Source organism: Candidatus Pelagibacter sp. HIMB1623, assembly GCF_052047695.1.
GTDB lineage: Bacteria > Pseudomonadota > Alphaproteobacteria > Pelagibacterales > Pelagibacteraceae > Pelagibacter.
Genome location: NZ_JBNAJN010000013.1, coordinates 1 through 57,671, shown reverse-complemented (window position 1 = coordinate 57,671; position 57,671 = coordinate 1). Strand labels below are relative to the sequence as shown.

54 protein-coding genes, 2 tRNA genes, 2 rRNA genes and 1 riboswitch (2 of these 59 only partly in view) are annotated in these 57,671 nt (G+C 28.6%); of the genes, 32 read left to right on the top strand and 26 right to left on the bottom strand.

The genetic code is table 11. From position 1 onward, the window contains the following. Positions 1-2: a 2-nt sliver of a bifunctional folylpolyglutamate synthase/dihydrofolate synthase gene (locus tag ACTTBN_RS04735; RefSeq protein ID WP_440681251.1), read on the bottom strand. Its footprint begins 1,267 nt before the window's first position; only 2 of the gene's 1,269 nt are visible here; only part of the start codon is in view: it crosses the left edge, with 2 bases visible at positions 1-2; its stop codon lies off the left edge, out of view. After that, a protein-coding gene (locus ACTTBN_RS04730; RefSeq protein ID WP_440681250.1) for an acetyl-CoA carboxylase carboxyltransferase subunit beta crosses the window boundary here: on the bottom strand, positions 1-885 show its 5' portion. It extends 45 nt beyond the left edge of the window; only the first 885 of its 930 coding nucleotides appear in the window; the start codon lies at positions 883-885; its stop codon lies off the left edge, out of view. Before ACTTBN_RS04730 ends, ACTTBN_RS04735 begins: the two co-directional genes overlap by 47 nt. After that, entirely contained in the window at positions 882-1,682 is an 801-nt protein-coding gene (gene trpA / locus ACTTBN_RS04725; RefSeq protein ID WP_440681249.1) for a tryptophan synthase subunit alpha, read from the bottom strand. The genes ACTTBN_RS04730 and trpA overlap by 4 nt, the downstream gene beginning before the upstream one ends. After that, positions 1,682-2,911: a tryptophan synthase subunit beta gene (trpB, locus tag ACTTBN_RS04720; RefSeq protein WP_440681248.1), complete on the bottom strand. Its 1,230-nt coding sequence runs from the start codon at positions 2,909-2,911 to the stop codon at positions 1,682-1,684. The genes trpA and trpB overlap by 1 nt, the downstream gene beginning before the upstream one ends. Further along, positions 2,901-3,530, bottom strand: coding sequence for a phosphoribosylanthranilate isomerase (locus ACTTBN_RS04715; RefSeq protein WP_440681247.1), 630 nt, complete (start codon positions 3,528-3,530; stop codon positions 2,901-2,903). The genes trpB and ACTTBN_RS04715 overlap by 11 nt, the downstream gene beginning before the upstream one ends. After that, entirely contained in the window at positions 3,530-4,219 is a 690-nt protein-coding gene (gene pyrF, locus ACTTBN_RS04710; RefSeq protein ID WP_440681246.1) for an orotidine-5'-phosphate decarboxylase, read from the bottom strand. Before pyrF ends, ACTTBN_RS04715 begins: the two co-directional genes overlap by 1 nt. Continuing rightward, on the bottom strand, positions 4,209-4,499 hold the full coding sequence (locus ACTTBN_RS04705; RefSeq protein ID WP_440681245.1) for an HU family DNA-binding protein: 291 nt from the start codon (positions 4,497-4,499) through the stop codon (positions 4,209-4,211). The genes pyrF and ACTTBN_RS04705 overlap by 11 nt, the downstream gene beginning before the upstream one ends. A 16-nt stretch (positions 4,500-4,515) precedes the next feature. After that, positions 4,516-6,243 (bottom strand): S1 RNA-binding domain-containing protein, encoded by a 1,728-nt coding sequence (locus ACTTBN_RS04700; RefSeq protein ID WP_440681244.1) that lies wholly within the window; start codon positions 6,241-6,243, stop codon positions 4,516-4,518. Further along, the gene (cmk, locus tag ACTTBN_RS04695) at positions 6,243-6,899 is read right to left on the bottom strand and encodes a (d)CMP kinase (RefSeq protein ID WP_440681243.1); all 657 of its coding nucleotides are present in this window, start codon (positions 6,897-6,899) and stop codon (positions 6,243-6,245) included. Before cmk ends, ACTTBN_RS04700 begins: the two co-directional genes overlap by 1 nt. Beyond that, positions 6,896-8,221: a 3-phosphoshikimate 1-carboxyvinyltransferase gene (gene aroA / locus ACTTBN_RS04690; protein WP_440681242.1), complete on the bottom strand. Its 1,326-nt coding sequence runs from the start codon at positions 8,219-8,221 to the stop codon at positions 6,896-6,898. The genes cmk and aroA overlap by 4 nt, the downstream gene beginning before the upstream one ends. A gap of 6 nt (positions 8,222-8,227) precedes the next feature. Next, positions 8,228-9,004 (bottom strand): ATP-binding cassette domain-containing protein, encoded by a 777-nt coding sequence (locus tag ACTTBN_RS04685; protein ID WP_440681240.1) that lies wholly within the window; start codon positions 9,002-9,004, stop codon positions 8,228-8,230. Continuing rightward, complete coding sequence (locus ACTTBN_RS04680; protein WP_440681239.1) at positions 9,005-9,583, bottom strand: LPS export ABC transporter periplasmic protein LptC; 579 nt, start codon at positions 9,581-9,583, stop codon at positions 9,005-9,007. It lies immediately after the preceding gene. Further along, positions 9,583-10,551 (bottom strand): KpsF/GutQ family sugar-phosphate isomerase, encoded by a 969-nt coding sequence (locus ACTTBN_RS04675; RefSeq protein WP_440681238.1) that lies wholly within the window; start codon positions 10,549-10,551, stop codon positions 9,583-9,585. The genes ACTTBN_RS04680 and ACTTBN_RS04675 overlap by 1 nt, the downstream gene beginning before the upstream one ends. Further along, entirely contained in the window at positions 10,551-11,162 is a 612-nt protein-coding gene (locus tag ACTTBN_RS04670; protein WP_440681237.1) for a ribonuclease D, read from the bottom strand. The genes ACTTBN_RS04675 and ACTTBN_RS04670 overlap by 1 nt, the downstream gene beginning before the upstream one ends. Before the next feature lie 16 nt (positions 11,163-11,178). Between ACTTBN_RS04670 and ACTTBN_RS04665 the strand changes: the two genes are divergently transcribed. Continuing rightward, a complete protein-coding gene (locus tag ACTTBN_RS04665) occupies positions 11,179-12,165 on the top strand; it encodes a complex I NDUFA9 subunit family protein (protein ID WP_440681236.1) in 987 nt (328 codons plus the stop codon). A gap of 4 nt (positions 12,166-12,169) precedes the next feature. On the opposite strand, the gene ACTTBN_RS04660 is transcribed toward ACTTBN_RS04665, so the two are convergent. Beyond that, on the bottom strand, positions 12,170-12,664 hold the full coding sequence (locus tag ACTTBN_RS04660) for a GcrA family cell cycle regulator (RefSeq protein ID WP_440681235.1): 495 nt from the start codon (positions 12,662-12,664) through the stop codon (positions 12,170-12,172). Positions 12,665-12,833: 169 nt separating this feature from the next. Between ACTTBN_RS04660 and ACTTBN_RS04655 the strand changes: the two genes are divergently transcribed. Together ACTTBN_RS04655 and argF are read left to right on the top strand one after the other, a co-directional pair. After that, positions 12,834-14,000, top strand: coding sequence for an aspartate aminotransferase family protein (locus ACTTBN_RS04655; RefSeq protein ID WP_440681234.1), 1,167 nt, complete (start codon positions 12,834-12,836; stop codon positions 13,998-14,000). Positions 14,001-14,002: 2 nt separating this feature from the next. Continuing rightward, complete coding sequence (gene argF, locus ACTTBN_RS04650; protein ID WP_440681233.1) at positions 14,003-14,932, top strand: ornithine carbamoyltransferase; 930 nt, start codon at positions 14,003-14,005, stop codon at positions 14,930-14,932. Here the strand turns inward: argF and ACTTBN_RS04645 are convergent. After that, complete coding sequence (locus ACTTBN_RS04645; RefSeq protein ID WP_440681232.1) at positions 14,924-15,463, bottom strand: c-type cytochrome; 540 nt, start codon at positions 15,461-15,463, stop codon at positions 14,924-14,926. The genes argF and ACTTBN_RS04645 overlap by 9 nt on opposite strands. 110 nt (positions 15,464-15,573) lie before the next feature. Between ACTTBN_RS04645 and kdsB the strand changes: the two genes are divergently transcribed. The 5 genes from kdsB to recR all read left to right on the top strand — a co-directional run bounded on the left by kdsB (position 15,574) and on the right by recR (position 19,854). Then, positions 15,574-16,308, top strand: coding sequence for a 3-deoxy-manno-octulosonate cytidylyltransferase (gene kdsB / locus ACTTBN_RS04640; protein ID WP_440681231.1), 735 nt, complete (start codon positions 15,574-15,576; stop codon positions 16,306-16,308). Beyond that, a complete protein-coding gene (locus ACTTBN_RS04635) occupies positions 16,305-17,138 on the top strand; it encodes a prephenate dehydratase domain-containing protein (RefSeq protein ID WP_440681230.1) in 834 nt (277 codons plus the stop codon). Before kdsB ends, ACTTBN_RS04635 begins: the two co-directional genes overlap by 4 nt. A 144-nt stretch (positions 17,139-17,282) precedes the next feature. Next, positions 17,283-18,929 carry a DNA polymerase III subunit gamma/tau gene (gene dnaX, locus ACTTBN_RS04630; RefSeq protein WP_440681229.1) on the top strand — a complete coding sequence of 549 codons (1,647 nt, stop codon included), beginning with the start codon at positions 17,283-17,285 and terminating at the stop codon, positions 18,927-18,929. Then, on the top strand, positions 18,922-19,239 hold the full coding sequence (locus ACTTBN_RS04625) for a YbaB/EbfC family nucleoid-associated protein (protein WP_440681228.1): 318 nt from the start codon (positions 18,922-18,924) through the stop codon (positions 19,237-19,239). Before dnaX ends, ACTTBN_RS04625 begins: the two co-directional genes overlap by 8 nt. Before the next feature lie 3 nt (positions 19,240-19,242). Next, on the top strand, positions 19,243-19,854 hold the full coding sequence (recR, locus tag ACTTBN_RS04620; RefSeq protein WP_440681227.1) for a recombination mediator RecR: 612 nt from the start codon (positions 19,243-19,245) through the stop codon (positions 19,852-19,854). Here the strand turns inward: recR and ACTTBN_RS04615 are convergent. Further along, positions 19,841-22,003 (bottom strand): malate synthase G, encoded by a 2,163-nt coding sequence (locus ACTTBN_RS04615; RefSeq protein ID WP_440681225.1) that lies wholly within the window; start codon positions 22,001-22,003, stop codon positions 19,841-19,843. The two genes, recR and ACTTBN_RS04615, sit on opposite strands and share 14 nt — an antisense overlap. Before the next feature lie 79 nt (positions 22,004-22,082). Next, positions 22,083-22,166: riboswitch (glycine riboswitch) on the bottom strand. A gap of 104 nt (positions 22,167-22,270) precedes the next feature. Here ACTTBN_RS04615 and ACTTBN_RS04610 point away from each other — a divergent pair. Beyond that, positions 22,271-23,365 (top strand): acetyl-CoA carboxylase carboxyltransferase subunit alpha, encoded by a 1,095-nt coding sequence (locus tag ACTTBN_RS04610; RefSeq protein ID WP_440681224.1) that lies wholly within the window; start codon positions 22,271-22,273, stop codon positions 23,363-23,365. Between the two features lie 2 nt (positions 23,366-23,367). Here the strand turns inward: ACTTBN_RS04610 and secA are convergent, their stop codons facing one another. Then, the gene (secA, locus tag ACTTBN_RS04605) at positions 23,368-25,914 is read right to left on the bottom strand and encodes a preprotein translocase subunit SecA (protein WP_440681223.1); all 2,547 of its coding nucleotides are present in this window, start codon (positions 25,912-25,914) and stop codon (positions 23,368-23,370) included. Positions 25,915-25,979: 65 nt separating this feature from the next. On the opposite strand from secA, the gene argJ reads away from it, so the two are divergent. Next, positions 25,980-27,281 (top strand): bifunctional glutamate N-acetyltransferase/amino-acid acetyltransferase ArgJ, encoded by a 1,302-nt coding sequence (gene argJ, locus ACTTBN_RS04600; protein WP_440681222.1) that lies wholly within the window; start codon positions 25,980-25,982, stop codon positions 27,279-27,281. Between the two features lie 43 nt (positions 27,282-27,324). Continuing rightward, positions 27,325-27,753: a DUF1178 family protein gene (locus ACTTBN_RS04595; protein WP_440681221.1), complete on the top strand. Its 429-nt coding sequence runs from the start codon at positions 27,325-27,327 to the stop codon at positions 27,751-27,753. On the opposite strand, the gene ubiG is transcribed toward ACTTBN_RS04595, so the two are convergent. Then, positions 27,750-28,472, bottom strand: coding sequence for a bifunctional 2-polyprenyl-6-hydroxyphenol methylase/3-demethylubiquinol 3-O-methyltransferase UbiG (gene ubiG / locus ACTTBN_RS04590; protein ID WP_440681220.1), 723 nt, complete (start codon positions 28,470-28,472; stop codon positions 27,750-27,752). The genes ACTTBN_RS04595 and ubiG overlap by 4 nt on opposite strands. Positions 28,473-28,548: 76 nt before the next feature. On the opposite strand from ubiG, the gene ACTTBN_RS04585 reads away from it, so the two are divergent. Genes ACTTBN_RS04585 through ACTTBN_RS04565 form a run of 5 tightly spaced genes read left to right on the top strand, consistent with a single transcriptional unit; the run spans position 28,549 to position 33,246 of the window. Beyond that, positions 28,549-29,760: an aspartate kinase gene (locus ACTTBN_RS04585; protein ID WP_440681219.1), complete on the top strand. Its 1,212-nt coding sequence runs from the start codon at positions 28,549-28,551 to the stop codon at positions 29,758-29,760. 2 nt (positions 29,761-29,762) lie between these two features. Continuing rightward, entirely contained in the window at positions 29,763-30,860 is a 1,098-nt protein-coding gene (gene ispG / locus ACTTBN_RS04580; RefSeq protein ID WP_440681218.1) for a flavodoxin-dependent (E)-4-hydroxy-3-methylbut-2-enyl-diphosphate synthase, read from the top strand. Then, positions 30,860-31,933 (top strand): peptide chain release factor 1, encoded by a 1,074-nt coding sequence (prfA, locus tag ACTTBN_RS04575; RefSeq protein WP_440681217.1) that lies wholly within the window; start codon positions 30,860-30,862, stop codon positions 31,931-31,933. The genes ispG and prfA overlap by 1 nt, the downstream gene beginning before the upstream one ends. Then, a complete protein-coding gene (gene prmC / locus ACTTBN_RS04570) occupies positions 31,933-32,775 on the top strand; it encodes a peptide chain release factor N(5)-glutamine methyltransferase (protein ID WP_440681216.1) in 843 nt (280 codons plus the stop codon). Before prfA ends, prmC begins: the two co-directional genes overlap by 1 nt. Positions 32,776-32,787: 12 nt before the next feature. Continuing rightward, positions 32,788-33,246 (top strand): DUF4167 domain-containing protein, encoded by a 459-nt coding sequence (locus tag ACTTBN_RS04565; protein ID WP_440681215.1) that lies wholly within the window; start codon positions 32,788-32,790, stop codon positions 33,244-33,246. Here ACTTBN_RS04565 and ACTTBN_RS04560 read toward each other — a convergent pair. Beyond that, positions 33,243-34,535 (bottom strand): peptidoglycan DD-metalloendopeptidase family protein, encoded by a 1,293-nt coding sequence (locus tag ACTTBN_RS04560; protein WP_440681214.1) that lies wholly within the window; start codon positions 34,533-34,535, stop codon positions 33,243-33,245. The two genes, ACTTBN_RS04565 and ACTTBN_RS04560, sit on opposite strands and share 4 nt — an antisense overlap. 337 nt (positions 34,536-34,872) lie before the next feature. On the opposite strand from ACTTBN_RS04560, the gene ACTTBN_RS04555 reads away from it, so the two are divergent. From ACTTBN_RS04555 to ACTTBN_RS04535, 5 genes are all read left to right on the top strand, one after another. Then, a 16S ribosomal RNA gene (locus ACTTBN_RS04555) occupies positions 34,873-36,347 on the top strand. A gap of 98 nt (positions 36,348-36,445) precedes the next feature. Beyond that, a tRNA-Ile gene (locus ACTTBN_RS04550) sits at positions 36,446-36,522 on the top strand. Positions 36,523-36,534: 12 nt separating this feature from the next. Beyond that, positions 36,535-36,610, top strand: a tRNA-Ala gene (locus ACTTBN_RS04545). A gap of 131 nt (positions 36,611-36,741) precedes the next feature. Continuing rightward, a 23S ribosomal RNA gene (locus tag ACTTBN_RS04540) occupies positions 36,742-39,494 on the top strand. Together the 16S and 23S rRNA genes with 2 tRNA genes alongside form the textbook arrangement of a ribosomal RNA operon. Before the next feature lie 133 nt (positions 39,495-39,627). After that, entirely contained in the window at positions 39,628-40,464 is an 837-nt protein-coding gene (locus ACTTBN_RS04535) for a hypothetical protein (protein WP_440681213.1), read from the top strand. Here the strand turns inward: ACTTBN_RS04535 and ACTTBN_RS04530 are convergent. Genes ACTTBN_RS04530 through ACTTBN_RS04505 form a run of 6 tightly spaced genes read right to left on the bottom strand, consistent with a single transcriptional unit; the run spans position 40,443 to position 45,616 of the window. Then, a complete protein-coding gene (locus tag ACTTBN_RS04530) occupies positions 40,443-41,078 on the bottom strand; it encodes a formyltransferase family protein (RefSeq protein WP_440681212.1) in 636 nt (211 codons plus the stop codon). The genes ACTTBN_RS04535 and ACTTBN_RS04530 overlap by 22 nt on opposite strands. Next, positions 41,075-41,557 (bottom strand): hypothetical protein, encoded by a 483-nt coding sequence (locus ACTTBN_RS04525; RefSeq protein ID WP_440681211.1) that lies wholly within the window; start codon positions 41,555-41,557, stop codon positions 41,075-41,077. The genes ACTTBN_RS04530 and ACTTBN_RS04525 overlap by 4 nt, the downstream gene beginning before the upstream one ends. After that, a complete protein-coding gene (locus ACTTBN_RS04520; protein WP_440681210.1) occupies positions 41,532-42,026 on the bottom strand; it encodes an adenylyl-sulfate kinase in 495 nt (164 codons plus the stop codon). Before ACTTBN_RS04520 ends, ACTTBN_RS04525 begins: the two co-directional genes overlap by 26 nt. Then, a complete protein-coding gene (locus ACTTBN_RS04515) occupies positions 42,020-42,742 on the bottom strand; it encodes an NTP transferase domain-containing protein (protein ID WP_440681209.1) in 723 nt (240 codons plus the stop codon). Before ACTTBN_RS04515 ends, ACTTBN_RS04520 begins: the two co-directional genes overlap by 7 nt. Further along, positions 42,714-43,319 (bottom strand): glutamine amidotransferase-related protein, encoded by a 606-nt coding sequence (locus ACTTBN_RS04510; RefSeq protein ID WP_440681208.1) that lies wholly within the window; start codon positions 43,317-43,319, stop codon positions 42,714-42,716. The genes ACTTBN_RS04515 and ACTTBN_RS04510 overlap by 29 nt, the downstream gene beginning before the upstream one ends. Beyond that, a complete protein-coding gene (locus ACTTBN_RS04505; protein WP_440681207.1) occupies positions 43,319-45,616 on the bottom strand; it encodes a PEP-utilizing enzyme in 2,298 nt (765 codons plus the stop codon). The genes ACTTBN_RS04510 and ACTTBN_RS04505 overlap by 1 nt, the downstream gene beginning before the upstream one ends. A 246-nt stretch (positions 45,617-45,862) precedes the next feature. Between ACTTBN_RS04505 and ACTTBN_RS04500 the strand changes: the two genes are divergently transcribed. From ACTTBN_RS04500 to ACTTBN_RS04450, 11 genes are all read left to right on the top strand, one after another. After that, positions 45,863-47,845: a sulfatase-like hydrolase/transferase gene (locus ACTTBN_RS04500; RefSeq protein WP_440681206.1), complete on the top strand. Its 1,983-nt coding sequence runs from the start codon at positions 45,863-45,865 to the stop codon at positions 47,843-47,845. A 50-nt stretch (positions 47,846-47,895) separates the two neighbouring features. Beyond that, complete coding sequence (locus ACTTBN_RS04495; RefSeq protein WP_440681205.1) at positions 47,896-49,083, top strand: UDP-N-acetylglucosamine 4,6-dehydratase; 1,188 nt, start codon at positions 47,896-47,898, stop codon at positions 49,081-49,083. Then, complete coding sequence (locus ACTTBN_RS04490) at positions 49,083-50,222, top strand: LegC family aminotransferase (RefSeq protein ID WP_440681204.1); 1,140 nt, start codon at positions 49,083-49,085, stop codon at positions 50,220-50,222. Before ACTTBN_RS04495 ends, ACTTBN_RS04490 begins: the two co-directional genes overlap by 1 nt. Continuing rightward, positions 50,223-51,113 carry a methionyl-tRNA formyltransferase gene (locus tag ACTTBN_RS04485; RefSeq protein WP_440681203.1) on the top strand — a complete coding sequence of 297 codons (891 nt, stop codon included), beginning with the start codon at positions 50,223-50,225 and terminating at the stop codon, positions 51,111-51,113. Then, the gene (gene neuB, locus ACTTBN_RS04480) at positions 51,106-52,110 is read left to right on the top strand and encodes an N-acetylneuraminate synthase (protein WP_440681202.1); all 1,005 of its coding nucleotides are present in this window, start codon (positions 51,106-51,108) and stop codon (positions 52,108-52,110) included. The genes ACTTBN_RS04485 and neuB overlap by 8 nt, the downstream gene beginning before the upstream one ends. Continuing rightward, positions 52,107-53,276, top strand: a complete 1,170-nt coding sequence (gene neuC, locus ACTTBN_RS04475) for a UDP-N-acetylglucosamine 2-epimerase (RefSeq protein WP_440681201.1) — start codon at positions 52,107-52,109, stop codon at positions 53,274-53,276. Before neuB ends, neuC begins: the two co-directional genes overlap by 4 nt. Continuing rightward, positions 53,273-54,154: a formyltransferase family protein gene (locus ACTTBN_RS04470; RefSeq protein ID WP_440681200.1), complete on the top strand. Its 882-nt coding sequence runs from the start codon at positions 53,273-53,275 to the stop codon at positions 54,152-54,154. The genes neuC and ACTTBN_RS04470 overlap by 4 nt, the downstream gene beginning before the upstream one ends. Continuing rightward, entirely contained in the window at positions 54,151-54,810 is a 660-nt protein-coding gene (locus tag ACTTBN_RS04465; RefSeq protein ID WP_440681199.1) for a PIG-L deacetylase family protein, read from the top strand. Before ACTTBN_RS04470 ends, ACTTBN_RS04465 begins: the two co-directional genes overlap by 4 nt. Then, the gene (locus ACTTBN_RS04460) at positions 54,807-55,886 is read left to right on the top strand and encodes a nucleotidyltransferase family protein (RefSeq protein WP_440681198.1); all 1,080 of its coding nucleotides are present in this window, start codon (positions 54,807-54,809) and stop codon (positions 55,884-55,886) included. Before ACTTBN_RS04465 ends, ACTTBN_RS04460 begins: the two co-directional genes overlap by 4 nt. Continuing rightward, the gene (locus ACTTBN_RS04455; protein WP_440681197.1) at positions 55,886-56,881 is read left to right on the top strand and encodes an N-acetylneuraminate synthase family protein; all 996 of its coding nucleotides are present in this window, start codon (positions 55,886-55,888) and stop codon (positions 56,879-56,881) included. Before ACTTBN_RS04460 ends, ACTTBN_RS04455 begins: the two co-directional genes overlap by 1 nt. A gap of 9 nt (positions 56,882-56,890) precedes the next feature. After that, positions 56,891-57,671, top strand: a 781-nt coding sequence (locus ACTTBN_RS04450; protein ID WP_440681196.1) for a cytidylyltransferase domain-containing protein, incomplete at its 3' end; no start/stop codon positions are given.

Below are 57,671 nucleotides of genomic sequence, written 5' to 3'. Positions count from 1 at the left end.
ATTTTGATCAGAAGATATAACAGAATTCTGTTTTAACAATATTGATAATAAGGTTCCAATTTTTGCTGCAAGGTCTTTTCGTTCAACAATTAAGTCAACAAAACCAGTTTTTTCAACATATTCACTCTTTTGAAATCCTTCCGGAAGTTCTTCTTTTACTGTTCCTTGAATTACTCTTGCGCCTGCAAAAGCTATTAGTGCTCCTGGTTCTGCAATATGTATATCTCCTAACATTGCATAAGAAGCAGTAATCCCTCCAGCAGTAGGATCGGTTATGCATACCAAATATGGAAGACCATTTTTTTTCAATTCGTTTATAGCCAGTGTGGTTCTTGTCATTTGTGATAGTGAGATTAAGCTTTCCATCATTCTCATTCCTCCACCTGCACTTATACAAATGAATGGAGTTTGATTTTCAATAGCATGTTGAATTCCATATAAAAATGCTTCACCTTCCGCAGCCGCCATCGAGGCTCCTAAAAAATCAAAATCTGATGCAACTGCAGTAATTTTAATATTATTTATTGTACCTGAGGCAACCATCATACCACACTCTAATCCAGTTTTTTTACGAGCGATCTTTAATCTATCTTTGTATGATTTAGAATCTGTCCAATTTAATGGATCATCTTTTGGAATTGGTGTTTTGAATACTTCATAATTATTTTTTCCAAACAAAATATCAAATCTTTGTTTTGGTTTAATTCTGTGATGCTTATTACAATCTGGGCAAACCCATAGATTTTTTTCTAAATCTTTTTTAAGAATTGGGCCTCTACAACAAGAAGTCCAATCACTTTTTTCAATATCCTCTTTTGTAGATCTTTCTCTAATAGCAGTTTTAATTTTTTCACCTGCTTTTATTATTTTTGTTATCCAGTTCATTGAATTTTATTTTTTAATCTTCTCACAATATTAGTTACATTTGTGACAGTATTTTGTCTGTTTTTTATTGATTTAGATATTTCCTTACAAATTGCACTTCCAACCACCAAACCATCTGCACTTTTTAAAGATTTTATTGTTTTTTCAGTAATTCCAAATCCAATTACTACATTTTTTGAAGTGTTTTGTTTTTTAATATTTGCATATCTTTCCAAAATTTTTTTAGGTGAAACTTTTAATTTCCCACCTGTGGTTGATAGCATACTTATATAATAAACCATATCATGTGAATCTTTTATGATTTTTTTTAATCTTGATTGTGAAGTTGTTGGAGATACTAGTTGTATAAAGTTAACACCATTTTTTTTGCACTTTGAGGCAAAACTCTTATTTTCTGGGTAGGGTAAATCTACAACAATTAATCCATCTACATTTGACTTTTTACATTTGTTAATAAATTTATTTTCATTGTACTGAAAAATCATATTGTAATATCCCATTAATATAATTGGAGTATTTTTTTTTAATTTTTTAAAATCTTTTGCGATTTCAAATACATCATTAATTTTGATTCCGTTTTTAATAGCCCGATAGGCACTAGTTTGTATTTGTCCACCGTCAGCTATAGGTGTGTTATGCGGAAATCCTAATTCACATATGTCAGCATAATTTGATATAGAATTGAGAATCTCTAGAGATTTTTTTTTAGTATTATCTCCTGCAACAGTATACGTTAGTAAAGCTGGCCTATTTTCTTTTTTTGCATTTAAAAAGGCTTTGTTAAGTAATGAGCTCATTAATGTTTCCCTAACCTTTCCCTTAAAATATCCCTATCTTTTTTTGCATCACCACATGAGTTGACAATTATAATTGTGTCTTTACTTAACTTTGGCGCAATTTTTATTGCTTCAGCAAAAGCATGGCTTGGTTCTAGACTTGGATTTAATTTTTCAAATTTTGTGACCATTACATGAGCGTCTAATGCTTCCTCGTCTGTAGCATAAGTATATCTTGCTCTTTTCGTATCTTTTAAAAAACAATGAATTGGACTTACACCTGGATAATCTAATCCAGCACTTATAGACTCTGTGTCATTTATTTGTCCTTCATTATTTTGACATACATATGAAGCAGCACCATGTAAAATTCCAACTTTTGCATTTCTACTTAGAGGAGCAGCATGAAGTTTTGATTTTTTAGGGCCTCCGGCTTCAACACCTATTAATTCAATTTGCTTCTTATTAAAATCTATGAACTCACTCCAAAAACCATAAGCAGAACTTCCACCTCCAACACAATTAATTAGTTTAATTTTATTTGGAATTTTTTTGAATTCTTTTTTAATCTGTGATTTTAATTCTCTTGAAATTTGTGCAGTAGACCAACCACATATTTTAACAAATATATTTGGCCCAACTGTACTTCCTACACACATATGAGTATTGTCGCAATTTGACACCCAATATCTCATACATTCACTTACAGCATCTACTAAAGTTTGGCTTCCGGAATAAACAGGAACTATTTCTGCTCCATTTTTTCTCATAGCATCACAGTTTGGTTTTTGTCTTTTAATATCTTTTGCACCCATAAAAATTTTACATTTGAGACCAAATTTTTTAGCTGCCATACTCAACATCTTTCCTGCGTAGCCAGCTCCAGTATCGCCTACAATATATTTTTTACCCATAGCTTTACAAATAAGTGCATGTACAGTTGCATTATAAATTTTGTGAGCTCCACCATTTGCCTCTGATACTACTTTTGCCCAAATTTGAGCTCCACCTAAATGATTGGATAAATTTTCTAATTTTACAAAAGAAGTTGGTGAGCCAATGTAGTTTTGAAAATAGTAATCTCTTTTTTTAAGAAATTCTTTATTATTTCTTAGTTTTTTAAATTCTTTAGTTAAGTCCTCTACAGGTTTTTTTAAAGTTTCAGGAATAAAACTTCCTCCAAATTTTCCTCCCCAAAACCCTTTTTGGTCATGTTGATCAATTAATGGAACACCTTTTTTAAGTTTCATTTTTAATTTCGTTCACTTTATTTAAAAAAAATTCTAATTTGGATAAGTCTTTTAATCCAGATGTTTCTACACCTCCAGATAAATCGATAAAATTTGCTAAATTTTTGAAATTTTTTAGATCATCATTGAATTGAATATTTCCAGCTATCATTAATTCCTTATTTAAATTGATATTTTTAAGCAAGTCATGATTAAAAGACTGACTTTTCTCATAGCCTTTACTATCAAACAGGTAAATATCAGTTACATCAGAATATAATTTATAATCAATTAAATCAGACTCTGTTTTGATTGTAAAAGCTGTAATAATTTTTTTTTGATATTTTTGTTTTATTTCTCTTATCTCCTCTGGCAGACAATCATATATTTGATAGTAATCAAAAGGTAAGTTTTTAATTTTTTCCAAAATTTTAATATCAGGCTTTACTAGAACAGCAACATAGAAACTCTTTTTAGAATTTATACTTACAAGTTTTTTTAAATTTTGATATTCAACATACCTTGGACTCTTTGGATAGTTACAAATAAATCCAATAAACTTAGGTGGGTGGGGATGATTAATTAGAAAATTAAGAGTATTAGGATCTGAAATCCCACAGATTTTGCATCCTTGGATCATCAGTTTAAATGATCAATTAGTCTTTTAACATTATTTTTAATATTACCCTTTGTAAGTGATCTACCAATTACAACTCCTGAAACTTTATTTTTGAATGCATTCTTTGGCGTCATTACTCTTGCTTGATCATTTAAATTATCACCAGGCATTCTTATACCAGGCGTTATGATTAAAAAGTTTTTATATTTTTTTCTAATCATTTTTGCTTCTTGCGCTGAACAAACAATTCCATCACAGCCTGATTTTTTTATAATGCTTGCTTGTTTTAAAACAAGTTGATCAACTGTTTTGGTATGACCAATTTCCTTTAAAGATTTGTTGTTAAGACTAGTCAATATAGTAACTCCTAGTACTTTCAAATTTTTATTAATTTGTTTAGTCTTATTTTTAATTGATTTTAGCATTTCAAGACCACCGTTTGCATGAACTGTAATATATTTACAATTTTTTAAATCTTTTAAACTATCAACTGCAGAAAGAGCTGTTTGTGGTATATCGTTAATTTTTAAATCTAACCAAAAATCTGATTTATATTTTTCCAAAAATTTTCTTCCATTTTTAGAATAAAAAAACTGCAATCCAAATTTTGGAACAATTTTTAATTTTTTTGTATTAATATTTTTAAGGATTTGATTTATTTGATTTAAATTTGAAGTATCACAAGCAACAAATATAGTTTTATTCTTCATTATTAATCTTTTTAAACATTTCCTTGCTCATTTTCCATGATATTACTTTTTTTTCAGGAACTGCAACTTTTTCCCCAGTTTTTGGATTTCTTCTGATTGAAGCTTTTTGAGTTTTAACTCTAAAGGTTCCAAAATTTCTTAATTCAACCCCATCTCCTCTTCGAAGAGCTCTTTTTATTTCATTTAAAATTATATTAGTAAATTTTTCTAGGTCTTTTTTTAAGAAATTTGGGTAGTTATTTGAAAGTTGTTTTAAAAGCTTTGATTTTACAATAGCCAATTTAAATCTTCTTCAATTATTCTTTCTCTTCTTCTTTTTTCTTCAGATCTTCTGATAATGATGAAAAAGGCAAGTTTTTACCAGAACCTTCAGATCCATATTTTTCAAGAGCTTCTTTTTTCTCAATTTCTTCAAGCAATCTAATACTTAATGTTACTTTTCTTTTGTTTAGGTCTAAATCTGCTATTGCACAGTCTAATTTCTCACCACCTGTCCATCTGCTTGGCCTAGCGTCTGCAGCATTAATTGCTATCGCAGATTTTTTAATTTGGAAATCCATTTCACAGCCTTCTGGTCTCACAATCAGACCTTTGTTATCAGTTGAAACAACCTTAACAGTTATCGTTTGATTTTTTGCTTTATCTTTAAACCAGTCAAACGGATCTGGTTGTGTTTGTCTTAGACCAACTCTAATTTTTTGTTCAGAAGATTTAATTTCTAAAACTTTAACTTGAAGTTTATCGCCTTTTTTATACTTGGCTAATTCTTCTTCGCCATTATTTAAATACGTCAAATCATTACAATGTAAAAAAGCATCAATATCTAAATCCTCTATTTTGACAAACAATGAGTATTCGTTTTTATTCACAACCTCACCTTCAACAATGCTATCGATAGGATATTTCTTCTCAAATGTCTCAAATGGATTTTCTTGGGTTAGTCTATGTGAAATAGCAACTCGTCTTTTATCTTTATCAATTTCAGTAATCACACAATCTATTTCATCTCCAACTTTAAACATTTTTTTTGCTGAAATATTCTTCTTAGTCCAGCTTAGTTCACTAGAATGAAGTAAAGTTGTTAAACCTGGTTCTAGTTCACAGAAAGCACCGAAGTCCATTAATTTTACAACCTTGACTTTATAGATTTTGTTTAGCTCATAATTTTCAATATGCTCAAAAGGGTCAGGAGACAATTGTTTTACTGAACATCCAACTTGTAATTTTTCTTTATCAACACTAATTACTTTTAAGTCATGTTTCTCACCTATATTGAAAACTTCATCTGGATGGTTTACTCTTGAATAAGAAATTTCTTGTAAGTGAACTAGTACATCTAATTCACCATTAACATTAAAGAAGCAGCCAAAAGAGCTATATCCTTTTACTTCTGCACCCTTAATAATGTCACCAACTTTATATTTCTCAACTATTTTTGCTTTATCTTCTTTCTTAAACGATGAAATTATTTCTCTTCTTGAGACACACGCATTACCTCTTACTTTATCAAGTTTAATTAGAGCAAATTTTTGTGGTTCATTCATTAAATGACTTATATCTTTTAAAGGCTTATCACTGATCTGTGAGCCAGGTAAAAACATCAATGAACCTGTATCTATGTGTTCAACTATACATCCTCCTTTGCACTTAGATGTAATTTTTCCCATGATAGGCTCATTTTTTTCATATGCTTCTACCAATTTATCCCAACCTTTGATTTTTTGGGCTTTACTAGCTGAAACTAAAATTTCACCATGCTTATCTTCAATTTTTTCAAGTAGCACAGGAATTGTTTCTCCAATTTTGATTTTCTCAGAAAGTCCCATGCTCTTTAATTCATTAATATCAAGAACTGGTTCTGATTTTAAACCTTCAACAAATAAAAATACAAATTTCTCTGTAATTTTATTTATTTTTCCTTCAATGATTTTACCTTCTTCTATTTGAACTTTTGAAAGTTGACTGCTTAGTAATTTTTCGAATTCTTGAGATGCTGGATTTGATAAGTCTTTATAAATTTCCATTAAATATTAATTTTCCTGTCTATTATTTTTTTTATTTTTAAAAAACATGACCTTTTATTAAGGTTTGTCGTATTAATCAATAGTGAATCTTTTGTTTTCTTTAAAGGAGATATTTTTCTATTTAAATCACTTTTATCACGTTTTTTAATGCTTTTTAAGACATCTTTATATGTTATTTTTTTCTTTAACCCTTTTAATTCTTTATATCTTCTTAATGCTCTAGTTTTTACATTTGCAGTTATATAAAATTTAAAGTCAGCATCAGGAATAATATTGTATGTAATATCCCTTCCATCCAAGCAAGAACCTTTATATTTTTTAGGTGGGTTATATGCAAAATTAATTTGAAAAGAATGGACCATTTTTCTTATTGATTTAATTTTAGAAATTATGGAAGCTTCAGTTCCAACTTCATCAGACAGTAAATTATTGTCTGAGAGATCTTTTATTTTTAATGACTTAATTTTTGATTTTATAAATTTATTATTAAATTTTTTTGGGTATTTAATTTTTAGATAAGCAATAAATCTATAAATTTTTCCAGTATCAAGATAAAATAGATTATAATGTTTTGAAATAGCTTTTGCTAAAGTTCCAGCACCTGCTGCAGCAGGTGAGTCAATAGCAATTTTTAAAATATTTTTTCTTTTAATCATTTTTTTAAATCCTCAATAATTTTTAGAAAATTAGGAAACGATGTGTTGATTGAATCTTTATCGTGAATAGTCCATTTTCCACCAAAACTTAACGCTGCAATCAAACTTGTCATAAAAACTCTATGATCTTTTAAATAATTTTTAATTGTAATTTTTTTGTCAAAATCTAAATTTAGATCAGGGTTGCCATAGATTTTAATAGAGTCGTTTGTTGTAATTGTTTTTACTCCTAAATTGGATAAAATTTTATCAGCCCATTTTAACCTTGGGCTTTCTTTTTGATTTAATTCACCAAGATTACTAAAATACGAAACACCTTTCGCTTTGGCAGCAACTAAAAATATAACTAAAAATTCATCAATCGCACCACTATTTAATTCAGGAGGGCAATTAATCGCCTTTATATTTTTTGCACTCACTACTTTTATGTCAGCCTTTTTCTCACCCTTATAAGTTTTTTGATTTTTAAAAATTATTCTCACTCCCATTTTTTTTAAAATAGTTATGATACCGATCCTAGATGGATTTATATTTACATTTCTAATAACTAATTCTGAATTATTAGAGAGCGCAGTTAGGACAATGAAAAATGCACTAGAACTAATATCCGATGGAATATCATAATTTAAAGAATTAATTTTTTTTACTTTTTCAATTTTAATTTCATCAAAATTTTTATTATTTTTAATACTTATTGGTAATTTCAAATGTTTACATAATAGTTCAGTATGGTTTCTTGATTTTTTCGCTTTAATTGTTGTTGTTCCATCAGTTCTCATTGCTGCAAAAATAATTGAACTTTTGCACTGAGCTGATCCTTTGTTTTCATTATATTTAATTGGTTTTAGCTTTGATGATCCATAGATCTTTAAGGGTAAAAAATTATTGCTCCTTAATTTAAATTTAGCTCCAAACTTGCTTAAAGGATCTGATACTCTTTTAAAATCTCTTTTTGATAAACTTTTGTCTCCAATTAAATTTATTGGCTCTGGAGAATTTACTAACAGTCCAAGAATAAGTCTTCCAAGAGTACCTGAATTTTGAGCATCTATAGTGAGGTTTTTTTTATATTTATAGCCATCAATTCCTTTTCCATAAATTTTACATTCTTTTTTTTTTATAATTACTTTAATTCCCAATTTTTTTACTGCCTCTATTGCAGCCAATACATCTTCAGACATTAAAAGATTTTTTGCTTTTGATGTTCCTTTTGCTAACGAGGAAAAAAGTACCCATCTAATACTTAAGCTTTTATCACCAGGAACTGTTATAATTTTTTTAAATTTTTTAATTTTATGATTTACAGAAATTATTTTTGACATTTGCAATTATTTAAAACTAAAAGACTCACCAAAGTATGCACTTTTTGCTTCAATATTATTAACTAGATCAGATGGAGAGCCTTCTGCAATAATCTTGCAATTGCTCAAAATCATTGCAACATCTACACAAGCGAGTAAATCTCTTGCTTGGTGATCACATATACAGATAGTAATTTTTTTCTCATTTTGTAAGTTTACAATAATTTCTTGTAACATTTTTATTGTTAGGACATCTAGAGCTGCAAAACATTCATCTAAAAGAAGAACACTTGGATCACTTAAAAGTGATAGAGCAATAACTAATTTCTTTTTTTGCCCACCAGAAAGAAATTTCGCTTTTATGTTTCTTAAATTCTCTAATTCAAATTTACTAATTAATTCATTAATTTTGTTTTCTTCACTATTTTTTTCGTTAATAACAATTTCTGCGATAGCTTTTAGGTTTTGGTACAAAGTTAGATCGCTAAAAAAACCACCATATTGAGGAACATATCCAACTTTAAATTTTTTTGTTCTTAGATATATTGGAAAATCTAAAACATTGGTGTTGTTGATTTTAATTTGACCGCTATCTGGCTTAATAAGTCCTGTTATTAAATTGAATATTGTAGATTTACCAACACCATTTGGTCCAAGCATTCCAAAAATTTCACCTTCGTTAATTTTAAAATTGATATTATCTAAAATTAATCGATTTCCATATGACAGGGATACATTTTCAAAAGAGATGATCGAATTAGGTTGCTTATATGATTTAATTCTAAATTTTTTTATAAGCGCCATTTAATTTCGACTTTCTATATTTACTTTATCTTTAGAATTGTGCATAAAAATTTTTGTATCTTTTGTTATTGTATCAAGTTCAACTACATCTGCTTTTAAAATATTAGTAGGGTTTGTGTAAACTACATTTTTTGAAATAATCAATAAATTTTTCTTCATTGAAAAGTCTAAATAATCCCCAGTAATTGAATTATCTTGATATTGAATTCTAACGTTCTGCGAGAAAATGGTATCATAATTTATTGTATTATATTTGCCAAAGTCAGAGACAACTGTAATCGTCTCATTTTTTTCAATTAAATTGAGGAAAGCTTTTACATTTTTTAAAAAGATAATGTCACTATTATCAAGATCTATTTCGCCTTCATCAGCCAAAATTATATATTCATTTCCCTTTAGGTCTTTTGAAGAATATTTAATATCTTTAATAATATTTGAATTTGTAGAAATCTCTTCTTCAGCTTCTAAACTTATATTTTGATTATTTTTTTCTTTTTGGAAATAATTTGAATAAATGAAAAAAAAACTTACAGCTAATATAATTATGAAAATAAAAACTCTATAATTTATACTTTTCATTAATTAATGCTGGATTTTAATAGAGTATGAATATGAAGAATACCGATAGTTTTAAGTTTATTTTTTTTATTATGTACACAAAGAGAAGTAATTTTTTTCTCATTCATCAAGCTTAACGCTTTTACTGCTAATGAGTCTTTATCAATACTAATTGGATTTTTTGTCATAATTTCTTTTGCAGACACATTAAAAAGATTTTCTTTTTTTTCATTAAATCTTCTAATTTGCCCATCTGTGATTATTCCTTTAGTCCGTTTTTGTTTATCTTGAATAAGTAGAAATCCTAATTTTTTTTTACTTAATATTTGTAAACCTTTTTTCATATTTAGATTTTCATCAATAAAAGGAATTTTATTTCCTGTTAGCATAATATCTTCTACTGTTCTTAGTTGAGCTCCAAGACTACCTGCGGGATGTAATTTTTTAAAATCTAATTTTCCAAATTTTTTATATTTCATTGAACAAATGGCCAGAGCATCACCCAAAGCAAGCTGAGACGTCGTGCTAGATGTTGGAATTATGCCTTCAGCTTCAATTACTTGAGGAATTAAAAGTTTTATATCAGCTGCTTTATATAAAACTGAATCTTTCTTAGACACTATTCCTATCAAGAGAATTTTATTTCTGTTGGCAAATTGAATAATATTTTTTAGTTCATTTGTTTGTCCAGAATTACTAATTAGTATTAAAATATCATTTTTTGATATCATTCCAAGGTCACCATGAGAAGCTTCACTAGCAGCAAGACTAAATGATGGGGTTCCAACAGAAGCAAGAGTTGCTGCAATTTTAGATGCTATTAAACCACTCTTACCCACTCCGCACAAAATTACTTTTGATTGGCATTTTGCTATTTTTATTACTGCTTCACCAAAAGAGCTGTTGATACTTTTTTTTAATTTTTGAAGCGCTTTTATTTCTAAGTTAATTACATTGTTTGCTTCAGTTATGAATTTTTTTTTATTCATTAGTGCGACCAGATATCATCTCTAAATAATGCAAGATCAAGATCAACCCTTGTTTTTAAAAATTTAAGACAATCTTCATAAAGTTGCATTCTATTTTCTCTTTCCAATATTTTTTTCAATTCATCATGTATTCGATGTAAATATATTACATCGTTAGCACAGTATTTTAGTTGCGCAGGTGTTAATTCACCTCCAAAATCTGAACTTTGAAATTGTTTGCTAATATCTATATTTATAAACTCTTTAATAAGCGTTTTTAATGAATGGTTGTCAGAATAAGATCTTGCAAGCTTTGATGCAATTTTTGTGTCTAGAATATTTTTAGTTTCTGTTTTTAAATAATATTTAATATGAGCCATATCTGCTCGTCCATAATGAAAAATTTTTACAATATTTTCGTTGCTTAATATTTTAATTAAATTAGGTGCTTGATAATTTTTTCTATCAAATTGAACTATATGTGCATCTGAGTTGCCAGAAGATACTTGAATTAAGCACAATGGATCACGTCTGACATTTAGACCCATGAATTCACCATCTATGGCAATTATATTGCCTAAATTTAAATCATCTGGTAGATCGTTTTTGTGAAGTTGAATATTATTACTCATTTTTAAACATATATATATGAAAGCAAAAAATTGTCTAATTTTTGGTGGTAGTGGCCAAATTGGAAGAAACTTAATAAGAAAATTAACTAAGAATAATTATAAAGTTACTGTTGTAACAAGAAACATTCATCAAAAAAGTTATATTATCAAAACACAAGCTAATGCAGGCTATATTGATATTGCTGAAGCAAATATTTTTGATGAAAAAAAAATAAGAGAACTTTTTTCAAAAGCAGACATATGCATAAACTTAATTGGTATTTTGTTTGAGCAGAAAAAAGGAAATACGTTTGATAATATCCATTCAATATTCCCTTCTTTATTAGCAAAGCTCTCAAAAGAATATAATCTAAAACATTTTATTCATTTATCCGCATTAGGAATTAATGATGCATTGGATTCAGACTATGCAAAAAGTAAGCTTGAAGGTGAAAACAAAGTTTTAAAAAATTTTCCTTTGGCAACAATACTAAGACCATCTATTGTCTATTCTGTTGATGATAATTTTACTACAAACTTTATGACTTTACTGAATAGACTTCCTATTTTCCCATTATATTATGAAGGCAAGACTAAGTTTGCTCCTATTCATTGCTCTGATTTAACAGATACAATTCATTATATTATTTCAAATAATGTTTATTCAAAAATAATTGAATGTGTAGGACCTGAAGAAATTAATTTTAAAGAGCTTCTTGAAAAATTATTAAATTTGATTGGAAAAAAAAGATTACTTATACCCCTACCTCTACCAGTAGCTAATTTTTCTGCAAGATTTTTTGAAATTATGCCGAAACCTTTGCTTACAAGAGATCAATTAAGACTTTTAAAATATAATAATATTGCTTCAGGTAAGTACAAAACTAATTCTGATATAGGAATTCCAAGTTTAAGGTATTTTGATCAAGAGGTAAAAAAATATTGTTATATGTGGAGAGAAGGCGGTCAGTTTTCTACAGAAAAATACAATTCAGAGAATGATTTAGATATAAAAGCTAATTAACAAATTAAGCTGACTGTATTTTCTTTTCAATGAATTCTGGAACTTCTTCTTTATCAGTTACTTCTTCTTTTTTACCTTTTGGCTGGTAAGCATAAAGAAGATGTAGTTTGCAGTATGAAAAATCTTTTAAAGAAGATCTTCCACAAAAATAAAATGATTTCTCATCTGGATGACCTATTGGCCATTTGCAAGAATGTTCATCAAGTTCTTCCAATTGCTTTGGGTTTTCTGGCTCAAAGTCTTTTTCAATTATTAAAGATTTAAATTTACTTTTTCGTCCTCTTCTAGATCTAATATTTTTTTCACCAATTGTTTCTTCAAAATTTTGATTAGAAGTTGCAGATCTTGTCTTAATTTTTGCAGATAAATTAAGTCTATGTGCTTTACCAATAACTGCATTTCTACTAATACCACCAATAATCTCAGCTATTTGGCTTGCAGTATTTCCTTTGCCCCAAAGCTCTTTTAATTTCTGTACTTTTTCTTCAGTCCAACTCATATATCAACATGTTGTATTAACTTTTTTAAAAATAACAATATACTGTTATAAAAATTAATTAAACAATCAAAAAATTAGAGTTATCAACACGAATTACAAGAAACTAACTGACCAGTTTCAATCATAACTTGTATCTATTAATTAAAATTTATAAAAATAAAATTTATTTATGAGCAATCTAGCTAAAAATTATAATAGAAAAAAAATCTCATTTAGTTATGGAAAGGGTAGTTATTTATATTCCACTGATGGAAAGAAATATTTAGACTTTGTAAGCGGTATAGCTGTAAATTCATTAGGCCACGCACATCCAAAATTAGTAAAAACAATTAACAAGCAATCAAAAAAACTTTGGCATGTTTCAAATGCTTTTCAAATTCCAGAGGGAGAAAGATTAGCTAAAAAATTATGTAAAAATACTTTTGCAGATTTTGTAATGTTTCAAAATAGTGGGGCAGAAGCCACTGAAGCTGCTATAAAAATTGCTAGAAGATATTTTTTTTCTATAGGAAAACCAAATAAAAATAGAATTTTATGCGTAAAAAATTCTTTTCATGGAAGAACTCTGGCAGCAATATTTGCAAGTGGTTCTAAAAAAATGATAGAAGGATTTGGTCCAAAAGTAAATGGTTTTGATCATTTTGATTTTGGCAATCATGAATTATTGAAAAAAAAAATAACCAAAAACACTGCTGCAATCATGGTTGAAACAATAATGGGTGAAGGTGGTATTAAAGTTATTCCTGATTGGTGCTTGAGAGAATTGAGAAAATTATGTGATAAAAAAAATATATTATTGATACTTGATGAGGTTCAGTGCGGAATTGGAAGATCTGGTGATTTTTTTGCATTTGAAAAATCTAAAGTTAAGCCGGACATTGTACCGATTGCAAAAGGAATTGGTGGCGGTTTTCCAATTGGAGCAGTTTTAATGAATAAAAAAGTTGCTACTGGTATGGTGCCAGGTACACATGGATCAACATTTGGAGGAAATCCTTTAGCAATGTCAGTTGGTAATGCTGTTATGGATATTGTATCAAATAAGAAATTTTTAAAAAATGTAAAAAATTTATCAAAACATTTCATATCAAATCTAAATAATATTAAAGACAAGTATCCCAAAATTATTAAGCAGATTAGAGGGAAAGGTTTATTAATCGGAATTCAACTTCAAAAAGATCAAACATTGTTTATAAAAAAACTAATGGATAATAAACTTTTAACTATACGTGCTGCTGAAAATGTGGTTCGTATTCTACCACCATTAAATGTTAAAAAAGTTGAAATTAATCAAGCTTTAAAAATTATTAAAAAAGTATGTGAAGAGTTAAAATAATAATGAAACATTTTATAAATTTAAAAGATATACCCGCTAATGACTTAAGAAAGATTTTAATTGATGCAAAAAAAAGAAAAAATTTAAGAAAAAAATTAAGCACACTTGAGGTAGATAAAGGAGCACCTTTAAAAGGAAAATTGCTAATACAAATGTTTGAAAAATCAAGTTTAAGAACTCGATTAAGCTTTTATTTAGCAATAAAACAACTTGGTGGTGGAACTTTAACTTTACGTTCTAACGAATTACACTTAGGTCAAGGGGGCGAAAGTATTGCAGATACTGCCAAAATTCTTTCAACATATGGGGATGGATTTATGTTGAGAACTGATAGTGATAAAAAAGTTGAGGATTTTAAAGACCATCTATCAATACCAGTAATTAATGGATTGAGTCCATCTTCTCATCCAACTCAAGTCCTATCAGATGTTTTTACAGTTGAGGAAATAACAAAAAAACCTATTTCGAAATTAAATATTTGTTGGATAGGCGACTCCAACAATGTTTTAGATAGTTTAATTGCGGCTTCAGTTAAATTTTCATTTAAATTGAAAATTGGTTGTCCAAAAAAATTTGAACCAGGACAACAAGTCAGAAATTGGGTTAAAAAAAATAAAAAAAAAATATTTATATACAATGACCCCAAAAAAGCTGCATCAGGAGCAGATGTAATTTTTTCTGATAAAGTAATTTCTCTAAATGATAAAGTTAATAAGAAAAATAAAATACAAGCTTTCAAGAAATTTAAAGTAAGCAAAAAACTAATGAGCTTTGCAAATAAAAATTGTATATTTTTACATTGTTTGCCTAGAGGAGATGAAGTTAGTGAAGAAGTTTTTCTAGGAAAAAATTCTCATGTTTGGCAGCAAGCTCTAAATAGAGTTCACGTACAAAAAAGTATTTTATTATATTGTTTTGGAAAACTAAGGTAGAGGTACTGGATTATCTGAATTCTCGTTTAAATATTTAATTACTGATGCTCTATCACTCTCTTTTCTAAGTCCAGCATAGGCCATTTTGGTTCCCTTAATATATTTTGCAGGCTTTTTAAGAAAGCCATTTAATTCTTCAAATGTCCATTCTTTGTCATAAGCTGCTAATGCTTTTGAATACTTATAGTCTTCTACAGATCCAACTTTTCTTCCTACCACGTTGTAGAGAGCTGGCCCTATTGCATTTTTTCCACCTTTAATTATTGAATGACATGCTGCACACTTTTTAAAAACTTTTTCACCAGTTGCTATATCTCCCATTGCCATTAATGCTACAATGTCTATTTTTTCCTCTTCTTTTGCAGAACTAGAAGTAGATACAGTAGTTGCATTCTCTATTTCAACTGTATAGCCAGGGGTCTCAGGCTCCTCCACATAAAATATAACATCAGATAATTTACCGATTCCTATAACTAAAAGAGCAACCATTAATACTGCTGCAATAATCTTATTTATTTCAAAAGAATCCATTTTTTTTAATTATGAGATTGAACATATAACACGTTAAATAAAAAAATCGCTAAAATTTAATGTATAAATTTGCCTCTCTCATTAATTAATGGTTAAATAAATCAAAAATAATGAAAACCATAATTATTATACCCTCAAGAATGTCTGCTACCAGACTTCCAGGCAAACCTTTGTTAAAAATTAATGATTTATCAATTATTTCTCATGTTTGCAAAAGAGCATCAGAGGCAAATATTGGGGATGTTTATGTGGCAACAGAAGATCAAGAAATTGTTGATGATGTTAAAAAAAGTGGTTTTAAAGCTATTTTAACGAGCAGTAAACATAAAACTGGGACTGATAGGATTTATGAGGCCTATAAAAAATTAAATATAAAAAATATTGATTTGATTATGAATTTACAAGGAGATGAACCATCTATTAAAGTTGAAGATATAATTGGCTTAAATCAAAAAATGATTGTCCATAAATCAAAGATAGGCACACTTGCAGCCAAAATAAAGGATCTGAAAGATTTGGAAAATGAAAATGTTGTTAAAGTATTAACAGAAAAAAAACTTGAGGATAATAATTTTTCTAAAGCTAAGTCATTTAATCGAATATCTAAAAATATTAGTAATACTTATCATCATATTGGTATTTATTGTTACGCTGCAGATACACTTGAAAAGTTTGTAAATTTAAATCAAACAGAAAATGAAAGTAAATTTAGACTAGAGCAATTGAGAGCTTTAGATAATAAAATTGATATCAATGTAAGTATAGCCAATTCAAATCCTATAGGGGTTGATACCGAGGAAGATTATCTGGCCTTGAAAAAAATTATGGAATATAAATCGTTATGAGCAAAATATATTTCCAAGGAACTTATGGTGCGTATTCACATTTAGCCGCTCTATCAATTGATCCAGATGCTGAGATTATACCTTGTAAAACTTTTGATGATTGTTTTAATAAAGCTTCCGAAGAGCATGAGTGCAAGATTATAATTCCTGAGTCTAACAGAATTACTGGAAATATAGGAATTGAATATTTAATTTTTAAACACAGATTAAATATTTATAAGGAACACTTTCAAAAAATTGAACATAATTTACTTGGACAACCTGGTGTAAAACTAGAAAGTATCAAAGAAGTATATTCTCATGCACAAGGTTTATCTCAATGTTCAAATTTCATTAAAGAAAATAATTTATCTGAACATATAAGAGCAGATACAGCTGGATCTGCAGAAATGATTTCTAAAACAAAAGATCCAAAACAAGCTGCAATCGCATCTTCATTAAGTGCTGAAATTTATGGATTAGAAATAATAAAAAAAAATATAGAGAATGAGACTGGAAACTTGACTAGATTTTTAGTTATGGGAAAAAATATTTCTCAACCTGAATTTAAAGATAAAAAATATATAACCTCTTTTTTGTTTAAACTTAAAAGTAAACCAGCAGCCCTCTACCAGTCACTAGGAGGTTTTGCTATAAATGGTGTCAATTTAACAAAATTGCAAAGTTACCCAGAAAAAAATAGTTTTGATTCATATTTTTTCTTATGTGATTTAGATGGACATATTGAGGATTTAAAAGTTCAAAAATCTTTAGAAGAGTTAGGTCTTCACTGTGAAGATTTTCACGTTTTAGGTGTGTTTGAGGCAGATACCCTTAGAGAAAAAAAATAATATTCTTTTCTTGTGGATTAGAAATTTTAACTGCTATAATAGATCTGGAGGCTAGAGGTGGATGCTGCTTGAACCCGACCAGATCTTAACGGAAGCAGTCGTAGAGACAGTTATTCAGGTTCTAGTCTCCTAAATTATATAAATATGAATAATAATTCTAAAGTATTAGCTTTAAAATATAGACCTCAAACATTTGATCATCTCATTGGTCAAGAAGTAGTAGCTGAAACAATAATTAATTCTATTACAGCAAATAAGGTTCCTAACGCTTACTTATTTACAGGAATTAGAGGGATAGGAAAAACGACAACAGCAAGAATTGTTGCTAAAGCACTTAATTGTTCAAATGGAATAGAAAATTTATGTGAGGAAAATTATTGTGAACATTGTGATGCGATTAGTAATTCAAGACATATTGATGTTCTTGAGATGGATGCAGCTAGCAAAACAGGTGTAGATGATGTTAGAGATTTAATTGAATTTTCTAGATATGGACCAACTACAGCAAAATTTAAAATTTTTATCATCGATGAGGTTCATATGCTCAGTAAACAGGCATTTAACGCATTACTAAAAACATTAGAAGAACCACCCCCATATTTAAAATTTATTTTTGCAACTACTGAAATTAAAAAAATACCAATAACTGTAGTATCAAGGTGTCAAAGATTTGATTTGTCTAGAATTAAATCTTCAGAATTATTGGAATTTATAAAAAAAATAAAAGACAAAGAGAAAGGAAACATTTCAGATGATGCTTTAAAATTAATTGTTAAAATTTCTGAGGGTTCCGTAAGAGATGCTTTGTCGCTTTTAGATAGGGCCATGTTAAGTTTAGAAAATGACGTAGAATTAGATTTAGTAGCTGCACAAAAAATATTTGGATATTTTGATAAATCACAACTTATAGATTTATTTGAATTAATTTTAAAAGGGGAAGAGGATAAAGTAATTAATACTTATAGAAAAATTTATGACCAAGGTGTTGAACCAAAAGTATTTATAAATGATTTTCTAGAATTATTATATTATTTTAAAAATATAAATTCACTAAGTTTAGAAAGTACCAATTTTTCTCTAAATGATGATGAATTTGAAAAAATTAAAAATATAGAAAATCAAGTAAACCCAGATACGTTGATATTATTTTGGCAATTTACTATTTCTACCCTTGAGGAGCTAGATATTGTTTCCAATCAACATTTGTCAATTGAAATGTTTCTTATCAGATTGATGTATTTAAGCTCTACTAAATCTAAAACTAAAATGGATGATATTAAAGATTTTAATAATTCTAATGAAATTAAAGAAAAAAATCTGTCTTCTCCAACTGTAAATCAAATAAAAAATATTGCTCAAGAAGAAAAAAGCAAACCAGAACTCTCTAATGAAGTTAAGGCTGATAGCTCTTTAAAAATTAATTCTCTTGAACGTCTAATCCAAATTTGTCTAGACAAAAAAGAAATTAAATTAAAATATGAATTAGAAAAAAATGTTAATCTAGTAAAATTTGAGCAAAATAGAATCGAGATATCCTTTAATGATAATTTAGATAAAAACTTTGTAAAAGATTTATCGACAAAACTTTTTGAGTGGACTAATGAAAGATGGATTATTACGTTTAGTAAGGCAAAAGGTGAAATTTCTATAAAAGATAAAATTGTTCAAAATAAAAAGCTATTGATAGAAGAGGCAAAAAAATCAGATATTTTTAAAAAAGTAATTGATAATTTTCCAGATGCTGAGTTGATAGATGTAAGTTTAATTAAAGAAGGAGATTCAAATGACTGATTTTAGTAAAATTTTAGACAAAGCTAAGGAACTTGAAGCAAAAATGAAAGAGAGCCAAGCAAAAATAAAAGAGATAAGAGTTGAGGGAGTTTCTGGGTCTAATTCGGTAAAAATTGTACTGGATGGAGAAGGTGAGATGCAAAAAATTAATTTATCGGATGAAATAATGAAAGAAGATAAAACAATCATAGAAGATTTAATTGTTGCCGCTCATAACAGCGCTAAATCTCAGTTAAAATCAAAAACAACTGAGGAAATTTCAAAAGCAACAGGAGGCTTTGGAGTACCTGGGTTTAAGTGGCCTTTATAATAAATGCAAAACATTAGTGAGATAGAAGAATTAATAAAGCTAATCTCTAAACTTCCAGGTTTAGGACCAAAGTCAGCAAAAAGGATTGTTTTAAAGATGATCAATAATCGAGATGAACTTGTTAAACCAATGGCAAATACTTTGGCTCAACTTTATAAAAATGTTGTTAGATGTAACTCTTGTGGATCTTTAAAATCTATTTCAACAGGATGTATTAATTGTGAGGACAAAAATACTAAATACAATAAAATTTGTGTTGTCGAAGATATTGCAGATCAGTGGTCTATAGAAAATTCAAATATATTCCAAGGTTACTTTCATATATTGGGTGGAACAATATCTTCAGTAGGTCAAAGAAAAGAAGATCTTTTAATAAATTCTCTAGTTGATCGAGTTAATCGAGAAAATATTGAGGAAGTAATTCTTGCAACTAGCGCAACTGTTGAAGGTCAAACAACAGCATATTATATTCAAGATAGTTTAAAAAATTTAAATATTAAAATAACTAAGCTTGCACAAGGACTGCCAGTGGGTGGAGAAATTGAAAGTTTGGATGATGGAACTTTATTTTCTGCTTTTAAAAATAGATCTAGTTTAGTTTCTAATTCAGATTAGATTTTTTATTCAATCGATTTAAGTGAAGCAAAGGTTCAGTATAACCTGATGGTTGTTCTTTACCTTTAAACACTAAATCACATGCAGTTTGAAAAGCTATTGAACTATCAAAATTATCACTCATCCTAACATATTTTGGGTCGTTTTTATTTTGATCGTCAACAATTTTAGCCATATCTTTCATGATTTCAGTTACTTGTATTTTAGTTGTAATTCCATGATGAATCCAATTTGCAATATGTTGAGATGAAATTCTAAGTGTTGCTCTATCTTCCATTAATCCCACATTGTTAATATCAGGAACTTTAGAGCAACCAACCCCCTGATCAACCCATCTAACCACATAACCTAATAAGGTTTGTGCTGAATTAGAAATTTCTTTATTTATCTCTTCTACTGACCAATTTGGTCTATCTGCTACTGGTATTGTTAAGAGATCATCTAGTTTAGCTGCTTCCCTGTTGATTAATTTTTTTTGCTCACCAAAAATATTTATTTCATGATAATGTAAAGCATGCAAAGCAGCTGCTGTTGGAGATGGTACCCATGCACAATTAGCTCCTGCTTTTAAATGTCCAGTTTTTTGCTCCATCATATCTTTCATTTTATCTGGCATTGCCCACATTCCTTTTCCTATTTGTGCTTTGCCCGAAAAACCACATCTTAAACCAACATCAACATTATTATTTTCATAGGCGTTAATCCATTTAGAAGTCTTCATGTCACCTTTTTTAATCATAGGACCTGCTTCCATTGATGTATGCATTTCATCACCTGTTCTATCTAGGAAACCAGTGTTTATGAAAAACACTCTATTTTTAAGGTTTCTAATACATTCTTTAAGGTTAGCTGAAGTTCTTCTTTCCTCGTCCATTATTCCAATTTTACATGTGTATTTTTTTAAACCTAAGACCTCTTCAACTTTAGAAAAAATTTGATCAGTAAATTCAGTTTCATCTGGTCCATGCATTTTAGGCTTAACAATATAAATTGAACCTCTCCTTGAGTTATTTTTATTCTTAAGATCATGTAAAGCAGCAGCTGTAGTAATAAATGCATCCATGATACCTTCAGGAATTTCATTTCCATCACTTAATATTATTGATGGATTGGTCATAAGATGACCTACATTCCTTACTAATAAAAGACTTCTACCATGAAGTTTTAAACCTTTACCTTCTTTTGAAACATAACTTCTATTTGGATTTAGTTTTCTTTCAAATAATTTACCATCTTTTTCAAAAGTAGATTTCAAATCTCCCTTCATTAAGCCAAGCCAATTTCGATAACAAATGATTTTATCTTCGGCATCTACTGCAGCAACACTATCTTCATTATCACAGATAGTTGAAACCGCAGACTCCAGAATTATATCACTAATCCCAGCATGATCTTGTTGAGCTGCAAATGCTCTCGAGTCTTTTAGTATTTCAATATGTAAATTATTATTTTTTAAAATTATCGCTGAAGGATTATCAATTTCGCCTCTATGACCAATAAATTTATTTTCATCTTGTAAATCAAAAATATCAGCTCCTTTTAATACTTTAAACTTACCATCTTTAATTGCAAAACTTGTAATTTTTTGCCAACTAAGTCCTTTCAAAGGAAAATATTTATCTAAAAAATCTCTTCCATATTTTATTACCATCTCACCTCTCAGAGGATCATATCTTTCAGATACACTATCTTCAGATTGTTCAATTACATCAGTACCATAAAGGCTATCATATAAACTCATCCATCTTGCGTTAGCAGCGTTTAATGCGTATCTAGCATTCATAACAGGTACTACTAATTGAGGACCAGCTATACTTGTGATTTCATCATCAACATTTTCTGTTTCAATTTTAAAATCAGGTCCTTCATTTTTTAAATAACCAATTTCTAATAAAAATTTTTTGTATTCTTCTAAATTTAATTCCTCACCTTTGTTAGTTATGTGCCAATCATTTATTTTTTTTTGTAAATTTTCTCTGATTTTTATTAAGTCTCTATTTTTTGGAACTAACTCATCTAGAGACTTCTCAAAACCTGTCCAAAAATTTTCTACACTGACATCTGTGTCTTTTAACAATTCTTCTTCTATGAATTTTGCAAGATTTTCTGAAACTTTAAGATTTTTAATTTGTATATATTTATGTTGCATAGCACTTTTATTACCCCATCTGTATCTTTGCCTGAGAGTTTTGCTCCTTCGGCGGAAATTAATCTCTTTCCAGAGTGTTATGCTTTAATCGGTCCTTTTGCCTGAGAGTTTCCGGGGTGGTTGCTCCTTCGGCGCTAATAATAGTCTCTCCCGATAAATAATTTGTATCTTTAAAAAGAATTAAGTCAATTGATAACAATTACGATGTCTTATAATTGATCATTTTATTGCCTTTTTTCTAATCTAAGCATCCGATATAAATATTATATGAAAAATTACCTAAATTTTGAGACGGAAATTAAAGATCTTGAAAATGAGCTAGAGAAACTAAAAGATCCATATAACCAAGATGGATTATCTGAGGTAGATACCCAAAAAATTTCAAGTACACAGTCAGAAATAGATGAAAAACTAAAAAATATTTATTCAAACTTGGATCCTTGGCAAACAACAATGGTTGCACGTCATGAAGACAGACCTAAATCTAAATTTTTTATAGATAATTTATTTGAGGATTTTATTTCTTTATCTGGAGACCGTTATTATGGAGAGGATAAATCAGTTTTAACCGGTTTCGCAAAGTTTAATGGTCAATCAGTTTTAGTAATCGGTCAAGAAAAGGGAGAAGATTTAGAGAGCAGAATAGAGAGAAATTTTGGAATGATGAGACCGGAGGGTTATAGAAAAACAATAAGATTAATGAAACTAGCTAATAAATTTAATATTCCAATAATCTCATTTATTGACACTCCAGGAGCTTATCCAGGAGTAGGAGCTGAAGAAAGAGGACAAGCAGAGGCGATTGCAAAATCTATCGAGTGTTGCATGGAGCTTAAGGTTCCCACAATAGCAGTAATTATTGGTGAAGGAGGCTCTGGTGGTGCAATAGCTCTTGCTTCATCCAATAAAGTCATAATGCTAGAGAATGCAATTTATTCAGTTATTTCACCTGAAGGATGTGCCACAATTTTGTGGAGGGATCCAAAAAAAATGCTTGATGCAGCAAAAGCCATGAAGTTATCAGCTAAAGATTTGTTAAAACTAAAAGTTATTGATGAAATTATCAAAGAACCTGTTGGAGGAGCACATAGAGACAGGGATTTGATGTTAGAAAATTTAAAAAAATCATTAATTAGTAATTTAGAATATTTTAAAGAATTAAGTTCTGAGGATATTGTCAATGAAAGAAAAAATAAATTTCTAAAAATAGGAAGAAATGAAGGCTTTATAAGTACTACTGAAGATTTAAGTACTCTTAGTGTCAAAGGAAACAATTTAGAAAAAATCTTTAAATCTAAAAAGAGTTTAATAGCAATTGGTGCTGGAGTAATATTATTAATAACAGCTTTTTTCTTGTTTTAAATTTATAAGGATCCGTGGCAGTGTTTGAATTTTTTTTCTGAGCCACAAAAACAAGGTTCATTCCTACCAATTTTTTTATTTTTTAATATTTGTTTTGTATTTTCTTCCTCATTCTTTCTTTCATTTTGACCTGAGTCTACAACAATTTTTAAATTCATTAAAATGGTAACATAATCAAGTTTTAGTTTTTCTAAAAGATTTGAAAATAATTCGAAAGCTTCTTTTTTGTACTCTACCAATGGATCTCTTTGACCATATGATCTAAGTCCAATTACTTGTCTTAGTTGTTCTAAATATTGAATATGAGATTTCCAATTTAAATCAATTGATTGAAGAAAAATTCTTTTCTCAATATCTTTAGCATGACCTTCACCCAAAATTTTAATTCTTTCGTTTCTTGTTTCACTAAATTTGCTAAAAATTTTTTCTTTTAGCTCAATATCTTTTGCTTCAATTAACTCTTTTAATTCAATTTCATTAAAGCTTTTACCAACAATTTGTCTAATCCTATTACTGAACTCATTACTTTTAGGATCAGATAAATTTGAAATTTTAAGTTTAATTAAATCGTCATTAATCTCTTTTAAAAATTCATCTGAGTAATCAAAAATATGCTCACTATTCATTGCATTTTTTCTTTGTGAAAAAACTACATGTCTTTGATCATTAAGCACATTGTCAAACTTTATAAGTGTTTTTCTAATATCAAAGTTACGAGCTTCAACTTTTTGTTGAGCTCTTTCAAGTGCTTTATTTATCCATGGGTGGTCAATACTTTCTCCATCTTTAAGCCCAAGTTTTTCAAGCATTGTATTCATTGACTCTGACCCAAAAATTCTCATCAGGTCGTCTTCTAAGCTTACATAAAAAACAGAACTTCCTTCATCTCCCTGTCTTCCTGCTCTTCCTCTTGCTTGATTGTCAACTCTTCTTGACTCCATTCTTTCAGTTCCAATAACAAACAAACCCCCCAAAGATTTAATTCTTTCTTTGTTATTTTTAAGCTCATCGTCAGGAATAGATCCTTTTTTTCCGCCAAGTTGTATATCAACACCTCTTCCAGAAATGCTGGTTGTAATTATTAATGATTTCTCTTTTCCAGCATTTGCTATTATTTCTGCCTCATTTTCATGATTTTTAGCGTTTAGCACAACATGTTTAATATTTTTTTGGTTTAATAAATTTGAGTAAACTTCGGATTTATTGATGCTTGATGTAAAAACTAAAATTGGCTGACCAATATTATGACGTTCTATAATTTTATTAATAATTGCATCATTTTTTTCTTTTTCAGTTCTAAAGATTAAATCATTGAAATCTTTTCTTATCATATCGTTATTTGTAGGAATTACTAATACTGGTAAATTATAGATCTCAAAAAATTCTTCAGCCTCAGTAGCTGCAGTTCCAGTACATCCTGAAATTTTTTTATAAAGTTTAAAATAATTTTGATAAGTTATAGAGGCCAATGTTTGGTTTTCTGCCTGAACTTGAATTTTTTCTTTAGCTTCAAGAGCTTGATGCAAACCATCTCCAAAACGCCTTCCTTCCAAAATTCTTCCTGTTAGCTCATCTATAATTTTAAGACTACCTTCCTTTACAATATAATCCCTTCCTTTTTCAAACAAATGATTTGCTCGAAGTGCTTGGTTTACATGATGAACTAGATGAAGATTTTCCGGATCATAAAAATTATTATTTTTTAAAATACCAGCATTTGAAAAAAGTTTTTCAACATTATTGATTCCTTCATTTGTAAGTAGAATGCTTTTTTCTTTTTCATCAATATCATAATCTTTATCATTTAATAATCTCACCAATTTATCTATGGCTAAGTATTGAGCAGTTTTGTCTTCAGCAGCTCCTGATATAACTAGAGGAGTTCTGGCTTCATCAATTAAACATGAATCTATTTCATCTACAATTGAGAAGTGATGTTCTCTTTGAACCATCTGGTTTTCAGAGAATTTCATATTATCTCTTAAATAATCAAAACCTAGCTCACTATTAGTTGCATAAGTTATATCACAGTTATAATTTTTTTTTCTTTCAGCATCATCTTGATCGTTATTTATAAATCCTGAGGTCAGACCTAGAAAATTGTATATTTCTCCCATTTCTATAGAGTCTCTTTTTGCTAAATAATCATTAACAGTTACAATATGTACACCCTTTTCATTAAGAGCATTTAAATAAGCTGCCAAGGTAATTGTTAAAGTTTTACCCTCACCAGTTCTCATTTCAGCAATTTTACCTTCATGAAGAGCTACCCCACCAATTAACTGAACATCAAAATGTCTCTCCTTACGAGTTCTTTTTGCAGCCTCTCTCACAAGAGCAAAAGCTTCTGGCAATATTTGATCTAGGGATGTTCCATTTTTTATTTGATCTTTAAACTCAACAGTTCTTTTTGGAAAATCTGAATCATTTAAATTAATAAATTTTTCTTCAAGTAAATTTATTTTTTCAACAATTTTTCCAATCCTATCCAACTCTTTTTGATTACTGGATTTGATGAACTTGGAGATTAAATTAAGTGGGTTAAACATGACTATTTGATTTATTCTTTGTTTATATGCTTTAATATATGTATTAAATAAATATTTTAAATATCATGGGAATTAATTTATCAAACTTTTTATCATCTAAATCAAACAATACCAGAATGATTGATTTTCAGGACCTAGATCATATAGACGGCCTTTCAATCTCAGTTTTAAGTGCTAATTTATATAAAAATAATAGAGATGATCTATCAATGTTTTATTTTAGGGATGGAGCTAACCATGCATCTGTTTATACCCAATCAAATATTGTTTCTGAAAATATAAAATGGAATTTAGAACAAAATTCAAAAAAAATATTTTCCCTATTAGTTAATACCAGAAACGCAAATGCATTTACAGGTTCACAGGGTTATGAAAGTTTAAAAAAACTTGCAGATATAATCTCTAAAGAATTAACTGAAAAACAAAAACAAGATGAAGACAAACCTCAAAAAATTTCTCCAAAAGATATCTTGTTTGGTTGTACTGGAACTATTGGTGAAAAGTTTCCTTATGATCAAGTAGCGAGCCAAATTCCAAATTTAGTTAATAAAGTCCGATATACCCAAAATAAATTTATATGGATGAAGGCAGCACTTGGAATAATGACCACAGATACTAAACCAAAATTAGCTATGGAAGAATGCAAGATAGGAAATAAAAATATAAAAATTTATGGAATAGCTAAAGGATCAGGGATGATTTATCCAAATATGGCAACTACTCTTGCGTATGTTTTTACTGACGCAACCTTATCAAATGAAATTTTAAAAAAATTGTTAAAAAAAAATATATATAATACTTTTAATGCTATTTCTTGCGATGGAGATACAAGCACTAATGATATGGCAAGTATTTTTGCTACAAATAAAGTACAAAATCCTCAAATCAAAAATATTAATGATAATAAAATAAAGAAATTTGATAGAGCCTTAAATAATGTTTTGCTTAATTTAGCCAAAAGAGTGGTTGCGGATGGCGAGGGTGCTTCAAAATTTATTTCCGTAAATGTTGCTAAATGTAAAAGTGAAGAAGAAGCAAAAAAAATTGCCTTTTCCATAGCCAATTCTCCGTTGGTGAAAACCGCAATTGCTGGGGAGGATCCTAACTGGGGCAGAATAATTATGGCAATTGGTAAAGCAAATGTAAAAATAAATATAAAAAAATTAAATATAAAATTGGGAAAAATAAAAATTATTGATAACGGGAAATTGCATTCAAGTTATAATGAGGAAGTTGCAGCTCAATATGTGAAAGGTGAGAATATTGAAATTAATGTAGAAATTTACACTGGAAAAAAAAATTTTACCTCTTACACGATGGATCTTACAAAAAAATATATTGAGATTAATGCTGATTATAGAAGCTAAGATATTGCAAAATTAGATCAAGTAATTAAATGAATGTAAAAGTATGATTAAATATAGACTTATTTGCAAAGATTGTAGCATTCAATTTGATAGTTGGTTTGCTTCATCGAATGAATTTGAAAAATTAAAAAGAGGAAAATTTTTGAATTGTCATAATTGTAATTCTCAAAAAGTTGAGAAAAGTTTAATGTCACCTCAATTAATAAATAGTAAGAAGAAATCAGAAAAAAGAATAGATATCAAAAAATTAAATGAAGTAAAAAAAACCATAAAGAGTTATCAAAAGTTTATTAAAGATAATTTTATATATGTAGGTGATAATTTTGCTTTTGAGGCAAGAACTATTCATTATAATAACAAAAAAAAATCAAAAGGTATTTATGGAAGAGCATCTAATAAAGATATCAAAGAGTTAAAAGATGAGGGTATTGATACTCAAATAATTCCCTGGATAGAGGATCAAGATAATTAATTTTTTAAAAATTTCGCTATATAGTTTACTGATAAGTCGCTAGAGATTTTCCATTGATCTTTAATAATATCAAAGTTCATGCCATCAAGCTTACTTAAAGAAAGATTATTTTTATATAGAATTTTTTTTAGATCCTTAGGTTTAACAAATTTTTCCCATTCATGTGTTCCTATAGGTAACCATCTTAAAATATATTCAGCTCCAACAATTGCAAAGATATAAGATTTTAGTGTTTTATTTATTGTTGCAATAAACATTAACCCATTTTTTTTTAGTAGATTTGACGAGGATTTTAAAAATAATTCAATATCTTCAACATGTTCAACAATTTCCATATTTAAAATGACATCAAATTTTTTTTTCACATTTATTTTTTCTGGTGATGAACATATATAATTTATTTTCAATTTATTTTTTTTTGAATGTAATTTTGCAATTTGAACATTTTTTTCAGAAGCATCAATACCTGTAACACTTGCTCCGAGTCTACTCATTGGCTCTGACAAAAGACCACCTCCACAACCTATATCTAAAATATTGATACCTGACAAAGGTTTATTATTTTTTGGCAAATTAAAATTTTTAATTATGTTTTCTTTAATATATTGAATTCTAATAGGATTAAATTTATGCAAAGGTTTAAATTTTCCATTTGGATCCCACCATTCATCTGCCATTTTTGAAAATTTTTCTATTTCTTTTTTATTAATAGTGGTCATATTAGATAATTAGTTGACATAACAATTAAGATGTATTTTATCAAACATTTATTAAATAATAATTTTTAAAAAGATCATGAAAACAGTTGTTTTAAAATTTGGTGGTACTTCAGTTGGAACTATAGAGAGAATTAAAAAAGTCTGCAAAATTATTGCCTTTTATATAAAAAAGAGAAATAGAGTTGCAGTTGTTTCTTCTGCGATGAGTGGTGTGACAAACGATTTAGTAAATAAATCAAAATCAATTAGTAATAATTTTGATAGAGCTGAGTATGATGCATTAGTATCAACTGGAGAGCAAGTTTCTTGTGCGTTGATTGCAGGAAGATTAAAACATGAAGGTTTTAAATCTAGATCTATTATTTCTTGGCAACTTCCTATTTTAACAGAGGGACCTCATTCTGGTGCAAGAATTTCTTCTGTTAAGGTAAAAGAATTAAATAATTATTTAAAATCAGGTGGAATACCAATTATCACAGGATTTCAAGGAATAAATAACAATTATAGAATTACAACGATTGGTAGAAGTGGTTCAGATGCAACAGCAATAATGTTAGCAAAATTTATTAAAGCAGATGAATGTATAATTTATACTGATGTTGATGGTGTATATACCACTGATCCTAGACTGTATAAAAAAGCAAAGAAAATTAAAAAAATATTTTATGATGAGATGTTAGAAATGGCATCATTAGGTTCAAAAGTAATGCAGCCTACATCTGTTCAAGATGCAAAATTGAATAATATAGACATTAGAGTAAAATCTTCATTTGTTTCTAAGTCTGGGACATTAATTACAGGTTCAAAAAAATCATTTAGTGATCAAATAATTACAGGAATTTCATCAACTAAAAATGATGCAAAAATAACAATAGTTGGAGTTAAAGATAAACCAGGAATTGCCGCATCTATATTTAGACCCTTATCAAAAAATTTAATTAATGTGGATATGGTTGTCCAAAATATATCTCAAAATGGAAAAGAAACTGATTTAACTTTTACAATTAAAGCTGATGATTTAAAAAAAACAGAAAAGTTAATTAAGAAAAATAAGTCAATTTCATACGAAGAATTAACTTTTGATAAAAATGTATCAAAAGTATCAATAATTGGCGTTGGTATGATCACTACTCCTGGAATAACTTATAGAATGTTTCAGGCATTAGCTTCAAAAAAGATTAATATACTTGTGATATCAACTTCAGAGATTAAAATTTCTGTACTAGTCTCTTCAAAAAATGTAAAAAAAGCAGTAGCTGCCCTTCATAAAGAATTTAAACTAGACTAGTTATGAGTCTTAGACCATTTAGAAATATCAATCGAAGAAAAACAAAAGTTATTAAGGTTGGTGATGTTAAAATTGGAGGAGAAAATCCAATTTCAGTTCAATCTATGACAAATACTTTAACCACTGATGTTGCTGCAACTATAAAACAAATTAATGAAATCCATGAAGAAGGTGCAGACATTGTAAGAGTATCTTGTCCAGATGAAAGTTCATCAAAGGCCTTAAAAGAAATTACGAAAAATGTTCAAATTCCAGTGGTAGCTGATATTCATTTTCACTATAAAAGAGCTATTGAAGCAGCTGAAAATGGAGCTAAATGTTTAAGAATTAATCCAGGGAATATCGGTGACAGAGATAAAGTTCATGAGGTTTTAAAGGCTGCAAAAGATAATAATTGTTCAATTAGAATTGGTGTCAATGCGGGATCTTTAGAAAAAGATATATTAGAGAAATATAAAGAGCCTTGTCCAGAGGCTTTAGTTGAAAGTGCTATTCGAAATATTAAAATTTTAGAAGATCAGGATTTTTTCAATTTTAAAATTAGCGTTAAATCTTCAGATGTTTTTTTGTCAATCGCTGCTTACAGACAGCTATCCAAAGTAACTGATTATCCACTTCATCTTGGGATTACTGAAGCTGGTAGTTTTATTCCAGGAAGTATAAAATCCTCTATAGGTCTTGGATCATTACTTTTGGATGGAATTGGAGATACTATAAGAGTTTCCTTATCAGATGACCCAGTAAAAGAAATTAAAATTGGAAATGAGATACTAAAATCTTTAGGATTAAGAAACAGAGGAGTAAAAATAATTTCATGCCCTTCATGCGCAAGACAAGGTTTTGAGGTAATAGATACTGTAAAAATACTCGAACAAAAATTAGCACACATCAAAACTCCGATGACACTCTCAATTATAGGCTGTGTTGTAAACGGACCTGGTGAGGCTGCATTAACAGATATTGGTATTACAGGAGGTGGAAAGGGGAATAATATGCTTTATCTTTCCGGAGTACAAAGTGAAAAAGTTTTAACTGGAGATATAATTAACAGAGTTGTATCAGAAGTTGAAAAAAAAGCTTCTGAACTGGAAAAAAAATAATGATACCAATAAAAACAGTTGAAGAACTTATAACTAAACACTCTACTCTTGAGAAAGAACTTTCTTCAGGGGACTTAGATAAAAAATTATTTGCTGAAAAATCGAAAGAATATTCAGATGTAAATGAGATTATTGAGGTAGCTAAAAGCTATGTTTCCTTTGAAAATGATAAAAATGAGTTAGAAAAAATTTTAAATGACAGTTCTTCTGATGAAGAGCTTAAAAATATGGCAGATTCTGAATTAACAGAATTAAAAACTCAGTATGAAATTAATGAAAAAAAATTAAAATTATTTTTGCTTCCAAAAGATGAAGCAGATAAAAAAAATGCAATCATAGAAATTAGAGCAGGGACAGGAGGGTTAGAGGCAAGTTTATTCGCATCAGATTTGTTTAAAATGTATGAAAAAGTAAGTCATAAAAAGAAATGGTCTTTGGAAATGATTTCTATTTCAAGAAGTGATGCTGGTGGGTTGAAAGAAGTAATTGCCTCAATTAAAGGAAGTAATATTTATTCAACATTAAAATACGAAAGTGGAGTTCATAGAGTACAAAGAGTGCCAGATACTGAAACCCAAGGTAGAGTTCACACTTCAGCGGCTACGGTAGCTGTTTTACCTGAAGCTGAAGAAGTTGATTTAAAAATTAATGACTCTGATTTGAGAATAGATGTTTTTAGAGCTGGCGGACCTGGTGGTCAGTCTGTAAATACTACTGATAGTGCAGTTAGGATAACTCATATTCCAACTGGAATTTCAGTTTCCCAGCAAGATGAAAAATCACAGCATAAAAATAAAGCTAAAGGTATGAAAATCTTAAGAGCTCGCTTATATGAGTTGGAGAGATCTAGAATTGATCAAGAGAGATCTCAAGATCGAAAAACAAAAATTGGGACAGGAGATAGATCTGAAAGAATAAGAACTTATAATTTCCCTCAAGGCAGAGTTACAGATCATAGAATAAACTTAACACTCCATAAATTGGATGAATTTTTAGAGGGTGAGGTTTTTGATGAGATGATTGAGGCATTAACTTTACAAGCACAAGAAGAAAGTTTGAGTAATTTAAATTAATGATTATTTCAGAGGCAATTAAGAATGGCTCTAAAGCTTTAAGTTATAAATCTATACCGAATGCATACTTAGATTCCGAGATATTAATGGCAAAAGCAATTAATAGAGACAGAAAGTATATTTTACTAAATTCTAATAAAAAAATAAGTAAAGAAAATTTAAGTTTTTTTAGTAAATTAATAAATGAAAGATTAAAAAGAAAACCTATAGCTCAATTAACTAATCAAAAGTTTTTTTGGAGCTCGGAGTTCTATATCAACAATCATACATTAATTCCACGTCCTGATACTGAATTGATTGTTGAGAATATTTTAAAATTAACTAAGCATAAAAAAAAATTGAGTATTCTTGATATTGGTGTTGGTTCTGGATGTATTCTATTATCAGTGTTAAAAGAAAAAAAAGATTTTTATGGCACTGGCATTGATTTGAGTAAAAACTGTTTAAATATAAGCAGAATTAATGCTAATCGTCTCAACGTATTTAGCAGATTAAAACTATTTAAATCAAATGTTGACAAATTTACATTAGGCAAATATGATTTGATTGTATCTAATCCTCCTTATATTGAAAAAAGTAAAATTAAATATTTGGATAAAGATGTTGCTAGTTTTGAACCAAAATTGGCATTAGATGGCGGATTAGATGGCTTATCAGAAATCAGAAAAGTTATAAAAAAATCTTCTGAGCTGATTAAAAAAAATGGCAAATTGATATTAGAAATTGGATTTGACCAAAAATATAAAGTTATAAATTTATTAAAGAGAGAAGGATATTATATTAATAGTGTAGAGAAAGATCTTGCAAAGAATGATCGATGCATCATTTCAACAAAAATATAATTTATTAAAATCATGGTAACATTTAGAAATAACAACAATAATAACAGACGTAGTAATTTTAGAAGAAATGATAGAAATTTTAAATCTAATGGTGATAGACAAAAATTTTCATCAAACTTTTCAAATAATGAAAATTTTAAAAGAAAAGCACCAGGAAGAAATAACCATAATGCTGCAAAGTTAATTGAAAAGTATAATGATTTAGCTAGAGAGGCTCTTTCTAATGGAGATAAAATTTTGTCAGAAAATTACATGCAACATGCAGACCATTTCACAAGAGTACTTAATGAAAGAGAAATTCAAAGAAGGGAAAGATTTTCAGAAAACGTTGAAAATAGTGCTGAATTGAGTGAAGAAACTTCAGATAACGTTGTGGATATAACTGATCAAAATAAAGAAGAAGATAAATCAGAAGTTTTAGAAAAAAAGGAAGTTAAAAAGACTGCAAAATCTCAGGCTGAGACAGTTTAATTTAATCCAATAATTTTTTCAGATTTAAGAACGTCAAGTTTAATTTTTTTAGTTTCAAAAATTTTTCTTTCATTCCCTTTTAAAATTTTTCCTGATGGAAGCTTTAATTTTTGTGAGTTAACTTTTTTACCATTTACTATTACTTCGTAATGTAAATGTGGACCAGTCGATTTTCCTGTTGATCCAACATAACCTATGGTTTGTCCCTGTTTAACTCTTACACCACTTTTTATCCCTCTAGCAAATTTTGACATATGAGCATAAATTGTTTGATAAGTTGAATTATGTCTAATTTTCACGCAATTACCTCCGCCTCCACACCATCCAGCTTTTTTAACAACCCCATCACCTGAAGCCATTATAGGTGTTCCAGTTGGTGCAGCAAAATCTGTACCTCTGTGCATTTTATTAAATCCATCGATAGGATGTTTTCTCATTCCAAATGGAGAGGAAAGCCTAGCTCCATTAATTGGAGTTTTCATTAATGCTTTCTTAACACTTTTACCATTTTTATCATAGTGTCCTTCACTTCCTTCATGATCAAAATAATATAAACTATTATCTTGTCCACTTAACTCTAAGTTTGCAAAAAGAATTTCACCTGTTTCAACAATTTCATTATTTTGATTTAAAAATATTTCATACATAATTTGAAATTTATCTTCTTTTCTAATGTCTCTTTGAAAATCAACTTGAAAACCATAAATTCTTGCAAATTCAATTATAGTATTTGGAGGTACATTTTCATCCGATGCTGATTTATATAAACTTTGTAAAATTATATTTTCTTTATAAATTATTTTTTTATCTAATTTTATAGCGAGCATTTCATTTTTGAAATCATCACTATCTAAATTTCTTTTTAAATATATTTTTTGGGTATTTGAAATTTGAAAAGTAAATTCGTTAATTTTATTGTTTGTTTTATCTAAACTTAAATAAATAATTTGTCTGGTGTTTAATTTATTTAAATTAGTTTTACCTTTAAGAGATTGTTTTATTTTTATTATTTCTTTTTTTTTGATTTCATAACTCTCTAAAATTTTATCAAAAGTTTCACCTGGTCTAATTTTATGTTTTATTTTTTTATATTTAGGTTCAAGATTAGCAACAACATGCTTCAATGTTTTTTTAAAATAAACATTATCTATAAAATTATTATAAGTTTTAATTTCAGTATTTTTTTTTGCGTTAAAGTAATTTGTGGAAAGAACTACAATTATAATTAGAACAACCAGTCCAAATATTTCAAAATTTTTTTTTATTTTTCTTGCAATATTTTTAAGCATCTTCAAATAAATAATGTGCAATTATTAGTTTAGTGCCTCTTAAAAATCAAAAAAAACCAAGTAAAATCTATCATTTTTATCATTTTTTTTAATGTAATATGCTTGATTTCCTATAATTTTAGCCTATAAGCACTGAACTTTCTCAATAAAATTATTGTTAATACAATAAATTAGTGAGATTTATTGAGCCTTTTTTGCTCAATTAGCTATTTGAAAAGTAAAAATTTAAGAAGAGAAGTGTGGACGGTTAAGGTTACCAGAAATTTGTCGTACACACTTCAATCACATATAAATTTTATTCTTAGAATTTATATGGAAGCTAGTGTGCGCCGTTTTTAAACTTGAGAGTTTGATCATGGCTCAGAACGTACGCTGGCGGCACGCCTAACACATGCAAGTCGAACGAAGTAGCAATACTTAGTGGCAGACGGGTGAGTAACATGTAGGTATCTACCCTTTGGCCTGGAATAACACGAGGAAACTTGTGCTAATACCGGATAAGTCTTTACGGAGAAAGCTTTATGCACCATTGGATGAGCCTGCACTTGATTAGTTTGTTGGTGGGGTAATGGCCTACCAAGACTGTGATCAATAGCTGATTTGAGAGGATGATCAGCCACATTGGGACTGAGACACGGCCCAAACTCCTACGGGAGGCAGCAGTGGGGAATCTTGCACAATGGAGGAAACTCTGATGCAGCGATGCCGCGTGAGTGAAGAAGGCCTTTGGGTTGTAAAGCTCTTTCGTCGGGGAAGAAAATGACTGTACCCGAATAAGAAGGTCCGGCTAACTTCGTGCCAGCAGCCGCGGTAATACGAAGGGACCTAGCGTAGTTCGGAATTACTGGGCTTAAAGAGTTCGTAGGTGGTTGAAAAAGTTAGTGGTGAAATCCCAGAGCTTAACTCTGGAACTGCCATTAAAACTTTTCAGCTAGAGTATGATAGAGGAAAGCAGAATTTCTAGTGTAGAGGTGAAATTCGTAGATATTAGAAAGAATACCAATTGCGAAGGCAGCTTTCTGGATCATTACTGACACTGAGGAACGAAAGCATGGGTAGCGAAGAGGATTAGATACCCTCGTAGTCCATGCCGTAAACGATGTGTGTTAGACGTTGGAAATTTATTTTCAGTGTCGCAGCGAAAGCGATAAACACACCGCCTGGGGAGTACGACCGCAAGGTTAAAACTCAAATGAATTGACGGGGACCCGCACAAGTAGTGGAGCATGTGGTTTAATTCGAAGATACGCGCAGAACCTTACCAACACTTGACATGTTCGTCGCGACTCTAAGAGATTAGAGTTTTCGGTTCGGCCGGACGAAACACAGGTGCTGCATGGCTGTCGTCAGCTCGTGTCGTGAGATGTTGGGTTAAGTCCCGCAACGAGCGCAACCCTCACTTTTAGTTGCCATCATTAAGTTGGGCACTCTGAAAGAACTGCCAGTGATAAGCTGGAGGAAGGTGGGGATGACGTCAAGTCCTCATGGCCCTTACGTGTTGGGCTACACACGTGCTACAATGGTATCTACAACAGGAAGCAAGACTGCGAGGTCAAGCAAATCCTTAAAAGATACCTCAGTTCGGATTGCACTCTGCAACTCGAGTGCATGAAGCTGGAATTACTAGTAATCGTGGATCAGCGTGCCACGGTGAATGCGTTCCCGGGTCTTGTACACACCGCCCGTCACACCATGGGAGTTGGTTCTACCTTAAGGCAAGGTTTAAAACCCTTGACCACGGTATAGTCAGCGACTGGGGTGAAGTCGTAACAAGGTAGCCGTAGGGGAACCTGCGGCTGGATTACCTCCTTTCTAAGGATGAATGAAAGTAAAATTTCATTCTAAATAATATACAGGTAATGTTGACCGTCCTCATTTCTCTTCTTAAAGTAGTGTTTCTCTTTGCATAGGGGCCGGTAGCTCAGTTGGTTAGAGCACACCCTTGATAAGGGTGGGGTCGAAAGTTCGAGTCTTTCTCGGCCCACCAATTTAAGATCATGGGGGATTAGCTCAGCTGGGAGAGCGCCTGATTTGCATTCAGGAGGTCAGCGGTTCGATCCCGCTATCCTCCACCAAAACACTTAGTTATAAAAAATCGTAAAGAATTAATAATTAATATCAATATCTATATCCGAACATTAGTAATGTTATTAGCTAATGTTCAAAATAAAAATTTGATTCAACACAGAATTTTTTTCTGTGCATAAATCAAGCGTTTAAGGGCGTGTAGTGGATGCCTTGGCACTGAAAGCCGATGAAGGACGTGATATACTGCGATAAGTTTCGGGGAGCTGTATGTAAGTTTTGATCCGAAAATTTCCGAATGGGGAAACCCACCACTTTATGTGGTACTTTAAACTGAATACATAGGTTTAAAGAGACAACCTGGAGAACTGAAACATCTAAGTAACCAGAGGAAAAGAAATCAATTGAGATTCCGTTAGTAGTGGCGAGCGAACGCGGACTAGGCCAGTAGTTTTGTTAAAAAAATTTGAATAGTTTGGAAATGCTAACCATAGAGGGTGATAGTCCCGTATGAGTAATGTTTAACAAAATTCATGAGTAAAGCGGGACACGTGAAATCCTGCTCGAATATAGGGGGACCACCCTCTAAGCCTAAATACTCTTCAGTGACCGATAGTGAACTAGTACCGTGAGGGAAAGGTGAAAAGAACCCCTATTAGGGGAGTGAAATAGAACCTGAAACCGCATGCCTACAATCAGTCGAAGCTCTTTTTAGAGTGACGGCGTACCTTTTGTATAATGGGTCAGTGACTTAATTTATAAAGCAAGCTTAAGCCATCTAGGTGTAGGCGCAGCGAAAGCAAGTCTTAATAGGGCGATTAGTTTTATGAATTAGACCCGAAAACGAATGAGCTTACCATGAGCAGGTTGAAAGTTGGGTAACACCAACCGGAGGACCGAACCAGTTGACGTTGAAAAGTCTTTGGATGACTTGTGGTAAGGGGTGAAAGGCCAACCAAATTCGTAGATAGCTGGTTTTCCGCGAAAACTATTTAGGTAGTGCGTTGAATAAATAGACATTTAGAGGTAGAGCACTAAATGGGCTAGGGGGAAGAGATTCTTACCAAACCTAATAAAACTCCGAATGCTAAATGTTGTTCTTCAGCAGACAGACTGTGGGTGCTAAGGTCCATGGTCGAGAGGGAAAGAGCCCAGACCACCAGATAAGGTCCCCAAATTATGATTAAGTGTGAAAGGATGTGGAAATTCCTTAACAGCCGGGAGGTTGGCTTAGAAGCAGCCATCCTTTAAAGATAGCGTAACAGCTCACCGGTCTAATAGAGTTTCTGCGCCGAAGATGTAACGGGGCTAAAATCATATACCGAATCTGTGGATTTATAATTTTTTCGAAAATTATAACTGGTAGCGGAACGTTCTGTAAGCCTGTGAAGGGATACCCGCGAGGGATCCTGGAGGTATCAGAAGTGCGAATGCTGACATAAGTAACGATAAAAGAAGTGAAAAACTTCTTCGCCGAAAATCCAAGGGTTTCTGCGCAAGGTTAATCCGCGCAGAGTTAGTCGGCACCTAAGGCGAGGGCGAAAGCCGTAGTCGATGGAAATAAGGTTAATATTCCTTAACCAGATGGTAGTGACGGATCTTGTAAGTTGTGAGTTCTTAATGGATTGAACTTGCCGCGAAAAGGTTCCAAGAAATAGCTCCATCATTAGACCGTACCCTAAACCGACACAGGTGGATTAATAGAGTATATTTAGGCGCTTGAGAGAATGATGTTGAAGGAACTCGGCAAAATGCTTCCGTAACTTCGGGATAAGGAAGACCTGTTTTTAGGCAACTAGAGATGGGTGGCACAAGCCAGGGAGAAGCGACTGTTTATCAAAAACACAGGGCTCTGCTAACACGTAAGTGGATGTATAGGGTCTGACGCCTGCCCGGTGCTGGAAGGTTAATGCGGTTGGTGCAAGCTAACTTCTGAAGCCCCAGTAAACGGCGGCCGTAACTATAACGGTCCTAAGGTAGCGAAATTCCTTGTCGGGTAAGTTCCGACCTGCATGAATGGCGTAACGATTTCTCCGCTGTCTCCAACATCAACTCAGTGAAATTGAATTCTCCGTGAAGATGCGGAGTTCGCGTAGTTAGACGGAAAGACCCCGTGCACCTTTACTGCAACTTTACATTGGTATTAGGAAAAACATATTTAGTATAGGAGGGAGACATTGAAGCATAGGCGTCAGTTTATGTGGAGTCACCAGTGAAATACCTCTTTTGTTTTTCTTGGTATCTAACTGATTGCCGTTATCCGGCATCAAGACATTGTATGGTGGGTAGTTTGACTGGGGCGGTCGCCTCCCAAATAGTAACGGAGGCGTGCGAAGGTAGGCTCAGAACGGTCAGAAATCGTTCGTAGAGTGCAATGGCATAAGCCTGCCTGACTGTGAGACTGACAAGTCGAGCAGAGACGAAAGTCGGTCATAGTGATCCGGTGGTTCTGAGTGGAAGGGCCATCGCTCAACGGATAAAAGGTACGCCGGGGATAACAGGCTGATACTGCCCAAGAGCTCATATCGACGGCAGTGTTTGGCACCTCGATGTCGGCTCATCACATCCTGGGGCTGGAGCAGGTCCCAAGGGTTTGGCTGTTCGCCAATTAAAGTGGTACGTGAGCTGGGTTCAGAACGTCGTGAGACAGTTCGGTCCCTATCTGCTATGCGTGTAGAAGAATTGAGAGGAGTTGACCCTAGTACGAGAGGACCGGGTTGAACATACCACTGGTGGACCGGTTGTAGCGCCAGCTGCAGTGCCGGGTAGCTAAGTATGGACGAGATAACTGCTGAAAGCATCTAAGCGGGAAACTCACCTCAAAACTAGTTCTTCCTATAGAGCCGTGGTAGACCACCACGTTGATAGGCTGGATGTGGAAGCGCAGTAATGCGTGCAGCTGACCAGTACTAATAGCTCAATTGGCTTGATTTATGCACTGAAAAAAATTTCATTTATATAGATATCTTTAAAAATTCACATTTTTTTTGAAAAATAATTATTAATTTTTCTAGCTTAATAAGTTTGTAAGTGTAGAGTATAATCTTTTATTGTACTTTTAATTAAAATGAAAAACTTTATTGAATTTGGTGTAAAAAAATTAAAAAACAAAAAAGTTTATGAGACGTTGTATGGGAATCTTTATGATACCTACATGTTGGGCAGATATTTTAAGGATATATATAATCTTAATCAGGTAGTTACAAACAAGACTTTATTTCATGATAAATTATTACATGACAACAAAGACTTAAAATTTAATTTAATAAATTATTTTCTTTTAATTGACAATAAATACAAAAATTTTTATGAATTTGGTTTTACTTTGTATGAAAAAATTTTCTACTTCAAGTTTTTTAACAAGTTTTTTAAAAATAAATTAGATTTAAATAAAGTGAACTACTCTGGTAATGAAATATCAGACCAATTTATTTTTTTCTGTCAAAACTTTTTCCAAAACTATAATTTAAAAATATCTAAAAGCATTCACAAAAATTTCTTTAAAGATTCTGTGTTTTTTTCAAAGGGAGTTACTTTGCTATACGAAAAAAAAAATATATTTTTTTTAAGAAATTTTATTAAATATTGTAATGCTGGATCCTTTGATATTTCATTATATCCACAAAAAAAAATTTTAATACTCGAAACAGGTTATCAACTTAATTACCCTTCAATAGAAGAGTTTAAGGAACTGATCAAAAATTCTAAAAAAAATTTCTTTTATAGAAATAAAAAAAAAATTGGAAAAAAGTTGTATTTAGAAGTTATTTTTGGAGATAAAAATTTAGGAAATAGAATTAATAGGCAGTTATTTAAATTTTCAAAAACTGAAAATAAAAATTTGAATAAACATTTGTGCCTCCAAAAGAAGTTTTATAAGCTTCAATTAGATAATTTTATATAGTTTTTGTTTAGGACAATTTGTCTAACCATAGGATGCGCAATATAATATGGGATATATTTTTTTTTTGTTTTTTTGTAATTAAATTTTTTTTTGCTTTTTAAAAAACATATTAAAGTTTTAGCTCTAATTTGATTGTCAAAATCCTCTTCAATTAAGTTTAAATTTTTTGGATAATTAAAATTTTTTTTATAAAGTATCTTTCCATTATCTATTTCCTCATTTAACTCAAATAAAGTCACACAGATTTTTTTTTTTAAAATTATTGAATAGTAAATTGTAGTACTCCCTTTAAATTCTGGTAAATCTCCAGGATGACAATGGAGCAACTTATGTTTTAGTAATAATTTATTTTTTACAATCTCACCAGGATATGTAGCAATAATATTTATTTTTGATTTAAATTGTAAAAATTCTTTTTCTAAGATTTTAGAGTTAATATTATTTGTTTTTAAATAAATTAAAAAATTTGATAATCCTTTTTTTTTAATGAATTTTAAAATGGATCCTTTGGTTTTTGAATATAAGATTATTTTCTTAAAATTAATTTTATTTTTTATTAATTCATTAATGTATTCTAAAGACCTTTTGGTTTCTGAAATTATAATAGTTATCACAAGTACCTACTCAATAATTTATTTTCATATTTAATATTTTTTATAAAATCATGTATTTGACAAGAATGATTCTTTGATAAATAATTTAAAATTAACAAGTCATTTATTTTTAAAATCGTATTTAACTTTTGTAATTGATTGATTTTATCATTATTCATTAAAAATTTACTAAAAATTATATATGAATTAAAGCAAGCGTCATTATTAGATTTTTTTTTAAAATTTCTGATGTTGTATTTTTCCTTAAGTTTTAATTTAGAATTAAATTTTTTATAAAATATAATAAAATTTGATTTATTTAAAAACTTTGAATAAAAATTACAGGCAACACATTTTTTTAATTTAGTATCACTTTTCTTAATTTTTTTACAAATATATTTAATTATATTACTTCTTAATTCGATATCCTTTTTTGTAAAAATTATTTTTTTATATTTAGCTGATATAATTTTTTTAATTCTTTTTTTTATTAACATCATTTATTTTTTTTATTATTTGATCTATTGTTTTTTTCTTATAAGGTAAAAAATTATTCTTTATCACAATGTCATTTTTATATGGAGTTGGGAAAAATATTTTTTTTCCAACAACATTTTTTTTTGAGTAAATTCTTTTATTGTTTCTTTTTTTTAAAACTTCAAAATTTGTCTTTATATAAATTTGAAAATAATTAGAAAATTTCTTTCTATTTATTTTTTGATGCTCTCTAAATATTGACAATATCGAACATACAACTGTAAATCTTTGTGTATCTAAAAATTTGCACAAGTCTGAAATTAAAAGAGAGTTTTTTTCTCTATCTTTTTTTGAGTATTTTAGATTATAAGTTATATATTTTCTTATAGTATCTCCATCAATTAATATTTTTTTTCCTTTAATTTTTTTATATATTTTTTTTGATAAATAAGTTTTTCCTGATCCTGAAAGTCCAATTATCCATATTACCATTGTTTTATATCTTTTTCTGTAAAACTATGATCAGAAGAAGTATCTACTTCATACCAATAATTTTTATATTTTTTTACTTCGAGTGAAATTATATTTTTTTTTATGCATAAATTTAAAAATGAAGTCATATCTATTTTTTTATTATTAAGTTTTTTAAAAAAATTATAACATCTAAAAAATGAATCTTTTTTTAACTTTAAAATGCCCATAAATTGATATTTTGGGAGATTATTTTTGTCAATTTTTGATCCTATCTCAATTAATTTATTATTTTTTGTAATTAAATTTTCTGCATCATTAACAACTTTTGAAAATGACATTCTATTTTTCCAATTATTTAACCAATTAACATTCACAGGTAAAATATTTTTTTTGGGTTTTAGTATCTCAAAAATATCTTCATGAACAATTATATCCCCATAGACTACTACAATATCTTGCTTTATAAATTTCTTAGCCAGAAAAAGACTGTATACCATATTTGTAAAAGCATATTTATTATTTGTGATATTTTTGAATTCTAAGCTTTTTACAATTTTTTTTAAATGCTGACTTTTATATCCAGAGATTATTATTTTGTTTTTAAATTTTTTAAAAAAAACACTATTGTGTAGAAGTAATGGTGTTGAATTTATTTCCAATAAGCATTTAGGTCTGTTTCTAAATTTTTTTGGTAATCTCGAACCTCTACCTGCTGATAATACTATTAGTTGCATAAAATTTTTTAATTAATTTTTTATCAAATTCTTTAAATTTAGAATATCTTTCAGGATGCCACATTATTCCTAATATTTTTTTTTTTTTAAAATGAAAAGCTTCGACTGTATTATCTTTTGTAACTCCAAATATATTTATGTTATTAATTTTATTAATCCTTATGGAGTCATTATGATAAGAATTAACATTTCTTACAAATTTTTTTTTATTTATGTTAAAAAAAACTTTATGATCACCAACAACACTAGTATTTTTTTCTAATTTAAAAGCAAATTTTTTTGCTAAAAATTGAGCACCTAAGCAGATACCTAAAATTTTAATTTTATTTTTTAGTGCAAATTTATATATTTGATTATTTATTTTATTTCTAATTTTATTTTTTTTATCTTTAGAAAATAAATCATTTCCTCCAGAAAACACAATTAGATTATATTTATCTTTAATTGAATTATTAAAAATTTCAATTTTGGAATTAATATATATTTTTTTAAAAAAATTTATTAATTTAGTATCAACACAATATTCAAATTGGTTTTTGTAAATTTCTCTTATTGTTGGTACAATTAATATTTTCATTAATATAATTTTTTATTTAGGCAGTCTAAGGTTATATATTTCTTATTTTTCAAAGAGTTGAAAATTTCTTCACCAACACCTATGGCTGCAGGAAGCCCAAGTTCTGATGCTCTTATACTCATATGTGAGTTTTGGCCTCCATATTTAGTAATTAATCCTTTTATTTTTTTTGAGAAAATGAAATCATAGCCTGGATCTGCACTTTCAATCAATAATATTTTTTTTTCAATTTTTTTTATATTTTCAAAATTATCTAATTCTAATAATTCTCCTAAAATTGATTTCTGAGTAATAAAATTACCACTATTATTATTTTTTTCATAAATATATAGATCTTTAGTAGAAGTTATCGTTTCTGGGAGATGCATTAATGAATTATTTTTAAAGATAATTTTGTTTTTTTTAATTTCATCTTTAAGATCATCAATAACAAATATTGAGTCAAGATTATCATGAAGTTCTAAAATACTTCTAATGTTTAAGTAAGATAAATCATTTCTGTCAATTTTGTATTTTTTTCCAAAATTTATTAAATTTTTAAAAACTAGATCAATACACTTAGTAAATATAAATTTTGAGTATTCTCTCAGGTAAATAGAATCTTTCAAGAATTTGACAAATTGTATGGTATTTAAATTGAAATTATTTTTTTTTAAAAAATCCGAAATATATTTTTTTTGTTTTTTGGAGAAATTAAATATTACATTTTTATTCTTAAATCTGTTTTTTTTATTAAAATATATTTTATAACCTTCTTCATAATTTGGAGTCATAATATCATATGTATTGGGGCGCAAATGCCCATTAATTTTTGAAAATTCTTTTCTGCTCAGATTTACAAAATCATTATTTACTTTGGTTGCAATATTTTTTATTGAATTTAAAAATCTATTTTTTTCTGAAATTGACAATATTTTATTATCAACAAGTGAGTTTAATATATCAATTGCGATAAAACCACATCTTGCCAAACCTGCAAAGGCTACGGTGCCATTTTTTTTGCACTCTTCAATTAAAAAATATATAATGCTAATACTATCTGTATTTAATTTAGAAATTTTATAAATTGATTTATCTAAATTTTTGATTTTTTCTAAATCTTTTTTAGATTCTTTAAAAGCAATATTATTTATATTTTTCAAGCTACTTTTAAACTCTTTTAGCTCTTTTTTTTCTAATTTATTTTCAAGTTCTTTTTTTATTCTACTATTTGTATTTGGAGTGAAACATGTAAATAATATTTTAAATTCTATTTTGTCATGAAAATCTTTGTTTTTCTTAAATTTACTAAGATAAAAATTGATAATTTTTTGTGATAATTTTGAATTAATTTTCTTTGGAATCCATGAATTAAAATCTACCCTAACATCTATATATGGAGTGCCAAAAAAAGTTGTCATGAGATGGTGGGACTCAACGTTTTTAAAACCGTAATTATCTCTATGTTTTGACCAAATATGATCTGTTATCAGCTCTTTGTATAGAGTTAATGCGAGAGGCCTTGGCTTTGTTCCAATAATTTCTGCAGGGTTCCAGTCAGGCATAACACCAAAATAGTTTTTATTGCCAAATAGATCATAATTTTTTTTTTGAAGTTTATTTATCTTTTTTTTCAACCTTTCTAAATTTTGGTAGTAAAATTTCTTGGAGACAATTTCTTTATTTTTGGGCAGAATTAATTTTCTTACTTGTAAAATATGTAATTTTTTTCTTTTATCTATTGCAAACTCAACATCTAGAAGATCGTTATTAAAAACTTTCTTTAATTTATCTACTTCTTTCAAAAGTTTATAAAAATCATTTTTTTTATTAATATATTTTTTATCAGCTATGTTTATTGAAAAAGAGTTTTTCTTTCCTGACGTTACAACTTCAGTATCTTTTCCTTTATGATAATTTATTGTGATGATAGGTAAATAATTATGAATGTCAGCTGTTGTACATACTCCTGAAATAGCAACATTGGTAACCATATTTTGAATAATTACTTCATTTTTATTGCTATAACTTTTATAACTTTTGATTACATTGCAAATTTTAGTTTCCACATCATTTCTATCCAATGGGGATACATTAAGATAACTTTGAAACTTACCTGCATTTGTAGTTTTTGTTGTATCCTCATCAACTGAAGATGATCTAATTGCAATTTTTTTTTTACCAAATTTTGTATTGATTTTTTTAATAAAAAAGCTTTTTTTTTTTATAAATGAATTTGCTTTTATTAGATATGTATCCGGTACATTAAATCTTTTCGATTTTAAAAATAATAGGGTTTTACCTTTTGATTTATACATAATATATTATGTATAATTTTATATACTTATAAAACTATACATGTCATTAAAAAATGAGATTGAACATTTAAATTATTAAGACAATACACCTTTCTTGCTTGCCCAAGAAGTAGATGTGATTATTTTCAAACTTTACTGGCAATTACAAGTAAATTTTAACACTGAATGATTCCTTAATAATTTGCTGAACTTTTTAAAGAAATTAATTTGAAAAAGTACCAGGGTTTAATTATACAAACTTGATAAATGATGAGTTTAAAAAAAATTGTTAAAAAAGTAATTGTTAAGCTTGTACCTATTTCTTATACTAAAAGAAGACATTTTCACACAAGCACCTATAAAAAAGATAACATTTTAGTAATGCTTATCTTTAATAACAATTTTTTAAGATACGTTTTATACTCATTAGCAAATTTATTTTCAAAATTTAAAATATCAAGCAGTATTTATTATCGCTTGTACGTTTATCAAAGAGCACCATCAATTAAAAAAAATAACAAATATAATCGTACTTTATATGAAGTTGATTGTGGTATTGAAACTAGAAAAGCGATGCTTTTATCAACAAATGAAATTTTAAAATTTCAAGTTAAAGCCGATCAAAAACAATCAATTTGGGTTGGTTTTGCATTTTTAGAAAATTACTTTCAAAAATATAATATCGCAAATAATGATTTAGAAATTTTTATAAATTTAAAAAATCAGAAAAAAAATAAAAATTTAAAATTTTCATTTCCTGTTGATACCAAAAAACATGGTTTAGCTTATATTGAAAAAGAAAAAAATTGGATGGACGTTTCTATAAATTTAGATGAATTTATAGACAGTCAAGTCGAAATTTCAATAAAATTTGAATTTATTGATAAATCATTTTTAATGTTTCCTAAAAATAAGCCAGATCAAAAATTAAAACACAAAAAATTAAAGACCAATTTAAAAGGTATGGCTATAAGTAATCCTATTATTTTTTTTCCGGAAAAAAAAAATGAAAGAATAGTTTATTTTTGTTGTGAGAGTTTTTCTGATCCATTTTTTTTAGAAAAAATTAATTTTTCAAAAGAAATAAATTTACCAAACATTAAGAAAATTTTATCAGATAGTACGCATTATAAGAGATCATATTCGTTTGCTGACTCTACAATGCCAAATATCCTGTCTACCTTATCTGGTTTAAGTCCTCTTCAACATGGATTTGGAAATTATAGAAATGATTTTTTTCATTTAGAATTAAATGATAAAATAAAATTTCTTCCTGAATTACTAAAGAAAAAAAATTTTACCAGCGCAGCATATACATGTTATGGTCGCTTTGATCCTCTGTATGGATACTCAAAATCATTTGATTTATGGTCACATGTGAAAAAATCTCAAGATCCAAATGCACCAAATTCAAACAATATAATAAACGCAATAAAATTTTTTAAAGATCAAAATATATTTTTATATACACATTTTAATAGACTTCATGGCCCTATGTTAAATAATTTGGGTTTAGAAAGTCCTATGATGTGGTCAGGGGAGTCAATGTCAGAAGCATTCGCTTATAAATTTAATAATTTGTATGTGGACAGACTAGAGATATTAGATGATGAGATAGGCAAAATAATAAATTATTTAAAATCTAATAATCTATACAATGAAACTACTTTAATAATAACTGGAGATCATGGCGCCGCATTACCTCCTGAATGGAAAATGCATGTTTTAAAATATCCTTTATATGAAACACATTCAAGAGTTCCATTAATAATTAAACATAAAAAGAGTTATGACAATCATCAAGAAAGAGTAATTGATGAACCAACTTCTTCACAATATGAGAGTTTTTATCAAATATTAAAAAGTCAAAATTTAGATTTACCTAATTATTTTGAAAATTTATTTCAATCTAGAATGAAAAAATCAAAATTTACTGTTTCAGAAACTATTTTTAATCCTAAAAATAATAATTATGGAATTGCATTAACAGCTCAAAATTTAAAATTATATAGATTATTTAATTATGATTGGGAAAATATAAAAATTAAAAATGTTGAATTTGAAAAATTATTCACAATTAATAATGATGGTATTGTTAATGAAGATAGTGACGAAAACATAAATAATAAGAAATCAAATGATTACGAAGACATTAGTTTGGAGATGAAAAAAATCATCATGGAAAACAATCAATTTAGAGAAAATCATAAACATAAAAATTTAAAAGAAATAATAAAAAAAATAGTATAAAATTTAAATTGTTATAGTGAATTGCAATCTTTTTAAAATTGAAATATTGGATGAAAAAAATTTTTAATTTAATTGGAAGAAAAAAAGAATTATTTATTGAAGATATTGAAAAATATGAAGATGAATTAAAAAAAGTGGTTTCTAATTCTTCTTTTCTTGTTATTGGTGGTGCAGGTTCGATAGGTCAGGCTGTAACTAAAGAAATTTTTAAAAGAAAACCAAAATTACTTTATGTTGTTGATATTAATGAGAATAATTTAACCGAATTAGTAAGAGATATAAGAAGTTCACTCGGATATATAAAGGGGGAATTCAAAACATTTGCGCTTGATGTTGGTTCAATACAATATGATGCTTTTATTAATTCTTATAATAAATTTAATTATGTATTAAATTTATCTGCTCTTAAACATGTTAGAAGTGAAGAAGATCCATTTACATTGATGAGAATGATTGATGTAAATATTTTGAATACAGACAAGACTTTAAAACAATCTATAAATGGTGGTGTAAAAAAATATTTTTGCGTCAGTACAGATAAGGCCACTAATCCAGTAAATATGATGGGTGCAAGCAAATACATTATGGAAATGTTTTTAATGAAAAGGTCAGTTGATATTGACGTATCAACTGCTAGATTTGCTAACGTAGCATTTAGCGATGGTTCACTATTGCATGGATTTAATAATAGAATTGAAAAGAAGCAGCCAATTGCAGTTCCTGGAGATATAAAAAGATATTTTTTAACACCAAAGGAAAGTGGAGAGCTGTGCCTAATGAGCTGTATTTTTGGACAAAATAGAGATATTTTTTTTCCCAAACTTGATAAAACCAAGCACCTCATATCTTTATTAGACATTGCCATTAAGTATCTTAAAGAAAAAGGCTATGATGCCTATATTTGCAAAGATGAAGATGAAGCTAGAAATTTAATAAAAAAATTACCACATCAAGGAAAATGGCCTTGTTTGGTAACAAAAAGCGATACTACTGGCGAGAAAGAAATTGAAGAATTTTTTACAAATAAAGAAAAACTTAATATGGATCAATTTAAAAGTTTAGGCATAATTAAAAAAGATGAAATACATCAAATAAATTTACTCAATAATTTTAAAGAAGCAATTTTAAAGCTTAAAGAAAGCACTTGGACCAAACAATCTATAGTAAATGAATTTTTTAAACTAATTCCAGAATTTAAATATTATGATAACAAAAAGTACTTAGATGGAAAAATGTAATGTTTAAAGATATTGTCGAATTTATTCAAAAGATTTATCAGACTAAAGACTTTATTTCATTACATGAGCCAAAATTTGTTGGCAAAGAAAAAGAGTATATTGAAAAATGTATAGAAAGTACTTTTGTATCTTCTGTTGGAATTTTTGTAAATAAATTAGAGATTAAAATAGCAAAATATACAGGCGCTAAATATGCAATATCAACAACTAATGGAACTTCTGCACTGCATATTTCTTTATTATTAGCCGGTGTTGATGAAGATTGTGAAGTAATAACACAACCACTCACATTTATTGCAACCTGTAACGCTATTAATTACTGCAAAGCAAAGCCAGTTTTTGTTGATGTTGATAGAGATACCATGGGTCTCTCACCATCTGCCCTAGAATTTTTTTTAAAAAATAATACAAAAGTAAAAAATAAAAAGTGCATAAATATAAAAACGAATAAAATTATTAAAGCATGTGTACCCATGCACTCTTATGGTCATCCTTGTAAAATAGATAAAATTAAAACAATTTGTAATAAATACAATATATTTTTGATTGAAGATGCCGCTGAAAGCTTAGGTAGTTTTTATAAAAATAAACACACAGGAACTTTTGGTCAGATAGGAACATTGAGCTTTAATGGAAATAAAATTATTACAGCTGGTGGTGGTGGCTGTATAATTACAAATGATAAGTCACTTGCAGTCAAAGCTAAACATCTAACAACAACTGCTAAAATTCCTCATAAATGGGATTTTAATCATGATATGATTGGTTATAATTATCGAATGCCAAATTTAAATGCTGCATTGTTAATTGCTCAATTAGAAAAATTAAATAATTTTATAAAAAATAAACGTAAGTTAGCAAATGACTATGAAAAGTTTTTTAAAAGTATTGATTATTTTTTCTTTAAAGAGCCCAAATTCAGTAGATCGAATTATTGGTTAAATGTAATTCTTCTTAAAAATAAAAAACAAAGAGATAAGTTTCTAGATTATACAAATAAAAATGGTGTGATGACTAGACCTGCATGGAAGTTAATGAATAAGATTAAAATGTTTAAAGATTGTCATCAATTAGACTTAAAAAATGCTAATTATTTGGAAGAAAGAATTGTAAATATTCCAAGTTCAGTAAGGTTTTAAATGACTTTAAATATTGGTTATTTTGCTGATGGTCCTTGGAGCCATAAAACATTCGATAAATTAATTAATGACACTCAAATTAAAATATCTTTTATTTGTGCAAGATTTGGAAGCAAGGATAAAACTTTAAAAAATTATGCAAAAAAATACAGTATTGATTATTTAGAAAATAAGAATGTAAATTCTGAAGAATTTATTTCTACTTTAAAAGGATATAATTGTGATTTGTTTGTCTCGATGTCATTTAATCAAATTTTCAAAAAAAAAATAATCAATTTAACAAAATACAAAATTATTAATTGTCACGCTGGTAAATTACCTTTTTATAGAGGAAGGAATGTTTTAAATTGGGCTTTAATCAATGATGAAAAGGAATTTGGAATAACAGTTCATTATGTTGATGAAGGAATAGATACGGGCGATATCATTTTGCAAAGAAATTATAAAATATCAGATAAGGACAATTATAAAACTTTACTAGATAGGTCTTATTTAGAATGTGCAAATATACTTTATGATGCGATTTTAATGTTCAAAAATGATCAAGTAAAAGCCCAAAAACAAATAAAACTGCATAAACAGGGCTTCTACTGCTCACAAAGAAAAATTGGTGATGAAATTTTAAACTGGAAACAAAAAAGTAGGGAAATATTTAACTTTGTTAGAGCGATATGCAGTCCAGGACCTAATGCTAGATCATATTTAAAAGGCAAAGAAATGAAAATTTTTAAAGTAGAATTAATCGAAGATGCTCCAATTTATAAAGGTATTACCGGAGCAATAATTTATATAGATCATCGATGTTTTTTTGTGAAAACGCAAGATAGTTTTATAAAAATTACAGACTTTGAATACGATGGAAAAATAAATATTGGAGATAGATTTGAATAATAAAAAAGTATTTATAATTGCTGAAGCAGGAGTTAATCATAATGGATCAATAGAATTAGCCAAAAAATTAATTGATGTTGCGTCTGACGCTGGAGCTGACGCTGTTAAATTTCAAACATTTAAGGCAGAAAATTTAGCAATTAAAAATGCAGAAAAAGCAAATTATCAAATGGAAAATACAGATTTAATTGAAACTCAATTTCAAATGTTAAAAAAATTTGAAATTAATGCCAAAATACACAAACAACTTATCTCTTATTGTAATAAAAAATCTATAATGTTTTTATCATCTCCTTTTGATATTGATAGCATCAATCTCCTAAACGATTTAGGTCTAAATGTTTTAAAAATACCTAGTGGAGAAATAATAAATCTTCCATATTTAAGATTTATAGGAAAATTAAATAAAAAAATAATTCTTTCAACAGGAATGGCAAATATGGATGAAATTAAAAATGCTTTAGATGTTTTAACTCGAGCTGGGACAAAAAAAAATAATATCACAGTGTTGCATGCTAACACAGAGTATCCTACTCCAATGCAAGATGTTAATTTAAAAGCTATGTTGACAATAGGCAAAACTTTTGGTGTGAGTTATGGATATAGTGATCATACCTCAGGAATAGAGGTGGATATTGCTGCAGTTGCACTTGGTGCAACTTGTATAGAGAAACATTTTACTTTAGATAGTAAAATGGAAGGTCCAGACCATAAAGCTAGTCTTGAACCACATGAATTAAAAGATATGGTTAAAGCTATTAGGAATATTGAACTTGCTCTTGGAAATGGAATAAAAAAACCTTCCAATAGTGAAATACCAAATATAAAAATTGTTAGGAAATCAATTGTTGCTAAAACTATAATTAAAAAAGGTGACATTTTTAACGAAAATAATCTTACAATAAAAAGACCAGGCACCGGTATCAATCCAATGAAATGGGATGAGCTTATTGGAACTAAATCCAAAAAAGATTATGGTGAAGATGAACTTATATGAGGAAAAGAAAAATATGCATAGTCACTGGATCGCGTGCAGATTACGGATTGTTGTATTGGTTAATTAAAGAAGTTAATAGAGATCAGAGTCTTGAGCTTCAGCTTATTGCTACAGGAATGCACCTAAGCGCAGAGTTTGGATCAACCTATAAAGAAATAGAAAAAGATTTTAAAATTGACAAGAAAATTGATATGCACTTATCTTCAGATACCGCCGAAGGTATATCAAGATCTATGGGGATAGCTCAAAAATCTTTTTCGGAGGCTTATAATGAATTGAAACCTGACATTATTGTTGTTTTAGGTGACAGATATGAAATTTTTAGTGCCGCAAGTGCTGCAATGATATCAAGAATTCCTATAGCTCATATTCATGGTGGTGAGGCTACAGAAGGTTTAATAGATGAAGCTATTCGACATAGTATAACTAAAATGAGTCATTTGCATTTTACTGCAGCTGAGGAATATTCCAAAAGAGTTATACAGTTAGGTGAAAATCCAAGCAAAGTTTTTAAAGTAGGTGGTATGGGTGTCGAAAATATTGACAGGCTTACTCTTCTCTCAAAAAAAAATTTTGAAAAATTAATTGACTTTAGATTAAATATTAAAAATATTTTAGTTACTTTTCACCCTGTCACATTAGAAAAAAATACATCAAAAAAACAATTTTCTGAGATCCTGGAAACAATAGATGAATTAAAAAATACAAATATAATTTTTACAAAAACAAATAGTGATACAGATGGAAAAATTATTAATTCTATGATAGATGAATATACAAGTAAAAACCAGAATAAGTCTATAGCCATTACATCAATGGGGCAATATAATTTTTTAAGTGCTTTACAATATATGGATTTAATTATTGGAAATAGTTCAAGTGGATTACTAGAGGCTCCAAGTTTTAAAATTGCGACTATAAATATTGGCGATAGACAAAAAGGTAGAATTAAAGCAAATAGTGTTATTGACTGTTCTCCAAATAAAAAAAGTATAAAAGATGCTATAAAAAAAGCCTATTCAAATAAATTTCAAAATCTTTTAAAAAATGTTAAAAATCCTTACGGTAATGGTTACCCTAGTAAAAAAATTATTAAAACCTTAAAATCCATTTCCATAGATGATCTTTTAAAAAAGTCTTTTTTTAATGTGAAGTTTTCATTATGAGAATAGTATTTATTGGGACTGTAGAATTTTCAAAAAGAGCCCTTCAAAGATTAATCGAATTAGATGCAAGAGTTGTTGGAGTATGTACAAAAAAACAATCTAATTTTAATAGTGATTTTGCTGATTTAAGACCTTTGTGTAAAAAAAAAAAAATACCAATCAAACTTGTTAAGGATATCAATTCAAAAGATAATTATGATTGGATTAAATCTTTAAATCCAGATATCATTTTTTGTTTTGGGTGGTCTAATTTATTAAAAAAAAAAATATTAACTTTACCTCCAATGGGAGTTTTGGGTTTTCATCCATCTAAATTACCTAAAAATAGAGGAAGACATCCACTTATTTGGGCACTAGCTCTTGGACTTAAAAAATCTGCCTCGACTTTTTTCTTTATGGATGAAGGAGCCGATAGTGGTACGATTTTATCTCAAAAAGAATTTAAAATTTTACCTAGTGATGATGCTAAAACTTTGTATAATAGAGTTGTAAATACAGCTTTAATACAATTAAATAACTTTTTAAGTCATTTAGAAAAAAAAACTTATCGCACAATTAAACAAAATCATAAGATTTCAAATACCTGGAGAAAGCGTACTAAGGCTGACGGAAAAATTGATTTTCGTATGACAAGTCAGTCTATTTATAATTTAGTTCGAGCTTTAACAAAACCCTATGTTGGAGCTCACATTAGTTATAAAGAAAAAGAAATTATTGTTTGGAGGGTAGAAATAATTAAAAATAAACAAAATAACATTGAGAGCGGGAAAGTTTTAGATATAAATGGAGACAAGATTTTAGTAAAAACATATGATGGTGCAGTAAGAATAACCAATCATGAATTTAAAAAACTTCCAAATATTGGAGAATACCTTTGAAAAATAAAATACTAGTTGTAGCTGTTCATCCTGATGATGAAACCTTGGGATGTGGCGGAACTTTACTCAAACATAAAGCTAATAATGATAAAATACATTGGCTTATTTGCACAAATATAAATAAAAATCATAAATATTACAAAAAAAGACAAAAAGAGATAAACAAAGTTTCAAAACTCTTTAATTTTGAAAGTGTTCACAATCTTCAATTAGAGACTACTAAAATTGACAAATACAATATTAGCGAAATAATTGAAAAAATATCAAAAGTAATAAATAAGATAAAGCCAAATATTATTTATCTTCCATTTAAGGAAGATGTTCACACCGATCATAAAAAAATATTTGAAGCTAGCTATAGCTGCACGAAATCATTTAGATATCCATTTATTAAAAAGATATATATGATGGAAACTTTAAGTGAAACTGAGTTTGCTCCTAGCACTAAAAAAGATAGTTTTATACCCAATACATTTGTAGATATTAACAAATATATAGAGAAAAAAATTCAAATAATGAAAGTTTTCAAAAGTGAAATTGGCAAGCATCCATTTCCAAGAAGTGTTAGAAGCATTAAAGCATTAGCTAGTTTTAGAGGATCAACATCTGGATGCAAATTTGCTGAAAGTTTTATTCTTTTAAAAGAAATAAAATGAAAAATATAGAAAAAATAAAAATCACTTTGAATGCAAAGATTAAAGAAGCTCTAAAAATTATATCAGATGGGCGTATTCAAATAGCAATTGTAGTTGATAAAAAGGGAAAATTGTTAGGCACTTTAACCGATGGGGATATTAGAAGAGGATTGTTAAATGGATTAAACGTAGATAGTTCAATTAGATCATTGGTGTTTAAAAAACCTATTACTGTAAAAAAAAATGAATCAAAAAAAAAAATATTGAAAATTGCTATTTCTAAAAATATTTATCAAATTCCTGTAGTTGATAGCACTGGTAAAGTTATATCTGTACATGTATTAAATGAGCTTATAAAACCCAAAAATAAATCTAACTTAGTTGTTATAATGGCTGGCGGAAAGGGTATGCGTTTAAGACCATTAACAAAACACATACCAAAACCAATGTTAAAAGTGGGAAACAAGCCTATCATACAAACACTAATAGAAAAATTTGATCAGAGTGGATATAAGAATTTTTTAATATGCGTGAATTATAAATCCAAAGTAATAAAAGATTATTTTGGTGATGGTTCAAAATTTGGAGTAAGCATAAAATATATAGAAGAAAAGATAAGAATGGGTACAGCCGGATCCCTAAGTCTTTTAAGAAAAAAACCTAAAGATCCTTTTTTTGTAATTAATGGAGATTTATTGATTAATCTTGATTTTGAGAAAATGTTAGATTTTCACTTTGAGCATAATTCTAAAGCCACAATGTGTATAAATGAGTACAATATAGATTCACCTTATGGTGAAGTAAAATTAGATAATGAAAATATTATTTCAATAAAAGAAAAACCCAAACATAAATATTTTGTTAATAGTGGTATTTATATTTTAGATCCGGAATGTATAGGCTTAATACCAAAAAAATTTTATGATATGACATCGTTGTTTAAAAAAATGATAGTAAATAAATATAAGATAGTATCTTTTCCGTTAGGTGAATATTGGCTAGATATTGGTAGATTAAACGACTTTAAAAAAGCAAATCTAGAATATAATAATTTTTTTAATAATAAAATGAATATTAAATTAGAGAACAAGTCTTAATGAAATTAATTGCAGAAACTGCATGGCATCATGAAGGTGATTTCTTATTCATGAAAAATTTAATTAATGAAATTACATCTAAAACTAGCGCAGATATAATTAAAATGCATATCACACTAAATTTTGATGAGTACATGGACTCAAGTCATAAACTTTATAAAAAACTTAAATCAATGATTTTTAATAATTATCAATGGAAAGAATTAATCAGTATTGCTAGAGAGGGTAATAAAGAGATTATGTTATTACTTAATGATACAAATGCTATAGAATTTGGCTTATCATTAAATCCTGAATATGTTGAAATTCACTCTGTTTGCCTGAACGATTTATTTATGCTTGAAAAATTAAAAAAAAATATTCAAAAAGAAACAAAAATTGTTTTAGGAGTAGGTGGCTCTAGCATTCAGGAAATAGAGAATGCAATTAAATTTTTAAACCATTCCAATATAATTCTTATGTTTGGATTTCAAAATTATCCAACTATATATGAAGATGTAAATTTGAATAAAATAAAAAAAATTATGAAATTTTTTCCAAAATTTGAATATGGCTACGCAGACCATACATCATGGAATAACGAAAATAATGAATTAATTACTCTCTTAGGAGCAGCCAGTGGGATGAAGTATATCGAAAAACATGTCACAACACATTATGGAGAAAATAGAATAGATTGGTCAGCTGCGATTTCTATAAAGATGTTTAATGATTTATCTAACAAAATTAAAATTCTTAAAGAACTCAATGGCAGTGGTTTGATTGATATGAATGAAAGTGAAAAGAAATATTCAATATTCGGCCCAATGAAAAAAGCTGCAATTTTAAATCAAAATATTAAAAAAGGTGATCTGTTTTTAAAGGACATGATTAAATTTTCACGTACTAATGAAATTTCAGATATGTCACAATTAGATGTAATCCAATCTTTTGGAAAAAAAATCTCAAGAGACTTAAAAGAGGGAACTGTATTAAAAATAAAACATTTCAGTTAAAATAATTGAATGAAAATCGGTTTTTTGATCACTGCTCGTTTAAAATCTACAAGGTTGAAATTTAAAATACTTAAAAAATTAAATGGATATACTGTTATTGAGAGGATTATACAAAGAGCAAAAAAAATAAAAAAATGTAGTGATATAGTTTTGTGCACTTCATCTTTAAATCAAGATTTACCTTTAGTAAAAATTGCTAAAGATAATGATATTTTTGTTTATAACGGTAGTGCCGAAGATGTTTTGCAAAGATTATTGAATGCTTCAGAATTATTTGGAATGGATTATTTTATTGGAATTACAGCTGACAACCCTTTGTTCTCAATACACCATGCTAATTTAATTTCCAAAATGATAAGAGCCAACAAAAATCTTGATTATATTTATACTTCTGGCATGCCAATCGGGGCAAATATTTATGGTATTAGAACCAAAGCGCTAAAGACAGTCTGTCAAGTTAAACAGGAGTTAGACACAGAAATTTGGGGTTATTTAATTAATCGACCCGAAATTTTTAAGGTTAAAGAAATTAAAGTTGAAAATAAATATAGAGGTAAAAATTTTAGGTTAACTCTTGATGAAGAAGATGACTATATATTCTTTAGAAAATTATATGATATGTTTCCTAAAAATCAAGTCATAGATCTTTTAAAAGCATATAAATGTCTAGAAAAAAATCCTGAATTATCTTTTATAAATAGTAAAGTTAATCAAAGAGATTTAGATAATAATGTAAAAAAAAGAATATCAATTTTTTATAAAAAAAATAAAAAAAAAATTATTAAATTAA

What these genes read in the sequence shown, in the direction of transcription:
- argF (WP_440681233.1), top strand. Translation starts at nt 14,003, where the DNA reads ATGAAACATTTTATAAATTTAAAAGATATACCCGCTAATGACTTAAGA.
- ACTTBN_RS04485 (WP_440681203.1), top strand. Translation starts at nt 50,223, where the DNA reads ATGACTTTAAATATTGGTTATTTTGCTGATGGTCCTTGGAGCCATAAA.
- ACTTBN_RS04565 (WP_440681215.1), top strand. Translation starts at nt 32,788, where the DNA reads ATGGTAACATTTAGAAATAACAACAATAATAACAGACGTAGTAATTTT.
- ACTTBN_RS04500 (WP_440681206.1), top strand. Translation starts at nt 45,863, where the DNA reads ATGATGAGTTTAAAAAAAATTGTTAAAAAAGTAATTGTTAAGCTTGTA.
- ACTTBN_RS04490 (WP_440681204.1), top strand. Translation starts at nt 49,083, where the DNA reads ATGTTTAAAGATATTGTCGAATTTATTCAAAAGATTTATCAGACTAAA.
- neuC (WP_440681201.1), top strand. Translation starts at nt 52,107, where the DNA reads ATGAGGAAAAGAAAAATATGCATAGTCACTGGATCGCGTGCAGATTAC.
- cmk (WP_440681243.1), bottom strand. Translation starts at nt 6,899, where the DNA reads ATGATTAAAAGAAAAAATATTTTAAAAATTGCTATTGACTCACCTGCT.
- ACTTBN_RS04560 (WP_440681214.1), bottom strand. Translation starts at nt 34,535, where the DNA reads ATGCTTAAAAATATTGCAAGAAAAATAAAAAAAAATTTTGAAATATTT.
- ACTTBN_RS04495 (WP_440681205.1), top strand. Translation starts at nt 47,896, where the DNA reads ATGAAAAAAATTTTTAATTTAATTGGAAGAAAAAAAGAATTATTTATT.
- ACTTBN_RS04615 (WP_440681225.1), bottom strand. Translation starts at nt 22,003, where the DNA reads ATGCAACATAAATATATACAAATTAAAAATCTTAAAGTTTCAGAAAAT.
- ACTTBN_RS04515 (WP_440681209.1), bottom strand. Translation starts at nt 42,742, where the DNA reads ATGCAACTAATAGTATTATCAGCAGGTAGAGGTTCGAGATTACCAAAA.
- ACTTBN_RS04510 (WP_440681208.1), bottom strand. Translation starts at nt 43,319, where the DNA reads ATGAAAATATTAATTGTACCAACAATAAGAGAAATTTACAAAAACCAA.
- ubiG (WP_440681220.1), bottom strand. Translation starts at nt 28,472, where the DNA reads ATGACCACTATTAATAAAAAAGAAATAGAAAAATTTTCAAAAATGGCA.
- trpB (WP_440681248.1), bottom strand. Translation starts at nt 2,911, where the DNA reads ATGAAACTTAAAAAAGGTGTTCCATTAATTGATCAACATGACCAAAAA.
- kdsB (WP_440681231.1), top strand. Translation starts at nt 15,574, where the DNA reads ATGAAAACCATAATTATTATACCCTCAAGAATGTCTGCTACCAGACTT.
- secA (WP_440681223.1), bottom strand. Translation starts at nt 25,914, where the DNA reads ATGTTTAACCCACTTAATTTAATCTCCAAGTTCATCAAATCCAGTAAT.
- ACTTBN_RS04525 (WP_440681211.1), bottom strand. Translation starts at nt 41,557, where the DNA reads ATGATGTTAATAAAAAAAAGAATTAAAAAAATTATATCAGCTAAATAT.
- ACTTBN_RS04670 (WP_440681237.1), bottom strand. Translation starts at nt 11,162, where the DNA reads ATGAGTAATAATATTCAACTTCACAAAAACGATCTACCAGATGATTTA.
- recR (WP_440681227.1), top strand. Translation starts at nt 19,243, where the DNA reads ATGCAAAACATTAGTGAGATAGAAGAATTAATAAAGCTAATCTCTAAA.
- ACTTBN_RS04635 (WP_440681230.1), top strand. Translation starts at nt 16,305, where the DNA reads ATGAGCAAAATATATTTCCAAGGAACTTATGGTGCGTATTCACATTTA.
- trpA (WP_440681249.1), bottom strand. Translation starts at nt 1,682, where the DNA reads ATGAGCTCATTACTTAACAAAGCCTTTTTAAATGCAAAAAAAGAAAAT.
- prfA (WP_440681217.1), top strand. Translation starts at nt 30,860, where the DNA reads ATGATACCAATAAAAACAGTTGAAGAACTTATAACTAAACACTCTACT.
- ACTTBN_RS04655 (WP_440681234.1), top strand. Translation starts at nt 12,834, where the DNA reads ATGAGCAATCTAGCTAAAAATTATAATAGAAAAAAAATCTCATTTAGT.
- ACTTBN_RS04505 (WP_440681207.1), bottom strand. Translation starts at nt 45,616, where the DNA reads ATGTATAAATCAAAAGGTAAAACCCTATTATTTTTAAAATCGAAAAGA.
- ACTTBN_RS04660 (WP_440681235.1), bottom strand. Translation starts at nt 12,664, where the DNA reads ATGAGTTGGACTGAAGAAAAAGTACAGAAATTAAAAGAGCTTTGGGGC.
- ACTTBN_RS04680 (WP_440681239.1), bottom strand. Translation starts at nt 9,583, where the DNA reads ATGAAAAGTATAAATTATAGAGTTTTTATTTTCATAATTATATTAGCT.
- ACTTBN_RS04700 (WP_440681244.1), bottom strand. Translation starts at nt 6,243, where the DNA reads ATGGAAATTTATAAAGACTTATCAAATCCAGCATCTCAAGAATTCGAA.
- pyrF (WP_440681246.1), bottom strand. Translation starts at nt 4,219, where the DNA reads ATGAAGAATAAAACTATATTTGTTGCTTGTGATACTTCAAATTTAAAT.
- ACTTBN_RS04535 (WP_440681213.1), top strand. Translation starts at nt 39,628, where the DNA reads ATGAAAAACTTTATTGAATTTGGTGTAAAAAAATTAAAAAACAAAAAA.
- ACTTBN_RS04715 (WP_440681247.1), bottom strand. Translation starts at nt 3,530, where the DNA reads ATGATCCAAGGATGCAAAATCTGTGGGATTTCAGATCCTAATACTCTT.
- ACTTBN_RS04665 (WP_440681236.1), top strand. Translation starts at nt 11,179, where the DNA reads ATGAAAGCAAAAAATTGTCTAATTTTTGGTGGTAGTGGCCAAATTGGA.
- ACTTBN_RS04595 (WP_440681221.1), top strand. Translation starts at nt 27,325, where the DNA reads ATGATTAAATATAGACTTATTTGCAAAGATTGTAGCATTCAATTTGAT.
- ACTTBN_RS04685 (WP_440681240.1), bottom strand. Translation starts at nt 9,004, where the DNA reads ATGGCGCTTATAAAAAAATTTAGAATTAAATCATATAAGCAACCTAAT.
- dnaX (WP_440681229.1), top strand. Translation starts at nt 17,283, where the DNA reads ATGAATAATAATTCTAAAGTATTAGCTTTAAAATATAGACCTCAAACA.
- ACTTBN_RS04460 (WP_440681198.1), top strand. Translation starts at nt 54,807, where the DNA reads ATGAAAAATATAGAAAAAATAAAAATCACTTTGAATGCAAAGATTAAA.
- ACTTBN_RS04585 (WP_440681219.1), top strand. Translation starts at nt 28,549, where the DNA reads ATGAAAACAGTTGTTTTAAAATTTGGTGGTACTTCAGTTGGAACTATA.
- ACTTBN_RS04625 (WP_440681228.1), top strand. Translation starts at nt 18,922, where the DNA reads ATGACTGATTTTAGTAAAATTTTAGACAAAGCTAAGGAACTTGAAGCA.
- ACTTBN_RS04520 (WP_440681210.1), bottom strand. Translation starts at nt 42,026, where the DNA reads ATGGTAATATGGATAATTGGACTTTCAGGATCAGGAAAAACTTATTTA.
- ACTTBN_RS04645 (WP_440681232.1), bottom strand. Translation starts at nt 15,463, where the DNA reads ATGGATTCTTTTGAAATAAATAAGATTATTGCAGCAGTATTAATGGTT.
- aroA (WP_440681242.1), bottom strand. Translation starts at nt 8,221, where the DNA reads ATGTCAAAAATAATTTCTGTAAATCATAAAATTAAAAAATTTAAAAAA.
- ACTTBN_RS04675 (WP_440681238.1), bottom strand. Translation starts at nt 10,551, where the DNA reads ATGAATAAAAAAAAATTCATAACTGAAGCAAACAATGTAATTAACTTA.
- ACTTBN_RS04470 (WP_440681200.1), top strand. Translation starts at nt 53,273, where the DNA reads ATGAGAATAGTATTTATTGGGACTGTAGAATTTTCAAAAAGAGCCCTT.
- argJ (WP_440681222.1), top strand. Translation starts at nt 25,980, where the DNA reads ATGGGAATTAATTTATCAAACTTTTTATCATCTAAATCAAACAATACC.
- ACTTBN_RS04455 (WP_440681197.1), top strand. Translation starts at nt 55,886, where the DNA reads ATGAAATTAATTGCAGAAACTGCATGGCATCATGAAGGTGATTTCTTA.
- ACTTBN_RS04610 (WP_440681224.1), top strand. Translation starts at nt 22,271, where the DNA reads ATGAAAAATTACCTAAATTTTGAGACGGAAATTAAAGATCTTGAAAAT.
- ispG (WP_440681218.1), top strand. Translation starts at nt 29,763, where the DNA reads ATGAGTCTTAGACCATTTAGAAATATCAATCGAAGAAAAACAAAAGTT.
- prmC (WP_440681216.1), top strand. Translation starts at nt 31,933, where the DNA reads ATGATTATTTCAGAGGCAATTAAGAATGGCTCTAAAGCTTTAAGTTAT.